Source organism: Pseudomonas sp. BN415, assembly GCF_029871195.1.
Classification (GTDB): Bacteria; Pseudomonadota; Gammaproteobacteria; order Pseudomonadales; family Pseudomonadaceae; genus Metapseudomonas; species Metapseudomonas resinovorans.
Genome location: NZ_SSOK01000018.1, coordinates 1 through 57,671, shown reverse-complemented (window position 1 = coordinate 57,671; position 57,671 = coordinate 1). Strand labels below are relative to the sequence as shown.

Here is a 57,671-nt window from a genome sequence, read left to right as displayed (position 1 = left end):
CGATCATGGGCCTGTCGCCGGTGCAGAACTATTACCTCGACGCCGGCTGGGGCACCTGGGGTTTCAAGTCCACGCCCATCTGCGGCAAGACCATGGCCGAGCTGGTGGCCAGCGGCGGCAAGGTGCCGGACCTGATCAAGCCCTTCGCCCTGGAGCGTTTCAGCACCTTCCAGCAGGTCAACGAAATGGGCGCCACCGCCGCCAGCCACTGACAAACCTCCCCTCTCCTCTTCAGGGAGAGGGGCCGGGGGAGAGGGTTACCGACATGAAGATCATGAATTGCCCGCTGAACGGGCCCCGCAACATCAGCGAATTCACCTACGGCGGCGAGTTCAAGCAGATGCCCGATCCGGCCACCTGCACCGATGCCGAATGGGCCGACTATGTGTTCAACAGCGACAACGCCGCCGGCGTGGTGCGCGAGTGGTGGATGCACAACGCCTCCAGCTACTGGTTCCTCGCCGAGCGCCACACGGTCACCGACCAGATCATTCGCACCTTCGACGCGAAGGAAATCTTCACCCAACGGGTCGAGTTCGCCCCGCCCACCCAGGAGATCGCCGGATGAGCCAGCCCAGCCGCCTCCCCGCCCCCATGGGCCTGCTGATCGACCGCGACCAGCCACTGGCCTTCGATTTCGACGGCACCGCCTACCAGGGCTTTGCCGGCGACAGCATCGCCAGCGCCCTGCTCGCCAACGGCCGCTGGCTGCTCTCGCGCTCGTTCAAGTACCACCGTCCGCGCGGTCCGCTGACCATGGCCGGGCAGGACGCCAACACCCTGGTGCAACTGCCGGACGAGCCCAACGTGTTGGCCGATGCCCAGCCGATTCGCTCGGGGCTCAGCGTCACCGCGCAGAACGTCAATGGCAGCCTGGACAACGACCGCGACGCCTACCTCGGCACGTTCTCGAAGTTCATGCCGGTGGGTTTCTACTACCGCTCCTTCTACAAGCCCAAGGGCATGTGGAAGGTCTGGGAACCGCTGATCCGCAAGAAAGCCGGCCTCGGTGTGCTCGACCTGAACTTCAAGCCGCAGTACTACGACAAGGCGTACCTGTTTGTTGATGTCGCCATCATCGGCGCCGGCCCAGCTGGCCTTTCCGCCGCGCTCACCGCCGCCAATGCCGGCGCCAAGGTGCTGCTGATCGAGCAGCAGCCGGTGCTCGGCGGCTCACTCACCTATGCGCGCTTCGACGTGGCAGGCCGCCGTGCCGATAGTCTGCGCCGCGAGCTGGTGGCTGCCGTGGAAGGCCACGCCAATATCCAGGTGCTGAAGGAAGCCACCTGCAATGCCTGGTTCACCGAAAACTACCTGCCGGTGATCCAGGGCCGCCGGATGTACAAGGTGCGGGCGAAGCAATGCATCGTCAGCGCCGGTTCCTTTGACCAACCGGTGGTGTTCCGCAATAACGACCTGCCCGGCGTGATGCTCACCAGCGCCGCCCAACGGCTGATGAAGCTGTATGCGGTGAAGCCCGGAAAACGCGCCGTGGTGCTCACTGGCAACGACGACGGCTACCTCGCTGCCCTCGACCTCGCCGAGCAGGGCGTGCAAGTGGCGGCCCTGGTGGACATGCGCCAGCAGCCTGCCGATGCCACGCTGAAAACCGCCGTGGAGAAACAGGGCATCCCCTGCCACCTCGGCAGCACGGTTTATGAAGCCCTGCACGAGAAGGGCATGCGTCATGTCAGCGGTGTGGATATCCGCCGCATCACCGCCCAGGGCCAGGTGGCCGAGCACGGCCTGCAACTGTCCTGCGACCTGCTGTGCATGTCCGCCGGCTACATGCCCGTCTACCAGTTGCTCTGCCAGGCGGGCGGCAAGCTGGCCTACGAGGAGCAGCGCGCCGAGTTCGCCATCAGCGGCCTGCCGGAAGGCCTGGCCATCGCCGGCTCGGTGAATGGCCGCCACAGCCTGGACAACGTGCTGCTGGACGGTGCCCATGCCGCCGCGCACGCCAGCAAGGCCCTCGGCCTGGATGCCGGCATCGGCGAAGCCGGGTTCAATGGCGAGGCACGGGTCAACTTCGACTGGCCGATTTTCCCCCACCCCAAAGGCAAGGATTTCGTCGACTTCGATGAAGACCTGCAGGTGCGCGACATCGTCAACGCCACCCGCCACGGCTACCGCGACGTGCAACTGGTGAAGCGCTTCTCCACGGTTGGCATGGGCCCGTCCCAGGGTCGTCATTCGGCGCTGCCCACTGCGCGCCTGGTGGCCAAGGCCACCGGCCGCAGCATCAGCGAAACCGGTGTCACCACCGCGCGCCCGCCGTTCGAGGCGGAAAAGCTCGCCCACGTCGCCGGCCGCGCCTTCGACCCTTACCGGCAAACGCCCATGCACAGCCGCCACGTGGCGGCTGGCGCCAAGCTGATGCCCGCCGGCATCTGGCAGCGCCCGGCCTTCTACGGCAAGGCCGAGGACCGCGAGCGCTGCATGCAGGAGGAAGCCCGCCACGTGCGCGAGCAGGTCGGCCTGATCGACGTGTCCACCCTGGGCGGCCTCGACGTGCGCGGCCCGGACGCAGCGGAACTGCTGGAGCGCATCTACACCCTGCCCTTCAAGAAGCAACCGGTGGCGCGCACCCGCTATGCGCTGATGACCAACGAGCATGGCGTGGTGATCGACGACGGCGTCTGCGCGCGCCTGGCCAAGAACCATTTCTACGTCACCGCCACCACCAGCGGCGTCGACCGCATCTACCAACAGATGCTCAAGTGGAACGCCCAGTGGCGCCTCAATGTGGACATCGCCAACGTCACCGCCGCCCTGGCTGCGGTGAACCTGGCCGGGCCGTTGTCGCGCAAGGTGCTGGAAAAGCTCTGCGATGATGTCGACCTGTCCGCCGAAGGCTTCCCCTACCTCGCCGTGCGCACCGGCACCGTAGCCGGCATTCCGGCGCGGCTGATGCGGGTCGGTTTCGTCGGCGAGCTGGGCTACGAGATCCACGTACCCGCCCGCCACGGCGGCAAGCTGTGGGATGCACTGATGGCTGCCGGCACCGAGTTCGGCATCCGCCCGTTCGGCGTCGAGACCCAGCGCCTGCTGCGCCTGGAAAAGGGTCACGTGATCATCAGCCAGGACACCGACGGCATGACCCATCCGGGCGAGATCGACATGGAATGGGCGATCGGCCGCAAGAAGGCCTTCTTCGTCGGCAAGCGCTCCATCGAGATCCTCGAAGCGCAGCCGCTGAAACGCAAACTGGTGGGCTTCACCCTGCCCAAGGGCAGCGCCCAGCCGCTGGAAGGCCACCTGGTGCTGAACGGCCCGGACATCAGCGGCAACGTCACCTCCTGCGAGTACTCCGGCACCCTCGGCCAGATCATCGGCCTGGCCTACGCCGGCGCCGACCAGGCCGAGCCGGGCTCGCGGATCCCGATCCGCGTCGAGGGCGGCCAGGTGGTCCAGGCCACCGTGGTGCAACTGCCGTTCTTCGACCCCGACAACAAGCGCCAGGAGCTCTGAGCCATGACCAGCCTCAATACCATCGAGCGCTGCGCGCTCATCGACCTCACCGACCTGCCGCGTGTGGGCTTTCGCGGCATCGACGCCGCTGCCTTTCTCAGCGCACGCGGCTACACGCTGCCGGAGGCGCCCAACCGGGCGCTGACGCAAGCTGACGGTGCGCAGGTGGCGCGCCTGTCGCAGACCGAGTACCTGCTGCTGGGCAGCCTCGCCGACCGGGGCGAACGTATCGCCACCGAAGAGGCGGGCTGGCAGCTCAGCGACAAGGGCAACTACCTGCTGCCGCGCCAGGACAGCCACGCCTGGTTGCAACTGTCCGGGCGCCATGTGGCGGAGGTGATGGCCAAGGTCTGCGGCGTTGACCTACGCCCCGAAACCTTCCCCGTGGGGGCCGTGGCGCAGACCTCGGCGGCGCGGATCAACGTCATCGTGATCAACGCCGGCACCGGCGAACTGCCGTGCTTCCACATCCTCTGCGACCGGGCATCGCTGGACTACTTCCACGGCGCCATGCTGGATGCCATGGATGAGTTCGGCGGCCAGCCGGTGTCGTTGGAAGCCTTATTGGCCTGAATCGTTGGGTTTCGCTGCGCTCAACATCAACCTAAAGGGAGGAGCCCCGATGACCGCCATCGAAACCCCGGAACGGGAAGCCGATTACCGCGTGCCCGCCCTGCAACGCGGGCTCACCATCCTCGGCATGTTCAATGCGCGCATGCGCAGCCTGAGCATGAACGAGATGGCCGAGCGCCTGGCGGTCAGCCCCTCGGCCGTCTACCGCATCGTGCAGACGCTGGTGGACATGGGCTACCTGCAGAAGGCCGGGCGCAGCGCCTTCGAGCTGGGCCCCCAAGTGATTGCGGACGGTTTCGTCTACCTGGCCAGTCGCGACATAGTCGAAGTGGCCATGCCTTACCTCAATGAGTTGCGCGACCGCACCTCGCTGTCCTGCCACCTGAGCATCCGCGAACAGACCGAGAGCCTTTACCTCTACCGCGCCTTCGCACCCCAGCGGCTGACGGTGAACATCCCCATCGGCACCCGCCTGCCGTGCCACAGCACCGCACTGGGCCGGGTACTGCTCACCGCGCTGGACGAAGTCGAGCTGAGCCAGCTCTACCAGCACGTGCGCCTGGACGATTACCCACCGCCGGCGCCGCGCACCCTGCCCGAGCTGCAGCAATTGATCCGCCAGGATCGCGAGCGCGGCTGGGTACTGCACCGCTCCGACTATTCCACCGCCATCGCTACCGGCATCCGCGACCACAGCGGCAAGGTGGTCGCCGCCATCAACCTCTCAGGCCCCGATGCCGTGATGGACAGCCCCGATGCCCAGGCCACCTTCCTGCAGGCCCTCGGCCAGACCCGGGCGCTGATCTCGGCGCAGTTGGGGGCGCCCTCCCTGGCCTGACCGCCCCCGGACTGCATCCGGACTGCATCCGGGCTTGCTGTTCTTTTGTAGGGGCGAATTCATTCGCGAAGGGGCGCGCAGCGCCCCCAAAGAACCTCCAGGCCGAACCTGCGGTCCGGTTAGCGAATGAATTCGCCCCCACAGGTACAGATACCAACCCGGCCTCTGCTTATACCTTCATGGAATCTCGTATTACGGTATTCCATCTTTTCCCGTATCCTTCGCGCCCCTCTGTCCGCCCCTATGGCGCGGCTCTCCTGGCTTTTCTTCATTTCCCGATGACCTTCCGTCGCCAATGCCCGCCCTCCCCTGGCGGCTGACTCTTGCATATTCAATATTATGGTATACCATCAGACAGCAAGAGACTTCCCAAACCAGGAGAGCCCAATGAGCTTCGAAATCCGCAAGATCGTCAGCTACGTGGAAGAGACCTTCATCGAAGGCGGCAAGGCCACCGACAAGCCGGTGACCATGGTGGGACTGGCCGTGGTGATCAAGAACCCGTGGCTCGGCCGTGGCTTCGTCGAAGACCTCAAGCCCGAGATCAAGGCCAACTGCTCCGACCTCGGCGCGATGATGGTCGAGCGCCTGATCGCTGCCATCGGTGGCGCGGCGAAGATCGAGGCGTACGGCAAAGCCGCCGTGGTCGGCGCCGACGGCGAGATCGAGCACGCTTCCGCGGTTATCCACACCCTGCGTTTCGGCAATCACTACCGCCAGGCGGTGAATGCCAAGAGCTACCTGAGCTTCACCAACAAGCGCGGCGGCCCGGGCACCTCGATCCAGATCCCGATGATGCACAAGGACGACGAGGGCCTGCGTTCCCACTACATCACCCTTGAAATGCAGATCGAAGACGCACCGCGTGCTGACGAAATCATCGTCGTGCTGGGCGCAGCCAACGGTGGCCGCCTGCACCCGCGCATCGGCAACCGCTACATCGATCTGGAAGAGCTGGCCGCCGAGCAGGCCCAGTGATCCCAAGGCCCGTGCAGGAGCGATCCATGATTCGGCTCACCGCTGAACGCACACCGGCCGGCACCAGTTATCTGGCGACCGGCCAAGGCCACCCCGTGGTACTGATCCACGGCGTCGGCCTGAACAAGGAAATGTGGGGCGGCCAGATCGTCGGCCTGGCCCCGCACTTCCAGGTCATTGCCTACGACATGCTTGGCCATGGCGCCAGTCCGCGCCCGGAAACGGGCACCGGGCTGCAGGGCTATGCCGAGCAACTGCGTGAACTGCTGGAGCACCTGAAGCTGGAACGGGCGACCGTCATCGGCTTTTCCATGGGTGGCCTGGTGGCACGGGCCTTCGCGCTGCACTACCCGCAGCATCTGGAGGGCCTGGTGATCCTCAACAGCGTGTTCAACCGCAGCGCCGAACAGCGCGCCGGGGTGATCGAACGCACCCGCCAGGCCGCCGAACACGGCCCGGATGCGAACGCCGAAGCCGCCCTGTCGCGCTGGTTCAGCCGCGAGTACCAGGCTGCCAACCCGGCGCAGATCGCCGCCATCCGCCAGACCCTTGCCAGCAACGATCCGCAGGGCTATCTGACTACTTATGAGCTGTTCGCCACCCAGGACATGTACCGCGTGGACGACCTGGGCAGCATCAGCGTGCCAACGCTGGTCGCCACCGGCGAACTGGACCCGGGCTCGACGCCCGAAATGGCCCGGCAACTGGCCGAGCGCATTCCCGGCGCCCAGGTGGCGGTGCTCGACGAACAGCGTCACATGATGCCGGTGGAGTCGCCACGTCTGGTCAACCAGGTGCTGCTGGACTTTCTCCAACACGCGCAGACCTTACAGAACCAAGCAAAGGGGATCGTTGCATGACGCTCGCACGCTTCCAGATGTGCATCGACGGCCAGTGGGTCGATGCGCTGTCCGGCAAGACCTTCGAAAGCCTCAATCCGGCACTGGCCGAGCCCTGGGCGGAGCTGCCCGATGCCGATGAAGCGGACGTGGAGCGTGCCGTGCAGGCGGCCCAGAAGGCCTTCATGAGCCCGGCCTGGCGCGGCCTTTCCGCCACCGCGCGGGGCAAGCTGCTGCGCCGCCTGGGCGACCTGATCGCCGAGAACAAGGAACACCTGGCCCAGCTGGAAAGCCGCGACAATGGCAAGCTGATCCGCGAAACCCGTGGCCAGGTCGGCTACCTGCCGGAATTCTTCCACTACACCGCAGGTCTCGCCGACAAGCTGGAAGGCGGCACCCTGCCGCTGGATAAGCCCGACCTGTTCGCCTACACGGTGCACGAGCCGCTGGGCGTGGTCGCCGGGATCATTCCCTGGAACAGCCCGCTTTACCTGACCGCGATCAAGCTGGCCCCGGCCCTGGCCGCCGGCAACACCATCGTCCTCAAGCCTTCCGAGCATGCCTCGGCGACCATCCTCGAACTGGCGCGCCTGGCGCTGGAGGCCGGTATCCCGGCGGGCGTGGTCAACGTGGTCACCGGCTTCGGCCCGAGCACCGGCGCGGCGCTGACCCGCCATCCGCTGGTGCGCAAGATCGCCTTCACCGGCGGCGCCGCCACCGCGCGCCACGTAGTACGCAGCAGCGCGGAAAACTTCGCCAAGCTGTCGCTGGAACTGGGCGGTAAGTCGCCCAACATCATCTTCGCCGATGCCGACCTGGACAGCGCCATCAACGGCGCCGTGGCCGGCATCTACGCCGCCTCCGGGCAAAGCTGCGTGGCCGGTTCGCGCCTCTTGGTCCAGGACCAGATCTACGACGAATTCGTCGAGCGCCTGGTAGCCCGCGCCCAGCGTATCCGCATTGGCAACCCGCAGGACGAGCGCAGCGAGATGGGCCCCATGGCCACCGCGCAGCAACTTGCCGTGGTCGAAGGCCTGGTCGCTGATGCCCTCGCCGAAGGCGCGCGCCTGCGCATGGGCGGCAAGCGCCCGGCCATCGACGAACAAGGCTGGTACTACGAGCCGACCCTGTTCGAGTGCGACAGCAACTCGATGAAGATCATGCAGGAAGAAGTCTTCGGTCCGGTGGCCTCGGTCATTCGCTTCAAGGACGAGGCCGAAGCGCTGGCGATCGCCAACGACTCCCAGTTCGGCCTCGCCGCCGGCATCTGGACCCGCGACCTGGGCCGCGCCCACCGCATGGCCCGTGACGTGCGCTCCGGGATCATCTGGGTCAACACCTACCGCGCGGTCTCGGCCATGGCGCCCATCGGCGGTTTCCACAACAGCGGCTACGGTCGCGAGAGCGGCATCGATTCGGTGCTGGCCTACACCGAGCTGAAAACGGTGTGGATCAACCTCTCGCAAGCCCCCATGCCCGACCCCTTCGTGATGCGCTGAGAGGACACCACCATGATCGAACCCGGCATCTACAAAGAAGTGATGGGCTCCTTCCCCTCCGGCGTCACTGTGGTCACCACCCTGGATTCGGAAGGCGATATCGTCGGCATCACCGCCAGCGCCTTCAGTGCCCTGTCCATCGACCCGGCGCTGGTGCTGTTCTGCCCCAACTACGCCTCGGACACCTACCCGATCCTGCGCGACAGCAAGCAGTTCGCCATCCACCTGCTCTGTTCCGACCAGCAGGCCGAGGCCTACGCCTTCGCCAAGAAGGGCAAGGACAAGGCCAAGGGCATCGACTGGCACCTGAGCGAACTGGGCAACCCGCTGCTGACCAAGGCTACCGCGATCATCGAATGCGAACTGTGGCGCGAGTACGACGGCGGTGACCACGCGATCATCGTTGGGGCGGTGAAAAACCTGATCCTGCCCGAGAACGAGGTCACGCCCATGGTCTACCACCGGGGCAAGCTGGGCGCCTTGCCGGAGATTTCCTGAGTCACCTTCAGGGCCGCTGCTCGCCACTCTCGACAGCGGCTCTTTTTTATTCCCGTACCTGTAGGGGCGAGCTTGCTCGCGAACCTGTCCCAGGAGCCTTCGCTGGCAAGCCAGCCCCTACAGAAGAAAAGGAGCCCCCCATGAGCAACGAGAAATACGAAAAAGGCCTGGAGATCCGTACCCAGGTGCTAGGCGAGGCCTATGTGAACAAGTCGATCCAGAACGCCGACGACTTCACCCGCCCACTGCAGGAACTGGTCACCGAGTACTGCTGGGGCCACGTCTGGGGCCGGGACGGCTTATCGCTGAAAGAACGCAGCATGATAAACTTGGCGATGATTTCGGCGCTCAACCGCCCCCACGAGCTGAAGCTGCACGTTCGCGGCGCCCTGCGTAACGGCCTGTCCCGCGAGCAGATCCGCGAGATCCTTCTGCAAGTCGGCATCTACTGCGGTGTGCCGGCGGCAGTGGACAGCTTCCGCATCGCCCGCGAGGCCTTCGCCGAGGCCGACGCAGAGGCACAAGGTTGACCGCCGGCACCACCCGATGAAGGAGCACGCGTACGTGCTCCTTCGTTTCTCTTACGGACAGCCATAACCAGAGCGGACCACATGAAACGCTTGCCCCTCGACGACAGCTTCAAGGTCAACCGCAATCCCGTCACCCTGCGCGAGATCGTCCTCGACAAGCTGCGGGGCGCCATCCTGAACTTCCAACTGCTGCCGGGCGACCGCCTGGTGGAGCGCGACCTCTGCGACCGCCTGGGCGTCAGCCGCACGTCCGTGCGCGAGGCCCTGCGCCACCTGGAGTCGGAAGGCCTGGTGGAGTTCGCCGATGCCAAGGGGCCGCGCGTTGCCATCATTACCCTGGAAGACGCCTGCGACATCTACGAGCTGCGCTGCGTGCTCGAAGGCCTGATCGTCCAGCTCTTCACCCTCAATGCCAAGGCCAAGGACATCCGCGCCCTTGAGCGCGCCCTGGAAGAAAACCGCAAGGCACTCGAGGAAGGCGAGCTGCAACAGGTGCTGGAGTCCGTACAAGGTTTCTACGATGTGCTACTGGAAGGCTCCGGCAACCACATCGCCGCCACCCAGCTGCGCCAGTTGCAGGCACGCATCAGTTACCTGCGAGCGACCTCCGTCTCCCAGGAGAATCGCCGCGGCGCCAGCAACAAGGAAATGGAACGCATCGTCGAAGCCATCAAGAGCGGCGACCCGCTGGCCGCCCACCAGGCGTCGGTGGACCACGTGCGCGCCGCCGCCAAAGTCGCCCTGGACTACCTCAAGTCCAAGCAGGACGAGCCGGGCAAGGTCCGCGAGATCGCCAGCCCCATCGCCCTCAAAGAACCGCGCATCGGGCGCTGATGACATGCCCTCCCCGCGCTTCTGTCCCGGTTGCGGCAGTGGCGGCCTGAGCCGCCAGTGCCCCGCCGGGGACACCCACGAAAGGCTGGTGTGCGCGGACTGCGGCTACGTCCACTACGAAAACCCGAAGATCATCGCCGGCTGCATCATCGAGCAGGACGGCAAGTACCTCCTCTGCCAACGTGCCATCCCGCCGCGCCCCGGCACCTGGACGCTCCCAGCCGGCTTCATGGAAAACGGCGAGACCACCGAAGAGGCGGCCCTACGCGAAGTTTGGGAAGAGAGCGGCGTACGCGCCGAGATCGTCTCGCCCTACTCCATTTTCAGCGTGCCGAAGATCAGCGAGGTCTACATCATCTTCCGCGCCACCGTGCTGGAAGAAACCGGCCAGCACGGCCCGGAAACCCTGGACTACCGCTTCTTCGCCCCCGAGGACATCCCCTGGGACGTCATCTACTACCCGGCCATCCGGCAGATCCTCGAACGCTACATCGAAGAACGCCAGGCCGGGGTGTATGGCATCTACATGGGCAATGACGATACCGGGAAGATTCACTTCATCCGGTAGCCCTCCGTCAAGCCTCCACCCCCTCCACAATGATCACCTCCGCCTTCGCCACGCCCTGGCGATATCCACAGGCTTCCTGGTATTCCGCCGAGCGGTAGCAGGCCAGGGCCTGGTCATAGGATTCGAACTCGATCACCACGCTACGCTGGGGTGTAGGGCGGCCTTCCATCGCCTGCGAACGGCCACCACGGGCCAGCAACTTGCCGCCGTACCGGGCGAACGCGGCCGGGGCACGGCGGGTGTATTCGCTGTAGCGTTCCGGGTCCGTCACATCGACGTGGGCAATCCAGTAAGCCTTCATGCTGACCTCTGCAGTTTTGGTTAAATTGGTATTATGGTATACCAGAAACCTTTCCCCTTAATCCAGCCAGGTGTCATGTCATGCCGTTCAACCGTATCGAAGAAATCATCGAAGACTTCCGCCAGGGCAAGATGGTCCTGCTGGTGGACGACGAGGACCGCGAGAACGAGGGCGACCTGTTGCTGGCGGCGGAAAAATGTACCCCGGAAGCCATCAATTTCATGGCCCGTGAGGCCCGCGGCCTGATCTGCCTGACGCTGACCGACGAACATTGCGAACGCCTCGGCCTGGAGCAAATGGTGCCGGCCAATGGCAGCGCCTTCGCAACCGCTTTCACTGTCTCCATCGAGGCGGCCAGCGGCGTGACCACCGGCATCTCCGCGGCCGACCGTTCCCACACCGTGCTCACCGCCGTGGCCCCTGACGCCACGGCAGACGACCTGGTACAGCCCGGCCATATCTTCCCGTTGCGCGCCCGCGAGGGCGGCGTATTGAACCGCGCCGGCCACACTGAAGCCGGCTGCGACCTGGCGCGCCTGGCAGGCTTCACACCGGCGTCGGTGATCGTCGAAGTGATGAACGACGACGGCAGCATGGCCCGCCGCCCGGACCTGGAAGCCTTCGCCGAAAAGCACAGCATCAAGATCGGCACCATCGCCGACCTCATCCACTACCGCCTCAGCACCGAGCACACCGTCACCCGCATCGGCGAGCACGAACTGCCCACCGTGCATGGCACCTTCCGCCTGGTGACCTACGAGGACCGCATAGAGGGCGGCGTGCACATGGCGATGGTGATGGGTGATATCCGTCGCGACGAACCCACCCTGGTGCGGGTTCACGTGATCGATCCACTGCGCGACCTGGTCGGCGCCGAATACACAGGGCCGAAGAACTGGACCCTCTGGGCCGCCCTGCAGAAGGTGGCGGAAGTCGGCCACGGCGTCGTGGTGGTCCTGGCCAGCAACGAATCCTCCCAGGCCCTGCTGGAGCGCGTACCGCAGCTCACGCAGCCACGCCGACAGTTCAGCCGCTCACAGTCGCGCATCTACTCCGAGGTGGGCACCGGCGCACAGATCCTCCAGGACCTGGGCGTGGGCAAGCTGCGCCACCTCGGCGCCCCGCTTAAGTACGCCGGCCTCACCGGCTATGACCTGGAAGTGGTAGAGACCCTGCCGTTCGAGGGGTGAGTCCTTTGCGCTGATGCCCCTGCGCCCCTGTAGGAGCGACTTCAGTCGCGAAGCAGACCGCAGGGCTGCCCTTCCAGATCAACACCGAGCCACACACAACTAACCTCACCCCAGCCCTGGGCTATCCGTGCAGCCCCTCAGCCCGCGCATTCCTCTGTGGGGGCGAATTCATTCGCTAAGGGCTGCGCAGCAGCCCCATTGACCACGCAAGGCAGACCTGCGGCCTGCTAAGCGAATGAATTCGCACCCACACTTTGTCCCTTCCCTCTGCACGTTGTCTTTCCCGCCGCCCAACCACTCGTCACCCATCACATAGCGGAGGTCTTGCAGAAAGTTTGGAATACCATAATATGACATTCCGTAGGCCGGAGAATTTCTGCGAGTGCGCCCGCCAGGGACCAGCATGAACAAGAGCACTCGACACGGCCGCCCTTGATGGCCCCATTGGGGTCCCCTGCTCCTGATAAGCGGGTTGAAGCGAAGCCCGCTTGCGTACAAACACAACAATGAGGGCAAGCAAGATGGTGTTCAAAAAACGTGCAACCGCGGTTCTCGCCGCAGCCTTCCTGGCCGCGACCGGCACCGCCGCCATCGCCGCCGACAACATCAGCTTCGTGAGCTGGGGCGGCACTACCCAGGATGCGCAGAAACAGGCCTGGGCCGAGCCCTTCAGCGAAGCCAGCGGCATTCGCGTGGTGCAAGACGGCCCGACCGACTACGGCAAGCTCAAGGCCATGGTCGAGAGCGGCAACGTGCAGTGGGACGTGGTGGACGTCGAGGCCGACTTCGCCCTGCGTGCCGCCGCCGAAGGCCTGCTGGAACCCCTGGACTTCGGCGTGATCCAGCGCGACAAGATCGACCCGCGCTTCGTTTCCGACCACGGCGTCGGCTCTTTCTTCTTCTCCTTCGTGCTCGGCTACAACCAGGGCAAGGTCGGCGCCAACGCCCCGCAGGACTGGACCGCCCTGTTCGACACCGCCAACTACCCGGGCAAACGTGCGCTGTACAAGTGGCCGAGCCCCGGCGTGCTGGAACTGGCCCTGCTGGCTGACGGTGTACCGGCCGACAAGCTCTACCCGCTGGACCTGGACCGCGCCTTCAAGAAGCTCGACACCATCAAGCAAGACATCGTCTGGTGGGGCGGCGGCGCCCAGTCCCAGCAACTGCTGGCCTCCGGCGAAGCCACCCTCGGCCAGTTCTGGAACGGCCGCGTCTACGCCCTGCAGCAGGACGGTGCACCGGTTGGCGTGAGCTGGAAGCAGAACCTGGTCATGGCCGATTTCCTGGTCATCCCCAAAGGCGCCAAGAACAAGGACGCGGCCATGAAGTTCCTGGCCAACGCCAGCAGCGCCAAGGGCCAGGCCGAGTTCGCCAACCTCACCGCCTATGCCCCGGTGAACGTCGACAGCGTCAGTCAGCTCAAGGCGGACCTCGCTCCCAACCTGCCGACTGCCTACGCTAAGGATCAGATCACCCTCGACTACGCGTACTGGGCCAAGAACGGCCCGGCTATCGCCGCGCGGTGGAACGAATGGCTGGTCAAGTGAAGATGGCAGCCATCCAGCCCAACCCGCCGGCCAAGGCCACCGGAAGCGCAGCCCGCGCTTCCGGCGGCCCCCAGCCCAAGGCTGCGCCGATGAAGCAAGACAACCAGGCCGCGCTGCGCTGGCGCGGTGCCCGCAACCTGATCCCGGCCCTGCTGTTCCTCGGTCTGTTCTTCCTCGCGCCGCTGATAGGCCTGCTCCTGCGCGGCGTGCTCGAACCCACGCCGGGGCTGGGCAATTACGAGCAGCTGTTCGCCAACTCGGCTTATGCCCGCGTGCTGTTCAACACCTTCGCCGTCGGCGGCCTGGTGACCCTGATCAGCCTGCTGCTGGGCTTCCCCCTGGCCTGGGTGATCACCCTGGTGCCGCGTGGCTGGGGCCGCTGGCTGCTGAACATCGTGCTGCTGTCGATGTGGACCAGCCTGCTGGCACGCACCTACTCCTGGCTGGTGCTGCTGCAGGCCTCGGGCGTGATCAACAAGATGCTGATGGCACTTGGAATCATCGACCAACCGCTGGAAATGGTGCACAACCTCACCGGTGTGGTGATCGGCATGAGCTACATCATGATCCCGTTCATCGTGTTGCCGCTGCAGGCCACCATGTCGGCCATCGACCCGATGGTGCTGCAGGCCGGCTCCATCTGCGGCGCCAGCCCCTGGACCAATTTTTTCAAGGTGTTCCTGCCGCTGTGCCGTCCGGGGCTGTTCTCCGGTGGCCTGATGGTCTTCGTCATGTCGCTGGGTTACTACGTCACACCGGCCCTGCTGGGTGGCGCGCAGAACATGATGCTGCCGGAGTTCATCGTCCAGCAGGTGCAGTCCTTCCTCAACTGGGGCCTGGCCAGCGCCGCCGCCGCGCTGCTGATCGCCATCACCCTGGCTCTGTTCTACGTCTACCTGAAGCTGCAGCCGGAATCGCCGGTGGCTTCGAGTACTGCGAGGTAAGCCATGCTGCTGTCACCCAACGCCATGGGCCTGCGCCTGCGCATCGGCCTCTACCTCACCACCGGGACGATCGCGGCCTTCCTGCTGCTGCCGATCCTGTTCATCGTGCTGCTGTCGTTCGGCTCGTCCCAATGGCTGGTGTTCCCGCCACCGGGCTGGACGCTGAAGTGGTACGAGCAGTTCTTCTCCAACGCCGAGTGGATGGAGTCGGCCCTGGCCAGCCTCAAGGTCGCCGTGCTGACCACGATCTGCTCCGTGGCCCTGGGCCTGCCCACCGCCTTCGCCCTGGTGCGCGGCAAGTTCCCCGGTCGCGAGTTCCTCTACGGCCTGTTCACCCTGCCAATGATCGTGCCGCTGGTGATCATCGCAGTGGCCGTGTACGCGCTGTTCCTCAAGCTGGGCTACACCGGGACGCTGTTCTCCTTCGTGGTCAGCCACGTGATCGTCGCCCTGCCCTTCACCATCATCTCGATCATCAACTCGCTGAAGCTGTTCGATCAGTCCATCGAGGATGCCGCGGTGATCTGCGGCGCGTCGCGGCTGCAGGCGGTGTTCAAGGTAACCTTCCCGGCGATCCGCCCCGGCATGATGGCCGGCGCCCTGTTCGCCTTCCTGGTCTCCTGGGATGAAGTGGTGCTGAGCGTGATGATGGCCAGCCCGACCCTGCAGACCCTGCCCGTGAAAATGTGGACCACCCTACGCCAGGACCTGACCCCGGTGATCGCCGTCGCCTCGACGCTGCTGATCGGTCTGTCCGTACTGGTCATGGTGATCGCCGCCGTGCTGCGCCGGCGCAACCCTGCAAGCGCCTGAGCGCCGAGGTAAAAAAAATGAGTGCCGTTATCCAAGACACCCGCGAAAACAAGACCCTGGTCAGCCTGCGCAACCTGAACAAGCACTACGGCGACTTCGCCGCCGTGGACAACATCTCCCTGGACATCCAGGACGGCGAATTCCTCACCTTCCTCGGCTCCAGTGGCTCGGGCAAGAGCACCACGCTGTCGATGCTGGCCGGCTTCGAGACGCCCAGCTCCGGCGAAATCCTGGTGGACGGCAAGTCCCTGGTGAACGTGCCGCCGCACAAGCGCGACATCGGCATGGTGTTCCAGCGCTACTCGCTGTTCCCGCACCTGAATGTGCGCGACAACATCGGCTTCCCGCTGGACATCCGCAAGCAGGCCGCCGGCGAACGCGAGCGCCGCGTCGAGGCCATGCTCAAGCTGGTGCAATTGGAACAGTTCGCCCAGCGCCGCCCCGCCCAGCTTTCCGGTGGCCAGCAGCAGCGCGTGGCCATCGCCCGTGCACTGGTGTACGAGCCGCGCATCCTGCTGATGGACGAACCGCTGGGTGCGCTGGACAAGAAGCTGCGCGAAGACCTGCAGGATGAGCTGCGCCACCTGCACCGTCGCCTTGGCATCACCATCGTCTACGTCACCCACGACCAGGAAGAAGCCATGCGCCTGTCCCAACGCATCGCCATCTTCAGCCACGGCAAGATCGTCGGCCTGGGCAGCGGCTACGACCTTTACCAAAGCCCACCGAACGCTTTCGTCGCCTCCTTCCTCGGCAATTCCAACTTCCTCAAGGTGAAGGCCCAGGGCAACGCCGGCGCCAGTTTCGAAGGTCAGTCGCTGGCCATCCGCCCCACCCCCGGCCTGCACAACGGCCAGGACCTGATCCTGATGGTGCGCCCGGAAAAAGCCCGGGTGCTGAGCCCGGAACAGGCGGCCAGCGAGCCATTGGCCGCCGGTTGGAACCAGATCCAGGCCAAGGTGGCGGAAACCGTGTTCCTCGGCGAAAGCCTGACCTGCAGCGTGATCACCGCAAGTGGCACCAGCCTGACCTTGAAGGAACTCTCCGGCACCACCGCGCCCCTGCAACCGGGCGCAACGGTGATGGTGCGCTGGGCCGCGGCGGATGCCTGCGTCTACACCGAGTGGAAGGAAAGCGACCTGGCCAAGGGCGCTGGCGCGCATTGAGAACGACCTCCGCCCCTCTGCTTTCGGGAGAGGGGCGGTGGCCGGTGGCTGACTCAAGGACACCGACTGCATGCTCGCCGAGCCCCCATCAGCCCCTTGATCCCTAGTACCGAAACAATCAGGTGCCCCTGCCCAACCAGCAACTGTCCGGGTTGGATATCCAGGCGCTGATCAAATATTGGGAAGATGAAACACTGCGAAAAACGCAACGTTGGCCAACTCCAGAAAACAGCTCGACACGATATACCCAACACTGCCTGACGCGAACATTTGAAACTCTCCGGAAACCCACCGAACAAGTGAATATCCGGTTAGAATCCGCATCATATGGCGATCAACGACGAGCCGTAACAAAACGTCAATAAACAAACTTCATTAACTTACAGCCTTTCACCCAGACAACCATAAATATCCCGAACATAAAAATAGCGAAATCTGCAAGTATATGCCTGACTCACGCAACTAGATGTGAAATTGGAATACTCACTTGTTGTTGGCGATTGAGAATATTCAGCAAGAGCATGACGCGTTGTTCGCCATCCATGGCCAGGAAGATCGCTTCCATCTCCGCATAGGGTCCTACGCGCACCTGGACACAGTCCCCAGGGTGCAAGGCGGCACATTCATCCGCATTGGCGCAGCGCTGCTTGAGGTGTTCGACGATACTCTCCGGCACGCGCGAAGGGCTGCTGGAAAAGCTCACAACCCTTATCACACCTCGTGTCGAGCGCAAGGCTGTCCAGTTGTCCTGGGCGCGAAAATGCACGAACAGGTAACCGGGGAACATTGGTTGGGTGAGCCGCCGCAGCCGACCGCCCTTGAGCACTTCAACGTCGAGGGTCGGACAGAAACAGTCGAAGCCCTGACGCAGCAGATGGTCCCGGGCACGCTCGTCCTGGCGTGACTTGCATTGCACGAGGTACCAGGCGATTTCGGGGAGAAGTGCGTCCTTGCTCATGACAGTCCCTGGCGTGAAGAATCTTTACCTGACGCTAGTTCCTGCCTGAAGTTCGTGCCGCCAGACAAAACTACTGGCCGACTAATGGTCATGCCGCCCGGACATCCGCTTGTCGGAAAACATTGGCAGTGCACGCAAAAAGATTGTGCGCGTTAAAGGGCGAACTATCCTGACAACCTGTCTCTGGACAGCACTCATTGAAGGCACTCTGCCATCAATTAATGCACATGGAATTGTGATCCCAAGTTAGTACACAAGTTCCAGCCCGCAAACTTTCGCCCAACTTATTGACGGCGAGTGGCGGTAGCCATGTGTCCGGATATTCGAGCACGGTCCAACAGGAAGCGGCCCGAACATTCCCCGCCCCTCCGTGCCCCCACGCGCCAGCAGCCCTGCCGGCGCCGCAACAACCCAGCCCCGCAGTCGAACCGAGTCACCCAAGAGTCCACCAGGGACGCCTCCCGGCGCCTCCCTGGCTGGGTCCCCTGCACAGCGCAAAGGAGTCGGCGTCATGGTCCAAGTCAGCTATCCCGGTGTCTACATCGTCGAAAAGGCCAGCGGGGTACGCACCATTACCGGTGTCGCGACCTCCATCGCCGCCTTCGTCGGCTATACGCGCAAGGGCGTGCCCGACAAGGCCGTGGCCATCACCAGCTTCGCCGATTTCGAACGCGGCTACGGCGGCCTCGACCGCGATAGCCCGCTGTCCTACGGCGTGCGCCAGTTCTTCCTCAACGGCGGTACCCAGGCCCTGATCGTGCGGGTCGCGGTCGGCCATGGCACCAGCGCCTGGGTGCTGGAGAACGGCGCGGGTGACCCGGTCCTCGAAGTCAGCGCCGCCAGCCCCGGCACCTGGGGCAACGGCCTGCGCCTTAGCGTGGTGCATACCGGCGTGCGTAACCCCGACAGCGATTTCAACCTGGTGGTCTCGCAGCTGCAGGCCGACGGCACCACCCTGGTGCCGGTGGAAACCCACCGCAACCTCAGCCTCGATTCAAACTCGGCGCAGTACGCCGTCTCAGTGATCAACAACGCCTCCGCGCTGATCCGCGTCGCCCGCACCGGCGGCCTCACCTTCGCCGAAGCCGGTCGAGCCGTCAGCGCCGAGCTCACCAGCTTCCCCCTTGATCCAGCCAACACCACCATCGGCGGCACCCTGGATGGCACTACGCCCTTCCTGCTCACTCTCCTGGATGCGCCCTGGGCCAACATCGGCGACCTGGTGACCGCCACCAACGATGCCATCGTCGCCGCCGGCCTGGCCGCCCAGTTGCAGGCGGCCGAAACCGGCGAAGACGGCGACACGGGCAGCGACCACCTGACCCTGGAATCCCTGACCGCTGGCGAGTCTTCCAGCGTCACCATCGCCGGCGGTGCCTTCGGTGGTCTCACCGCGACCCTCCACCTGGGGCTCGCCAACCTGGGCCGCGAGTTCACCGGTGCCGCCGAGCACCGTCCTGCCGTGGTCAGCAACCTCGCACCGGCCACGCCGGGGGCGGATGGCGCCCGCGGCGGCGCGCTCGAACTGGTGGGCAACGAGTCGGCCAAGACCGGTATCTACGCCCTGCTGGACGTAGACCTTTTCAACATCCTGGTCATCCCGGAGACCTTCGAAATGACCGCTGGCCAGGACGCCGGGGTGATTCCCGCCGCCACCGCCCTGTGCGAAGCGCGGCGCGCGTTCTACATCGTCGATGCACCGTCCAACCGCACCCTGGCCAACATCGGCACCTGGACCAACGCCGCCTCGCAGTCGCGCAACGCAGCCACCTACTTCCCCGCCGTGCGCATCGTCGATCCCCTGGACGGGCTGCGACCACGGGCGATGGCCCCCTCCGGCACCCTGGCCGGGGTCTATGCGCGCACCGATGCCACCCGAGGCGTGTGGAAGGCCCCTGCCGGCACCGACGCCGTGCTCAACGGCGTGCTCGACCTGGCCCTGCCGGTCAACGACCTGGAGAACGGCCAGATCAACCCGCTGGGGGTCAACGTGCTGCGCAGCTTCCCCGCCTACGGCCGGGTTTCCTGGGGGGCGCGCACCATGAAGGGCGCCGATGCCCAGGCCGACGAGTACAAATACATCCCGATTCGGCGCCTCGCCCTGTTCCTTGAGGAGAGCCTTTATCGCGGTACCCAGTGGGTGGTCTTCGAACCGAACGACGAGCCGCTCTGGGCGCAGATTCGCCTGAACCTGGGCGCCTTCATGAACGGCCTGTTCCGCCAGGGCGCCTTCCAGGGCAAGACGCCCCAGGAAGCCTTCTTCGTCAAATGCGACAAGGAAACCACCACCCAGGCCGACCGCAACCTCGGCATCGTCAACATCCAGGTCGGCTTCGCCCCACTGAAGCCGGCGGAGTTCGTCGTCCTCACCATCCAGCAGATCGCCGGCGATCTGCAATAAAGGGAGTCGGATCATGGCCCAATTCGCCGTCAACACCCATCGTTTCGATCCCTACAAGAACTTCAAATTCCGCATCAAATGGGATGGCCGCTACGTCGCCGGCGTGAGCAAGGTCGGCGCTCTCAAACGCACCACCGAAGTGGTCGAGCACCGCGAAGGGGGCGACCCCTCCACCTCGCGCAAATCCCCCGGACGCACCAAGTACGAGGCCATTACCCTGGAGCGCGGCGTCACCCATGACCTGGAGTTCGAGGCCTGGGCCAACAAGGTCTGGCACGTCGGCACCGGGCTCGGCGCTGAGACCAGCCTGAAGGACTTCCGCAAGGACCTGATACTGGAGGTGTACAACGAAGCCGGGCAGGTGGTGCTGGCCTACAAGATCTACCGCTGCTGGGTGTCCGAGTTCCAGGCGCTGCCTGACCTCGACGCCAACGCCAACGCCATCGCGATCCAGACCCTGAAACTGGAAAACGAAGGCTGGGAACGTGACCCCGAGGTCTCCGAGCCCACGGAACCGGTGCTGGCGGGATGATCTGAGCCATGCACCCGCTTCCCTCGCGCATTGCCATGCGGCCCTTCGGCGAACTCGCGGACCTGGACCTCGACTTCGCCGACCGCGACCGTCCGCGCCTGGTCACCGAACTGCTGACCCAGTGCTGCACCGGCACCGACGCCGACTTCTGGTGGGCGCAGCCGGTGGGTACGCGCAGCGCTGCCCTGCTGCGCCTGGCGGCGGGGACCTGCGGTGTGTACAGCCTGTCCTTCAGCGCCCGGTGTCCGGCCTGCAACGAGGCGTTCGAATTCGAACTCCAGTTGGCGCCCTTGCTGGCCACTGCCGACGACGACGGGCCGATTCGCGTGGGCCTCGACCCGGACCGGCAGGTGACCCTGCGCCGTCCCACGGGCGACGACCTGCGCCGCTGGCGCCAGGCGCAACCGGCCAGCCCCGTCGAGGCGCGCCGGCTGATGCTCGACAGCCTGCTGCTGGAAGGACAGGTACGCCCCGACGACGAAGCACGGCTCTCCGAAGCCGTCGCGACGGCGGACCCACTGGTGGCCCTGGCCGTGGCCTGTCACTGCCCGGCCTGCGGTGCGGGCAGCGAAGTCCCCATCGACCTCGACGACACCGCCCTGGCCCGCCTCGGCGCGCGCCAGCGCGCCTTGTTGCGCGAAGTGCATTGCCTGGCCTCCCGCTACGGCTGGAGCGAAGCCCAGGTCATGGCGCTGTCCCAGGCGCGCCGTGCCCACTACCTGGCCCTGATCGAGGCGTCCTGATGAGCGACTATTTCGCCGCGCTGATGCGCGCCAGTGGCCTGTTCGCCCCGGCCGCCGTGCCCGGCTTGGAAGCACCGCCTGAGCTGGGTGTGGAAGCTTCGGCACCTGCCTCGCAGCCCGAGCCCGCATCGCCGCAGGACTCCTCGGTGCCCACAAGCACGGAAGCCCGGCGCGCGGTGGCGACCATTGACCGCTCAACGGCCAACGTTCCGGCAGCACGCCCACGGGCTGTGGATAACTCATCGGAATCCGCTCGCCCGGCGCCGAACCCGCTGCGGGACCGGCCCGCGTCGCCCCAGCGGAACGCGCCTATCCCGTCACTGCCAGAGCCGTCGACTGCACCGCCCGTTAGCGAGCGTCACGAGGGCCGGCAAGCGCCTTCCCAAGCCGACGAGCGGGTGCGAATCGCCATGCGCTGGGTGGCAGCTGATCCGCAGTTGGCGACGCCCACGGAGCCGGCGCACCGGCACAGCCAGACGGTGCTGGAGAGCGGTCACTCCCCTCTGCAAGCACAGCGACCTGCCTCGCCCTCCCAGTCGAACCCGATTCATGTGCCGGAGGCTCAGGCGGCGATACCGGCCCTGCAATCCGAAGTCTTGAGCGAGCCAGTCGCCGCAGCCCCGCCGGCAACACCAAGGGGCGAACCCGAGGTGTTCGAATCGGCAGGGGAGGAAACCCTGGAAATCTCCATCGGCGCCATTCACCTGCGGGTCGAAGCCCCGGGCCCGCAGACCGTGGCCCGGCCGATTGCGCCGCCTGCCCGTGCGCAGCAGCCGACCACTCCAGTCTCTTCCACCCGCAGCGGCCTTTCGCGCCGCGCCCTTCGGCGGTTCTGATCATGGCCCTCGCGGACTCTGGCAAAGCCATCGGCGCGGTCACCCGCTTGCTGCAGGATCACCTGATCCGGCGCGGTTTCGATGTGTCCATCGGCAAGCCCGAGGACGCCGCGAACGTCAATTCCAACGAGAAGCTCAACCTCTTCCTCTACGAAACCGCCTTCGACCCGCAGTTGCGTAACCTGTCCCTGCGCGATGGCGAACCACCACCGCTGTGGCTGGTGCTGAGGTTCCTGCTCACGGCCTTCGACATCGGTGAAAGCAGTGACACCGCTGCCGCCCATGACCTCCTCGGCCAGGGCATGGCTGCCCTGCACGAACTGGGCTTCCTGCCCCTCGATTCGCTGGTGGCGACGGACGTACGCCTGGCCCTGGAAAACAACCCCGAGCCGCTCAAGCTGAGCTTCGACGAATCCGGCGCCGACTTGCTGGCCAAAACCATGCAGGGCGCCGAGGAGCGCTACCGGCTCTCGGTTGCCTTCCAGGTGCGGCCGGTAATGATCGTGCCCGCCAGCCTGCCGCGCGGGGCTCTGCTGGTGGGCGTGGACTACAGCACCTCGCCCGAGACGCTGATCGGCCGTGAAGGCGTGCAGGTGGCAGTGATGCCCTCGATGGGCGCGCGCCTGCACCGGGTCGAGCCGGCCCGCTTCGAGGCGGGCGCCACCCTGACCCTGTATGGCGAAGACCTCAATCCGAGCAACCTGGAAGTGTTGCTGGGCAACATCCCGCTCACCGTGCTCGAACGCCAGCCACAGCGTCTGGTGGTGAGCGCCGAAGGCAGCCCCGGAACGCCCATCGCCTCGGGTACCAACCTGTCGGCGGGCGAGATGCCGCTGGTGGTGCGCCGACGCCTGTCGCCGACCCGCACCCGCTCCAGCAACCTGCTCGCCGCGCGCCTGCTGCCAACCCTGGACAGCGCCGCGCTGGTGGCCGGCGACCTGCTCCTGCAGGGCACGCTGTTGGGTACCGACAGCGATGACCTGATGGTGCTCTTCTACCGCGAGAGCGACGGCGTGACCGTGCACCTGTTCGACGAGGTCACCACCGCCGTCGACCAGCAGAGCTTGGTGATTGCCGGCGCGGCTGCCGCTGTCCCGGCCGGCAGCTACCGGGTGATCCTGCGGGTGAACAACCAGCAGGCCAAGGCCAGCCCGAGGGTGGTGGTGCCATGACCAATCCCCTCAACGCCCAGGCGCTGGCCGATCCGGTGGCCTTCCTACCCGGCCTCCACGGCCAGGACGCCCTGGCGCGCTACTGGCTGTCCCAGGTCACCCTGCGCCTGCGTCGCGAAATCTGCTGGCTGTGGCGTGAGCGCGCCCAGCAGGGTGGCGACGATGCCGCACTGCCGCCAACGGTGGACGGCGCACTGGCTGCGCTCGACCTGCTGCGCTACGAGCACGACAAGCGCGCCTTCTTCGCGGACGACATCACCGCGCGCTATCTCAGCGAGCGTATTGCCAGCGCTGCCCCTCCGGACCTGGCCGACGTGCCGCGCGGCTCCTTCGGCTGGGCCGTGCAGCAACTGGAACTGGCCCCGGTGGAGCGCTTCGTGCTGGCACTGGCCCTATTGCCTGGCGTCGACAGTGCCGCCGGACAAGTGATCGCCAGCTGCCTCAACGACCTCTCGCGTAGCAGCCCCAACCTCGCCCTGGCGCAGCGCCTGTGGGACGAGCCGGACGAACTGCTGCACTGCTTCGACCCGGCGCATCCCTTGCTGCGCCATGGCCTGCTGAGCAGCGCCCAGCCGCACGACTGGAACAGCGCCCTGCAGGTCCCGGCGCTGGTTGCCCGCGAACTGCTGTTCCCCGCCGGCCGACTGCCATCGGCCTTGCAAGCAGTCCCCGTTGCGCCGTTGGCGTCAGGACTGGAATCGGCTGCCGCTCGGGTCCGCAGCGCCCTCACGGCACCCCGCGGGTTGCAGTTGCTACCACTGCTTGGTGCCGCTAACGCACCGCTGGCGGAAACCGCGGCGGCCAGCGCGGCGATGGCCGGCGTCGCGACGCTGCAACCCAGCGCCGCCCTGCCCCGCGAACACCTGGCCCAAGCGCTCAGTGCCGCCTGGTTGCGCGGCTGCGCGCTCTACCTGCCGGCGAGGATGCTGACCGACCCGGCAGCCCACGACGGCGGCCTGGAAGCACCACCGCTACCGGCACTGCCGCTGCTGGTGTTCATCGGTGTGTACGAGCGCAGTGCCTTGCGGGGCCTGGGTGAAACCCTGCCGGCACTGGACGTACCGCCACCGGACTTCACCCAGCGCCTCGACTGCTGGCGCCAGCAGTTGCCGAATGCCGGGTTGGCGCCGTTGCTGCCCGAGCTGGCGCGGCGCTTTCGCTACGAGTGCACTGCCATCGAGCGGGTCGCGAGCGAACTCGCCAGTCTTGGCCGGCAACCCAGCGCCGGCGAGCTGTTCGCCGCGGCGCGGGCCGACCTCGACCTCGGCGCCCTGGCCCAGCACGTCCCACCGCGCTTCGAGCGTGCCGAACTGATGCTCCCGGCGGCCCAGGCAGCGCAGGTCGACGAACTGATCACGGCCATGCACAACCTCACCCGCGTGCACCACGACTGGGGCACCGCACGGGCCTGGAACGAAGGCGGCCTCAGCGCCCTCTTCGCCGGGCCGCCGGGCACTGGCAAGACCATGGCCGCCGAAGCCATCGCCGCCGAGCTGGACCTGCCGCTCTACCGCATCGACCTGTCCCAGGTGGTCAACAAATACATCGGCGAGACCGAAAAGAACCTGCGCCGGCTATTCGATGCCGCCGACTCGGCCGACCTGATCCTGTTCTTCGACGAGGCCGACGCCCTCTTCGGCAAGCGCACCGAGGTGAAGGACGCCCATGATCGCTACGCCAACCTGGAGATCAGCTACCTGCTGGAACGCATGGAGCGGTTCAAGGGCCTGGCGATACTCGCCACCAACCGCCGCAAGGACCTCGACGAAGCCTTCCTGCGCCGCCTGCGCTTCGTGGTCGAGTTTCCCCTGCCTGGCGTCGAGGAACGCCTGCGCATCTGGCGCAGCGTGATCCCCGAGGGCATTGACGTCAGCGACCTGGACTTCGAGTTCCTCGCCCAGCGCTTTGCCCTCGCCGGCGGACACATCCGCGGCGTGGTGTTCAACGCCTGCTTGCAAAGCGCTGCCGAAGGCGCGCCACGGCGCCTGGACATGCCCGCCGTGGTGCGTGCCCTGCAACGCGAGTACGACAAGCTGGACCGCGCCAACAGCCTCGATCAGTTCGGCCCCTATGCCGCGCTGGTCGCGACGCACAGAACCCGCCGCTAGGTTTCTGGAGAGCACCATGAGTCGTCAGCTACGGATAGAGTCCCTCGAACTCGACCTGCGCGGCATCGCACCGGAGGTCGCCGAAGCCGCCGCACGCGCGCTCGGCCCGGCCCTGGCCGAAGCGCTGGCCGGATGCAACCTGCAACCCCGCCCCCGCGCGCACCTCGATGCCGGGCACCTCACCCGCGGCGCGACCACACAGGCCGGCGACCTGGCGGCCGGCATCGCCCGGCAGATCGCCCGGAGCCTCGTTGGAGAACGCCCATGAGCCTGCTGCGCGGCGCACTGATCGAATACGGCACCGACCTGATCGGCCCGATTCCCAATGTGGTGATCTTCCAGTTCAACCCCGAGTCCCTCACGCGCAGCCTGGAGATTCCACCGCGCCCCACCGGTGCCACCCAGCGCGAAACCGCCCAGGCCGGGGAAAAGACCTTCGAGAAAATCACCTTCAAGGCCCACTTCAGTGCCGCCAACATGCTCGACGAAGGCAAGGTGCTGGCCGAATTGTTCGGCATCGGCCCACAGCTCGCCGCGCTGGAAAAGATGGTGCTGCCCAGCGCGAAGCTGGCCGGCCTGATCGGCGCCGCCCTGGATGCCATAGGCGACGCCCTTGGCGGCGGTGACGACGCGCCGGCTCAGCCGATTCCCCGCGAACAGTACCCACGCATCCTGTTCATCTGGGGCCTGACCCGCGTGCTGCCGGTGACCATCGACTCGATGAGCATCACCGAGCTGGAGTACGACGCCCTGCTGAACCCGACCCGTGCCGAGGTGGACATCACGCTCAGCGTCATCGCCGTCGACGACTGCTCCGACGACGTGCTGGCCAAGGGCGCGCTGGAGTACTCCACCCTCGCCAAGGAAGCCCAGGCCATCGCCAACCTGGCCAACACTGCCGAACAGATCGTCGAGCTGATTCCACTCTAGGAGCCTGTCATGTTCCTGCCGAACTCCCGCTACGCCCGCGTCGCCACGGTGCAGACCACCAGCTCCACGGGCGAAACCGTGGTGGCCCTCAAGCTGCGCCAGCTGACACCGGTGACCGGTGATCCGCGCATGGTCCAGGCCGGCGATCGCCTCGACCTGCTGGCCCACGCCATCGTCGGCGATGCCACCCAGTTCTGGCACGTGGGCGATGCCAACAGCGCCCTGGACGGCCGCAGCCTGGTAGAAACCCCCGGTGACACCGTACGGGTGCCCAGGAGCTGAGCATGGCCGAGCAACGCTTCCGCGTCTGGTTCGGCGACACCGCCGCCAGCGAAGACCAATTGCGCCGCATCGAGGAAATCGAGGTAACCCAGGAGATGGACGCCTTCTGGGAGGCGCGGCTGCGCATGGTGCTCTGCCTGGATGCCAATGGCGCCTGGCTGCACTGGCCGGGCGACACCAGCGAGCCCTTCTCGCGGGTACGGGTCGAGTTGGACATTGGCAACGACCAGTTCACGCCGCTGATCGACGGGCCGCTGGTGAGCCTCGACGCCGCCCTCGATTCGCAGCCGGGCCGCAGCACCGCGACGCTGGTGGTGCGCGACGACAGTGCCTTCCTCAATCGCGACGAGGAAACCGAAGCACCCTTCGAGCACCGCAAAGCCAGCGAGGTCGCCGAAGAACTCTTCGGCCGTTTCACCCAGCTCGCCAGCACCCGCATCGACGCCACCGACGCCACACCGGAAACCACCACCCGCCGAGGCACCGTGCTGCAGTTCCTGCGCGAGCTGGCCAGCGCCAATGACCGCCACGCCTATGTCCTGCCGGGCGAGGCACGCGGTGCTAGCGTCGGCTGCTTCCTCGCCGACCCGGCCGATGCGGCCGACCTTCCGCCCCTGGTGATGATCGGGAGCGGGCGCAACCTGGCCAACGCCAGCGTCACCCAGGACCCGGAAGGCGGCGAACGCACCAGCGCCCAGGTGCTGCGTGTCGACGACCAGGGCGTCACCCGTTTCGAGACCAGCGCCGCCGACCTCGGCCTGATGCGCGGCCTGCCGGCCCTGCCTGCGGACCTCACACCCCGGCGCATGCTGCCTCCGGCCGAAGCCACGGGCGAGGACCCGACTGCCGCCGCCACCTCGCGCGCTCGGCGCAGCGGTTACGTCTTCCATCTGATCAGCCAGGTGATACCGGGCTGCTACGGTGCCGTACTGAGCCCCTATCGCAAGGTGCGCCTGGACGCGGGCGCCACACCCTACAGCGGCGACTACCTGCTCACCAAGGTGGTCCATCGCATCACACCGTCGCTCTACACCCAGGAGATCGAAGCCAAGGCCGACTCGCTGTCCGACGTGTCGGGCGCAGCGGTGGCCGAGAGCCTCGGCGGCGGCCTGCAACTCTCGGTTTCGGCAAGCGTGGGGATCTTCTGAATGGACGAACTGCTGGAACACACGGTCGAGCGCCTGGTCGAGCATGCCGGCAGCCGCTACTTCGGCAAGTACCGGGGCACGGTCACCGACATCGACGACCCCAACGACCAGTGCCGCATCCGCGCCACGGTACCCGCCGTGCTCGGCGAACACCCGTGCGGCTGGGCCATGCCGGCCGCGCCATTCGCCGGCGACGGCCACGGCATGGTGTTGCTGCCGAAAATCGGCTCGGGAGTCTGGATCGAGTTCGAGGCGGGACGGCTGGACCACCCTATCTGGTCCGGGGCGTGGTGGGCCGAAGGGCAGCGCCCGGACCCCAAGGGTGCCGGCGTGCGCGTCATCGTCTCCGAGCAGGGCCACAAGGTGGTGCTGGACGACGAGGCCAACGAGGTCCGCATCAGCCACGGCGACGAGATGATCGCCAAGACCATCACCCTCACCGCCACGGAAATCATCATCACCTGCGGCGCCTGCGAGATCCGCCTGAGCAACGAGACCATCTCGTTGAACAACGGCCTGATCAAGGTGGGCCTGGCCGGGGTCAGCCTGGTCAATGGCGCCATGAGCTTCGGGGTGCCCCCCACATGATCCCGATCCTCACCACCAGCAGTACCGTCATGTGCCCCCACGGCGGAATGGCGCAGCTGATCACCAGCAACACCGAGGCGCTGGTGGACAGCGCACCGATGCTGTTGCAGACCGACATCCACCCCATCGTCGGCTGCCCCTTCACCCCCGGCACCTATTCCCCCTGCGTGTCGATCCGCTGGGTGACGGCGGCGACCCAGACCTCGATCCGCAACGTGCCGGTGCTGCTGCAGAACAGCGTCGGCCTCTGCCTCAATGCCGCGCAGGCGCCCCAGGGCACCGCCCTGGTGGTGCAGACCCAACAGAAAGCCAAAGGGATATGAGCATGGCACTCTCCAACGGACGGCACCTCGCCTTCCCCTTCCGCATCGGTGACGACGGCCGCAGCGTTGCCCCGGCGGACGACGACGCCCATGTGCGCGACGAGCTGCTGCAGTTGCTGCTGACCAGCCCCGCCGAGCGCCTGTTCCTCCCCGACTTCGGTGGCGGCGTACGCAAACTGGTGTTCGAGCCGGCCTCCGAGGCCCTGCGCGGGGTGGTCAAGGCGCGTATCACCAATGGCCTGACCCGCTGGCTCGGGCACCGGCTGACCGTGGAGCTGATCGAGGTGGTCTGGGATGACGCCGCCGCCACCCTGGAAGTGACCCTCAAGTACCGCCCCGCGGGCAGCCCCGACTCGCGCGTCATCAAGTTCCAGCGCAGCTCGCGCTAGGGATAGCCCAGTATGGCCGCCATCAAATTCCCCGACCTGGTAGACGAACGTGCCGACCAGTTGCAGAGCCACGGCCTGGATGGCCTGAAGCTGGCCCTGGTGAGCCTGCCGCCCGGCCCCAACCCCGGCCACGCCGACCTGGAGCTGCACTTCTTCAATGGCCTGCACCTGGCCGCCATCCTCGCCGACATCGGTGGCGACCCGGCACGTGCCCGGCAAGTGTTCCGCATTCGCGGCGGCGCACGGGTGGTCGCCGGCAACGCCAGCGGCCAGGTACACGTCAGCGCGGTGGCGCCCCTCGATGCCACGCGCCTGTCCCTGCGCATCGAGCCGGTGGGCGACTACTCCACCTATCGGCTGGAACTGGTCTGGGACGCTGCCCTGATCGATCCCTTCTTCAGCGCCATGGGCTTTCGCTTCCGCCCGGGCTGTTTCACCAATGACTGCGCCCCGCCCCAGGGTGGTCGGCCACAGGCACCCAACCCCGCAATCGACTACCTGGCCAAGGACTACGATTCCTTCCGCCATACCCTGATGGTCGCCATGGCCGAGCGCGTACCGGGTTGGGCCAGCACCAGCGAGGCCGACCTGGACCAGGTGCTGATCGGCCTGTTCGCCACCGCCGCCGACGAACTCAGCGACTTTCAGGACCGCGTCATGGCCGAGGCCTACCTGGCCACCAGTCGCAAGCGCGTGTCCCTGGCCCGCCATGCACGATTGGTGGACTACCACCTGCACGAGGGCAATCAGGCCAGCACCTGGCTTGCCCTGGACGTGGTAGCCGGGCAGGCGCCCTTCAGCCTGGACGACCAGGAACTGGTGGCCTGGACCGGGGATGCTCCGCCCAGCACAGACGCGGTGTTCTTCGCCAGCCGCCAGCGCCGACTGGAGGCCTCGCAACGCCAGTATCTGGACCCGCGCCTCAATCGCCTGCGCCTGTACACCTGGGGCAACGCCCAGCCGGCGCTCGCTGCCGGCAGCACCCGTGCCGACCTGGTACCCGAGCCGCCGCTGGCTTCCCAGGCCGATGCCGACGCCCTGCGTGACCTGGTGCGCCAGGGCCACTGGCGCGAGCTGCTGATCGAGGAGCGCCTCAACCCGCTTACCGGCCAGCCCGCCGGACGCAACCCCGCGAAGCGGCAACTGCTGCGTTTGCTGCCCGGGGACGACCTCGACGGCGGCGCCGCCGAAAGCCGCTTCGACCCGCTTACCGGCACCTGGATGCTGCGGGTCAATTGGCGCGAAGAAGACACCCTGCGCTTTGATTTCGCCTTTACCAGCTTCTGCCCCGGCCCGCCGCCCACCGCGGTGGAGGACATCTCGGTATTTCACGGCAACCTGCTGCCAGTGCATGAAGGACGACCGCTGCGGGTGCAGTTCCGCGAGCCGGGCAGCCCGTTGCCCAGCGATGTCCCTGGCCTGCGCTATCGCCACTACCAGCGCCTTGACCGTCACGGCGACGGCCGCGACTGGGTACTGGCCCAGTTGCCGGACGACGGCCCCCTTGCCTACCTGCCACCCCGTCAAGGCGGCGCCCCCACGGGCGAAGAACCAGCCCGCTCCACCCTCTGGCTGCAGGTGGAAAGCCCCGGTGGCGCGCGCGAGGACTGGGACGAGGTGGAAAGCCTGGTGCACAGCGACGACTCGGCGGAAAACGGCGACCACTTCATGGTCGAGACCGACGAACATCGCCGCAGCCTGCTGCGCTTCGGCAATGGCGGCAACGGCCGGCTGCTGCCGGCTGGCGCGGTGGTGCATGCCGAGTACCAGTTGGGCGGCGGCCATGTCGGCAACATCGGTGCGGACCAACTGGTCAACCTGCAGCCGCTGACCGGCGCCCTGAATGGCGCGGTATTGAGTGTCAGCAATCCCTTCGACGTCAGCGACGGGCGCGACCCGGAACCGGTCGAACGCATCCGGCGCAACGCCCCGGAGGCCTTCCGTGCCCGACAACTGCGGGCGGTGACCCTGGCCGACTACATCAGGCGCGCCGAGGAAGTGAGCGGCGTATCGCGTGCGGTGGCCCGCTATGCCTGGACCGGCAGCTGGCGCACGGTGCGTATCGCCATCGATCCGGCCGGTTTCACTGCGCTGGGCGACGAGCGCTCAGAAAGCCTCTGGGAGGAACTGCGGCCACGGGTGGCGGACCACCTCGAAGCCGTGCGGCTGATAGGCGAAGACATCGAACTGCGGCCGCCGCGTTATGTACCGCTGGATATCCGCGTGGTGGTCTGCGCCGACGACGCCTACTGGCGGGAAGACTTGCGCTACGAGCTGGAACAGGAATTCTCCGACGGTTGGACCGCCGACGGCCGTCGGGGCTTCTTCCACCCGGACCAATGGACCTTCGGCCAGTCCCTGCACCGCAGCATGATCGAAGGGCGCCTGCAGCGCATCGCCGGCATCCGCCACCTGGTCAGCCTGAGCATGAAGCGCTTCTCCGCACCGTTGCCCGGCCTTCCCGGAGCACCGGTGCTGGAGATCGGCTTCGACGAGACCCTGTTGCTGGCCAATGAGCCGGACCACCTTGAACGCGGGCTGATCCGCTTCGAGATCCAGGGAGGGAGGCGCTGATGCCCTGCAATCCGCTGATCACCAACCCCTTCGTCTTCCCCCGGCGTGCCGACAACCGGCCGGGCCTGCCGCGCATCGCCTATCGCATCGGACGTTACGCCGACTTCCTGGAAGCCATGAGCCGCGCCCTGGATGCCGCGCCGGAACTGGCCGCCTGGACCCACCGCGAGGCCGACGACCCTGGTATCGCCCTGCTCCAGGGTGCGGCCATCCTCGGCGACATCCTCAGCTTCTATCAGGAGCACTACGCCAACGAGGCCTACCTGCGCACCGCCGCCTGGCGCGAGAGCGTCGCCGAGCTGGTCCGCCTCACCGGCTATCGCCTGGCCCCTGGTATCGGTGGACGCGCCACCCTGGCTTTCGAGGTGCGTGGCGATGCCCCGCTGGCCCTGCGCGCGGGCTTCCCGGTCAAGGCCGACCTGCAAGGCCTGTCCACACCCGCCGACTTCCAGACCGACGCCGAACTGCTCGCCTGGCCACACTTAGGCCGCTTCAACCTGTACCGGCCACGGGCGTACAGCGCAACGCTCGCCGCTGGCGCCACTCGCTTCGAGCTGCACAGCGTCGGCAATGCCAGCGACAGCGCCAGCCTCGCCGCCTTCGAACTGAAGCCCGGCGACCAGCTGCTGCTGATGCCACCCGAACCAGGCTGGACCGCCAGCGGCAGCACCCTGACGCCCCAGCAGGCGCCGCAACAGGTCAAGGTGAAAAGCATCACCCGCCTGCTCGGCCGCGTGATCGTGGAAACCGATGCGCCGCTGCAGCAGAGCTGGAACCAGCCGGTGGCGGCCTTCCGGGTCAGCCGCAGCTTCCGCCACTTCGGCCATAACGCCCCGGCCAAGACCATCACCAGCCGCAAGAGCGGCAGCGAGATCGTGGGCGCCCTCGAATCCGATACCGGCTTCCAGCGCCACCTCTATCCCCACGACTGCACCAACACCAGCGCCTCTATCGCCTTGCCGGCCGACCTGCTGCCGCTGGATGCCGAAGTCACCGACCTGCGCCCCGGCATGCGCGTCGTGGTGCAGGTGCGCGTGGCAAAGAGCGGTGTCCCGAATCCAGCTCCCCTGGCGGTGGTGCGCAAGATCGTCGCGCTGCGTACGGCCACCTTCGGCTTCGGCAACCTCAACGGTGCCAGCAGCCTGCTGACACTGGACCAGCCACTGATCCGCCACGCCATGAGCGGCTCGCCGTGGAGCGATGTGCGCGACTTCCTGATCCGCGAAGTCACCAGCCCGGCACTCAGCCTCAAACCGGTTTCCACGCCGTCCTCCAGCGCCTTTGCCACTGGCACCGGCGCCCTGTTCTTCCATGGCAGCGCCGCCCAGGCACGGGCCCTGGCCGGGCGCCGGCTGTACTTCGCCCACCCCGACGGGCGCAGCGTCGAGCTGACCTGCACCAGCAGCCCCGTCAGCTTCCCCACGCCGACGCCCGATGTGGCCCGCCCCTGGCTGCTGAACTTCGACCGCCCGCCAGCGCCCTTCACCCGCGCCGACTTCGACGAGGCCGAGCCCCAGGTGACGGTCTACGGCAACCTGGTGGATGCCTCCCAGGGCAAGGCCGAGCACGAGGCGGTGCTCGGCAATGGCGACCATCGCCAGCAGTGGCAGACCTTCCCGCTACCCAAGGCGCCGCTCACGTACGTCCTCTCCGCCGGGGCCGTGCCACCACAAGCCCCTGAGCTGGAAATCTGGGTCGAGGGCCGCCTGTGGAACCGCGTCGACAGCTTCTACGGCCACGGCCCCGAGGAGCCGCTCTACATCGTTCGCGAGGACGCCGAGGGCCGCAGCTTCGTGCAGTTCGGCGATGGCGAGAGCGGCGCCCGACTGCCGTCCGGCCTGAAGAATGTCGTGGCGCGCTATCGCAGCGGCGTCGGCGCGCGCGGGCCGATCAAACCGGGCGCCACCCCAACGGCTGGCGAACGCCCAGCGGGCTTCGACAAGGTGTCCCTGGCCGGCATCGTTTCCGGTGGCGCCGATCCGGAGGCCGCTGACCGGGCCCGCGAGGCGGCACCGGGCAAGGTGCAGAGCCTGGGCCGGCTGGTCAGCATCCGCGATTACGAAAGCGAGACCCTGTCCGTGCCCGGTGTGGTCCGCGCGGCAGCCGCCTGGGACCTGCACGAGGGCGTGCCGGCAGTGATCCTGCGGGTATTGCTGGCCGCCGGGCGCGAGGCCGAGTTCGCCGCGGTCCAGGCCACCCTGGCTCACGCGCAACGCTGCCGGGGAGCGGACCGCCACCCGCTGATGGTCCAACAGGCACGCCTGCGCCATGTCTTCCTCGACCTCAGCTATGCCCGCAGCCCGCAGTATCGTCAGGAGGACGTGGAAAGCGCCCTGCGCGCCGCCCTGGGCCTTACCGGTGTCGTCGCCCACGAGCGCAACGGGCTGTTCGGTCTCCAAGCGCGACGCCTCGGCGAGCCCGAGTACGCCAGCCGCATCGAAGGCCGTGGGCAGAATGTGCCCGGTGTGCTCTGGTGCCGGGTCAGCGCCTTTGGCCTGTTCGCCGCCGGCAAGGACGGCAGTGCCCCGTTGCCCAACGCGCCAAGGCCCCTGGCCCAGGTCCTGGCGTGCAGCCCCTTCGAGCTGCTGCAACTGGCGCCAACGCACCTGACCCTGACCCCGATTGCCGAACCCGCCGCGGGGGAATGCCCATGAACCGAGTTCCCCTGTTCGAGCGCTTGCCTGAGATCTATCGCACCCGCGACGCCGAGGTCATACCGCCAAACCAGCTGCGCGCTTACCTCGGCGCCATCGAAGGCCCGTTCGACGCGCTGCACCAGAACATCGCCCAGCTCTATGAAGACCTGTTCATCGATACCTGCGACGACTGGGTCATCGCCTACCTGGCCGACCTGTTGGGCACCACCCACCTCAAGGGTGACCCGCGCACCCTGCGCGCCGACGTAGCCGACACCATCGCCCTGCGTCGGCGCAAGGGCACCCTGGGCGCCATCGAGCGACTCGCGGTCAACCTCACCGGCTGGGCCTGCCGTGGCGTCGAGCTGCGCGAGAACCTCGGCTGGACCCAGCACCTCAACCACCAACGCCCCGACGCCGGCGGCCAGCCTCCCTATGCCAGCGCGGCACTCACCCGCATCGCGGTGCCCCGTGGCGGCACCGCGCCGCTTCGTGAACCGGCCACCTTGGCACTGCTCGGTACGCCGTTCGACCCCTTCGCCTACACCGCCGACCTGAAGCCCGCTGTGGACGACCAGCGCGCTATCAACTTGCCCAACCTGGCGATCTTCCTCTGGCGCCTGGCCGCCTACCGGCTGCCCCGTGTCCGCCCTCTGGCCAAGGGGCGCATCGACCTGGGAGTGCAGCCGGCCGGGCTGGCGCGCTTTATCCTGCGTTTCGACCTGCACCCGCTGGATATCCCGGTACGCCTGTTCAACACCAGCCGCCCCGGATTCCTCCGGGCGGCCACCTCTGGCGGTGTAGTTGCGCCGCTGACCGAAGCCGATGCCGTGCCCGGCCCGATGCTCGACGCACGCCTGGCAAGCCAGGCCGACGCCTATGTGCGGATGGACTTCTACGACCCGGGAACGATGCCACCCAGCGGTTTCGACCTCGGCGACGTCGGCCTGCACCTGTTCCTGCCCCAGGACCTGGCGCCGCTGCTGGTGCCCCCTGCGCCGCAGAGCGAATGGCGCTGGCAGTTCCGGGGCGACAATCTCTGTGCCTGGGAGGAGGGCCTGCGCCGGCCCACCGCCGTTGGCGAGATCATCATCGACCCGGACATCGGCCGCGTGCTGGTAGGGCTGGAAAACGCCGAGCAAGCCGACCGACTGCTGGCCAGCGAGAACGGTGAAGCGGTTTCACGCCTGCAGGCCAGCTTCACCTACGGCGCTACCGGTCCGGTGGGCGCGCATCCACTGGCGCGGCATGTACCCGCCACACCCGCCGACGCGGAGGTCCGTCACGTCGGCGAGGTCCCCGGCGGCACCAGCCTGCAACAGGCACTGGAAGGGCTGGAGACTGCCACCGGCCCGGTGATCGTGGAAATCCATGACAGCCTGTTACACCGGTTGGACCTCACCGCGCTGACCGGCACGGCTGTCGACGGCACCCATTCACTGCGCCTGGCGCACTCGCTGACCCTCCGCGCGGCAGGCGACCACCGTCCCATCCTGCTCCTGGCCCAGCCACTGTCCCTGCGGGCGCTGGACGCCGCCGCCGCGACACCTTTCTCGCCCCAGGTGCGCCTCGAAGGGCTGTACCTGGCTCCGGACGCGGCGGCGCCCTTCCCTGCTGGCCTGGCGCTGATCGACCGTGTCGCGGTAGCTCGCCTGGAACTGGTCGGCTGCACCCTCGCGCCCGGCGGCCACAGCCTGCGCAACGGCCAGCGCGCGCCCATGCAACCGGCACTGCACCTGGTGAACGGCTACGGTTTCGGGGCCGCCGACCGCGATGCTTTTACCCCCACGCCGGACATACTGATCCAGCGCTCGATCACCGGTGCCATCGCCATCGACTCGCGCTACCGGCTGGATATCCAGGACAGCGTGGTGGACGCCGGCCTCGGCTTCGACGACGCCGCCAGCGGCCAGTACGCCATCGCCGCTGCCAGCGACCCGACCAACGCCTGGGGCGCAGCGCTCGACTTCCAGGGGCTGACCTGCTTCGGCCCGGTGCGGGTCGCCGCGGTCGGTGGCCTGGGCGGCATCTTCAGCCAGCGCTTCGAAGTGCTGGACAACCAGCATGGCTGTATCAAGTGGAGCGCCTTCAGTGGCGACCTCGACCGCCTGCCGGCCAACCATTTCTGCGTACACGCGCCGGATGCGCGGGTGTACTTCACCTCGGAACGCTTCAACGACCCGGGTTATGCACAGCTCCAGCGGGAAACCGATCGGCGCGTGCGTGAACTCGGGCCGGACGACGATGCGATGGGTGCCTTCGGCTTCCTGCTGGAGGCACACAAATGGACCAACCTGCACGTGCGGCTGCGTGAATTCATGCCGGTAGGCGTGAGGCCGCTGGTTGTACCCGTCACCTGACGAAGGGGGAGCCATGCAAGGCGATTTCTCGATACTGAACTTCGACCCCCACCAGCACGAACAAGGGGTCAACCCGCCCGCCCAGGGCGTGCTGCGCAACCTCAGCGGCGTGCTGCACCAGCAGGGTCGCGTAACCCTGGATGCCGACCTCACCGAAGGCGAGCTGCTGGAACTGGCCTGGAACGGCCAGGCCGGCCGCGACATCCTCGGTGCCGGCGTCTGCGCGGTGCCGGCCAGCGAACCCGAGGGCTTCCGCGTCGAAGCAGCGGTAGTCGTGGACGGCGCGGTGCATCTGCGCCTGCGCCCGGGCCGCGCCTGGGTGGACGGCATCCTCACGCGCCTGCCGGGCCTTGCCCCGGACCCGCTGGCGCCGGTCACGCGCCTGGCCACCTACTTCGGCCCGCCCCTGGCCACGCCTGTACCCACCATCGACCAGGTCGGAGACGGCATTCGCGATGCGGTGATCCTCGAAGTCTCGGAAGAGGCCCTGCACGGTTTCCAGTACCCGCAGCGGCTGATCGAACCGGCACTCGGCGGCCCGGACACCACTGAGCGCGCCTACGTCAATTTCCGCCTGCGTCTGCTGCGCCTGGCGGCCGGCGAGGACTGCAGCAGCCTCCTCGCGCGACTGCGCGACGACCCCGCCAGCAAGGGTCGGCTCAACGTCACCCTGGCGCCGGTGCTGAACCTGGTGGGTGAATGCCCGGTCGTAGGCGGTGGCGGCTACACCGGTTTCGAGCACTGCCTTTACCGCATCGAGATCGCCGACGCGCCGGAAGGTGCGCCGGTGCGCTTCAAGTGGAGCCAGTGGAACGGCGGCCTCGTCGGCCGTGGACGCTTCGACGCCAGCAGCGACCCGGACCGGGTGATCATCGACGCCGGCCGCACGGCCATCGTCAATTCCGGCCTGACCGAGTTCTATCTGGAGGCCCTGCAATACGACGAGCTGCTGGGCACCTGGGCGGTGGTCTACGGCAGCATGGCGCGCCTGAATACCGACCACGACCTGGAGCTAGAAGCCCCGGCCAGCTTCGGCAGCCTGCCGGGCACCACCGCCCCAGTGTTCTTCCGCCTGTGGAACGGCCTGGGGGAAATCCAGGACTACCCCGAGATCGCCGCCCCGAGGGAACTGCGCGATGGCATTCGCCTGGCCTTCGGCGCAACCGGCCACTACCGGCCGGGTGACTACTGGACCTTCAGCGTGCGCGCTGGCGAGATTGGCAATCCGCCGGTGCTGCTCGACCACGCACCTCCCGTGGGCATCGTCTACCACCGCGTGCCCCTGGCGGAGATCAACTGGACCGGCCGGCGCAACACCGAAATCTCCGGCAGCATCGAAGACTGTCGCAAGCGCTTCCGCCCGCTGACCAACCAGAAGGTCTGCTGCACCTTCCTGGTGGGTGACGGCCTGAGCAGTTTCGGCGACTTCAACGCCCTCGAAGAGGCTGCCGCTCACCTGCCGGCAACCGGTGGTGAACTCTGCCTGCTGCCTGGCGTGCACCGCACCAACCTGCGACTGGAAGGCCAGCGGAATGTGAAGATCCATGGCTGCCGCTGGCGCACCCTGGTGCTGCCGCGCCTGGAAACCCGCAGCCAGCCGCTGCTGCACTTCGTCGACTGCGCGGGGATCGAAGTCTGCGACCTCGACCTGGTGAGCTACGACGGCATCGCCGTGCGCATCGACGGCAGCCGCGAAGATGGCTGCCGGGACCTGAACATCCACGACAACCGCATGATCGCGCGCACCAACGCCATTCGCGCCAGCCTGGCCATCGGCCTGAAGATCGCCGGGAACCGCCTGCACCTGCTGGATACCGTCGACGGCCGCGCCACCCTGTCGATCGCCGCCGATGACGTACTGGTCGAGCGCAATACCCTGGTGCTGCTGCCCTTCATCGACACCACACCGGATGAGCCGGACGAACCGGACGACGACCCCGACCGCGACCCCGCCGACCCTTGCGCCCGGCCGGAAATCCTTTACCTGCACCCGCAACGGGTGCTGCGCTACGCCTTCGCCGCGTGGGCCGTGCTGGTGGTGCAGTTGCTACCGCAGCAACCTTACCGCGCCATCGGCGGTATCCATGTGCGCGCCGGTTCCGAACGCGTGCGCCTGCTGGAAAACACCGTGGTCGGCGGCGCCGGCAACGGCGTCACCCTGGGTGGCGACCTGGACCCGGTGGACGCACCACCGGCGCCGGAGCCGCCCGCGATCCTCGCCACGGGCACAGCGGCGAGCGCGACGGCAACCGTCAATGTCACCGCCAACGGGCAGTTCCTTGCCCTGGTACAAGACGAAAAAGGCAAACCACTGTCCGGCGTCGACCTCTACCTCGAAGACGCCACGGTCGCCACCGACCGCAGCGACGCGCAGGGCATGGCCAGCGTCAAGGCCGCTCCGGGCAGCTACCGCCTAGACGTATCACCGCAGTACCAGGTGCAGCGCATCGCCGAGGCGCGGGACGAAGGCGTGCTGGTCAACGTCGTGACGCTGGCGGCACGCGCCGCCGAGCAGATGCGCGGTTTCCTTCATGAAATCACCATCGAGGCCAACGACATTTCGATGATGGGCCTGTCGGGGATCGGCTTCGTCCCACGCAACGGCGCCGACCTCAAGGGTCCATCCCGCGCGATCCCCAGCAACGACCCGAAGGCCGCCCTGCTGGCCTACCTCGACGCCGCGCTGCTGAACCTGGCGCTGACACCGCTACTGCGGGCCACCGATCCAGTACGCGACCTGGTGATCCTCAACAACCGCCTGCACCACAACCTGCGCAACCCCTTCTCCGAGGCGCTGCTGGCCGAGGCGCAGTTCATCGGCCGTGGCGGTATCTCCCTGGCGCTGGTCGAAGCGGCCCGGATCAGCGGCAACCACATCCACGAGAACGGTCCCCGCGCCGTCGACCCGGCGTGCGGCGTGTTCGTCGGCTACGGCGACAACCTGGAGATCACCGACAACGTGCTCGCCGCCAACGGTGCAGCTACCACCGGCTTCGAAGAGAATCGCAACGCGGGAATCCGTGGCGGCGTGTACGTGCGCTTTGCCGGGGCGCTGACCGCGCACCTGTCGCAATCCAGCGGCCGTCACGCCGCGCTGCGGGTACACGACAACCGTGTCGACCAACCCGCCGGACGTGCGCTGACTGCCTTCACCTTCGGCCCGGTGTCGGTGGCCAACAACCACCTCAACAGCGAGCACAGTGGACTGTTCGGCTTCCTCGACACGGCCGTGGGCGGTGTGCTGATCATCAACCTCGGTGGTATCCATCGTGTGCTGGCGCGGGTGTTCAGCGCTTACCTGGCCTTCGAACCCGGGCAGACTGCCAAGGGCCGCTTCGCCGCCGTCGCCGAACGCGCGTTGCCAGGCGGCGAGACGTTGTTCGACGACAACTATATGCGCCTCGGCCTCGACAACCGCTCGATCACCTCGCACGTGCTGCTGACCCTGGACGACCTGGGCTACGCCGCGAATACCTCGGCCGTTTACCGTGGCGACCCGTTTTTCGCCAACGCGGTGCTGATGGGTGACAGCGTACGTGTCACCGCTTCCCGCCTTCGCGAGGACGTGACCCGGACGCTCTCGCTGTTGAGTACGGGCATGCGCATGAACATGACGGCCCTGAACCAGGCGGACCATTGCATCGTTGCCCAGCCCAGCGCCGGGACCGCCCCGCTGCCGACGGTGGACCAGCCCAACCAGGTGCTGGATGCCGACCTGTGCAGCCGGCTGTTCGCCAACCGCGCGGCCGTTGGCCAGTTCCTCGTCACCGTGCTGGCCGCCAACGCCAACCAACTCGGCGGCACGCTCTCGTCCAGCGCATTCAGTTCGGCGGAACTGGGTAGCCTGACGCAACAGACCACCGCCCGTGCCATTGCCCAGGTCAACTCGACCCAGGTGGCCACCAGCAAGGCCTATCAGGCCGAAGCACTGCGCATGACGCGCAAGCACGGCGCCGACTTCCCGGCCAGCGCCGCCCTCAACGCCCGCAGCCAGGCCAGCGCGGAAACCAGCGGTCTGCTGGCCACCAGCTCGGAAACCCTGGCGATCCGGGTACCGGACAAGCCCGAGGGTGGTTCGGCCTTCAGCGGCCGCCTCATCAACGACCGCGGCCAGGGTCAGGTCGACTACAAAGTGGCGCTGCTGCGCGGCAACGGCAGCCACGTCGAGACGCTGGGCCAGACCGATGCCAATGGCGCATTCGCCGCGAGCTTCGACAAGGCGCAGACCGCGCGCCTGGCCAAGGAAGGAGAGCTCTTCGCACAGGTCACCAACCTGGCCGGCAAGGAAGTGCTGCGCGACAAGACCCCGCTGCGCTTCGCCAGCGACGCCACCCTGCAAGCCACCCTGGTGGTGCCGGTGCGCGTGGTGCCCAAGTCGGTGGCGGTTAACGCCACGCTGATCCATGGAACCCCCGTAGAGCCCACACCCACGGCACCCACACCGCAACCGACCGATCCGATGCCAGGGCCGGCGGTGCGTACCTCACTCGACAAGCTGCAACTGGACGAAGCCACGCTCAAGCAACTGGCCAAGGGCAAGATCCAGGATGTCGAGAGCATCCTGGAAACCGACCCCGCCCGGCTGGCAAGCACCGTGGGCGGTGAAGACAAGGCGAAGCGACTGATCGAGATGGCCAGGCGGCTACTCGGCCAGACGCCGCCCCCCAGCCCGACCCGGAAGGTCGCCGCGACCGTGAAGAAGGCGGCGCCCAAGAAGAAGGGGTGATCATTCATGAGCCACGGGCGACAAAGCATGGAAGCGTCCGGTGAACGTCGGCGTCGGGCGGATCAGCCAACCCGTGCGAGCGAGTTTCTGCACGGCGCCGCTGGCCGGCCCGCGCAGGATACGCCGGCCGGCCGACCCTGTGCCTGCGGCGGGGTCTGCCCCCGCTGCGGTGGCAGGGGGAAGCTCGCCATCAGTGAGCCGGGAGACCGTCACGAGCAGGAAGCGGACCGAGTCGCGGCCGAGGTGATGGCGCACCCGCCGTCAAGCGGCGTTGGCACGACGCCGGTGCAGATCCAGCGCCATGGCGGGAGTCGCGCAAGCGAGCCGCAAACGGCCCCGGAAAGCGTGGAACGGACCCTCGCCAGCCCCGGCCAGGCACTGGAACCAGGTGTACAGGCGAACATGGAGCAACGCTTCGGGCACCCCTTCGCCGATGTCCGGGTACACCGGGGAGGCGAGGCGGAGCACTCCGCCCGGGAAGTCGCTGCCGATGCCTATGCGGTGGGCCGCGATATCGTCTTCGGCGCCGGCCAGTACGCCCCCGACACCCTGGCCGGACAGCAGTTGATCGCCCACGAACTGACCCACGTCGTGCAGCACCGCGGCGCGCCTGCGACAGGCGCTGCGCGCAGCCTTTCGCGTTACCGCAGCAAGGGGCCAGACACCATCGCCTTCGATGCCGCCAATGAAACCCTTACCGACCCGAAGAAACAGCCGTGGGTCGAGACCATCAACATTCACTTCGACAAGGCGGTGGTCGATAGCGGGCACAAGGCCGATGCCAAGGCAGCTGGGCAACCGGAACCGCGCATGCCCACCGGCAGCCTGGTAGCCAAGTACAGCAGCAAGTCGAGCAAGGTCCTTGCCGATGTGAAACTGCCCATCGCCGGCGGCTCCACCATGCTCGGCATTGGCCTGACCGATCGCGTCAAGAGCGCCAAGGTCAAGCGCTTGGAAGGCCTGGGCTACACCGACTCGGAGAACGTCCGTCTCGGTAACCTCACCGACCCGGTCGCGAAGACCGGCAAGGGCGCCCGCTATTCGAAGAGCGGCGCCGGCACCATGAACTACGCGATTTTCTTCAAGGGCATCCAGGCGATCCACGAGGGGCTGCTCAACACCGGTTCCCACGCCTGCGTGCATGTCGGCAACGGCACTTCGATGCGCGACCTCAACTACCACACGCGGGTCGGCGTCACCACGGTGACGGTGAGCTACGACAGTTCCGTGCTTTCCGACCTGTGCTGCCACCGCAAGAAGACCGGCAACACCAACTGGGACACCAATCCCTGCGAATCGACCAAGTGCCCCTGAGCGAGGCACCGACCCATCGCCTATCCGCGAAGGAGGGCAAGCGACATGTTCAGTACCTTGCAGGAAGAGGCCGCCCGGCGTGCCGGGCGCAAGGGCGCCCCGCCCCCCCAGGCAAACCTCGTCCCACCCACCGCACGCTCACGCCGGTTCGCGCGCTCGACGTGCGCCTGTGGTGGCAGTTGCCCGACATGCAGTGAGGAGAAACGCCCCAGCGGCCCACGCCAGGCCCGCGACGGCGACCTGGCCCCGGTCGCCGACCCGGCCGAAGCCCTGGCCGAACCGGCGGCTACGCCTGCATTCCGTGACTGCAGCGAGCGCATCACCGGCATCACCGACGCCAACGAACGCTTGGAAACTGCCCGCCAGCGCGCCCGTGAATTCGTCGGAGCCGCGCGCCGCGCACTGGGTGCCGCCCCGGCCGCTGGCACCACTTACGAGACCGCCCTCGGCCGCCACTTCATCGCCCCCAGTGCCGCCCAGCGCGCCACCATCGAAGACAACTACCGGCAGATTCTCGGCACCCTGGTGGTGTCCAACTACATCTGCAACAGCCAAAACATCTGCGAAGGCGAACAGGCCTTCTGGATCGAAGCCGACGACCTGGTCCATGTGTGCCGACCGTTCTGGGAGCTGTCGCCGACCTGCCGCGCCATCATCCTCATCCACGAAGGCGCCCACGATGTCGGCATCGGCGTGGCCGGAGCGCACCCGCCAAACCGCGGCAGCGCGCAGTACCCCACGGGCAACACGGCCGCCCCGGCCGGCCAGACCACCGCGGGCCGCATGGATAATCCGGATGCCTACGCCTTCTTTGCCGCGCACATCTGGCGCGATACCGACACCGGCAGGTCCTGCTTCTAGGCGGTCGCCGTGATGAAGAGCCCAGCCAGCCTTCTCCAGGCCAGGTCACGCCAACCGGGCGCAGGCAGCCACGCTCCGGCGCCGGTGGTGTCCAGGTCCCCCCTCGCGTCGGGACCGTCCTCCTGCGCCTGCGGGGGTGGTTGTCCGCGCTGCCAGCCCAAGTCCCGCCTCAAGGTCGGCGCACGCGAAGATGCCGCCGAGCGCGAGGCCGACGCCATGGCCGACCAGGTGATGGGGACGCCCCGCGGCACGGTCAGCGCCGGCCCGCAGGGCGACGACCGCCCCAGGGTGCGCCTGCAGCCATCGGCCTTGGGCGGGGGGGCCGAGCGCCCGGCCCCGGCCAGCGTGGATGCGGTGCTGAACGCATCCGGGCAACCGCTCGACAGCACCACTCGCGCCTACTTCGAGCCGCGCTTCGGGCACGACTTCTCCAGCGTCCGCGTGCATACCGACACGGCCGCTCAACGTTCGGCGCGAGAGGTCAATGCCCATGCCTATACGGTCGGCCAGGACATTGTTTTCGATGCCGGACAATTCGCACCGGCATCGCGCGAAGGCCAACACCTGCTGGCCCATGAGCTGACCCATGTGGTGCAACAGCGCGGTACCGATGCCGCGGTCCTGCGTCGCGATCCCGGCGACGAGGAACTCACGCCCGAGATCGTCGGCCAGGAGCCCGGCCTGCTGCTTTGCTTCGCCCTGTGCGAACTCGGCGTCCCGCCGGCCATCTGGCGGGACATCACCGAGATGTTCCTCGGCGCTGTCTGGGAGGAATACCGGGAAAGCTATGGCCGGGCGCGGGGGAACGCACGATTCCGTACCTTCCAGAGTGCTTTCCGGAGCTACTCCGTCCTGAACTCGGTCAAGACTATCCTCGGTTTCGTCGTCCATGGACGGGTTGGTTTCATCCCGATCCGCACGGCGTCGGGTCGTGCGGCACAACAGGCACTATTGCGTTTCCTGATTGCCCGTGGCGCCACCGAGGCGGGCGTAATCGCAGCCGAACAACTGGTGCGCCGCATCGCCATTGCCATCGAAGTGGCCATCGCCGCGGGTTGTGGCGCCTACTGCTCGGTCCGCAGCTACGCCTTGTTGATGCGCGACCTGGCCGACCAGATGGCGGCAGGGTTGGTAGCCGTGGCTGAAGGCATGGAGAGCCTTGGCGGCATCGTCAGCGGGCTGGCCACGGCAATACTGGTGCGCCCGGTCCTCTACGCCGAAACCCTGCTGGAAGTGTCCAACTGGAACCTCAGCCACATGCCCACCGGAGCACGCGCCGACACCATCGCCCTCGGCCTGTACTTCAGCAGCGTGATCGAGGGCGAGGATTTCGACACCCTGATCGCCTCCCACGCCCGCCCCATCAGCAGCTACCCCACCGCCGCCAGCCTGGTGCGCGAAGTGATTGCCGAGATCAACCGCGACCGCGCCATCACCGAAGAACCCCCGCTCGACACTGAGTCCCTGGTCAACGGCAACCCCGCCGCTTTCTTCAGCCTGCTGGCGGAACAGGGTTACCTCGACTTCGAAGAAGACCCCGAGCATCTGGTCGACGCAATACTCGAAGGGTCCTCTCCCTAGCGTTTCGCTGGGGAGCGAGTTCTTTCACCAATGGCATCATCGCAGCCCCTGCCCGACTCGAAGGGCAGACCTTCGGCCTGCTTGGCGATTGAAATCACCCCTACAGGTTTCCTGGTCCTGAATCAGCACGTCACCTGCTCATTCGCCCGGGTCATCTCCTCCACCAGGAAATCGATGAAGGCCCGTGTCTTCTGCGGCAGGCGGCGCGCCGAGGGGTAGACGGCGTTGATGCTGATGGGCGGCGCCTGCCATTCGCAGAGCACCGCCACCAGTCGCCCGGCCGCCAGGGCTTCGTCGACGATGAAACTCGGCAGCAGGGCAATGCCCATACCGGCCTCCGCGACCTGGGCGAGGAAGTCGCCGTTGTTGGCCTGGAGTGGACCGTTCAGTTGCACGCGGCGGGTTTCCTCGCCGTTGCTGAGCGCCAGACTGACACCGCTCTGCAGGTAGCCGTACCCCAGGAAAGCATGGCTGGCGAGTTCCTCCGGGGACTGCGGCACGCCGGCCCGTTCCAGGTAGGCCGGTGAAGCCACCAGGTAACGCGGTGCTGGCGCAATGGTGCGGGCGACCATGGAGGAGTCCGCCAGGCTGGCGATGCGGATGGTCACATCGAAGCCGCCGCGCACCGGGTCTACCTGCTGGTCGCTGAGCACCAGTTGCAGTTCGATCTGCGGATGCCGCTCATGGAAGAGTGGGATCAGCGGTCCCAGCTTGCGCAGCCCGAAGGACATGGGCGCATTCACCCGCAACACCCCTCGCAACTCCCCCACCCCATCGCGCGCACGTTGCTCGGCCTCGTCCAGGGCTGCCAGCAGGTCCCGCGCCGACTCGAAGTATTCCGCCCCCGCCTCCGTCAGATGCAGGCTGCGCGTCGTGCGCACGAGCAACTGCACACCGATCGCTTCCTCCAGCGCCTGCACCTGCTTGCTCACAGTGGAGCGCGGCACGTCCAACGCCCGCGCCGCCGCCGCGAATCCGTTGCTGCGCACGGTTTCGATAAAGGCGCGCATGCACTCGACCCTGTCCATCAATGTCTCCAAAAAAGAATCAATGAAGTTCAATTATGCCTAATTGTCTCTCTTAATGGGCGAGATCAGAATTCATCCCACGTCGGAACCAAACAGCCTCACGAACGAGGCACCGGCCAGGAAGCAATCAGACAACCCACGCTCCAGGAGAAATGCCATGTCCATCCGCGAACTGCTGAACCCGACCAATTCCGCACTGATCCTGATCGACCACCAGCCGCAAATGGCCTTTGGCGTGCAGTCCATCGACCGCCAGCAACTGAAGAACAACACCGTGGCCCTGGCCAAGAGCGCCAAGATCTTCAACGTGCCGACCATCCTCACCACCGTCGAGACCGAAAGCTTCAGCGGCTACCTCTGGCCGGAAATTCTGGGCGTGTTCCCGGGCCAGCAGCCCATCGAGCGCACCTCGATGAACTCCTGGGAAGACGACAAGTTCGTCGCCGCCGTCAAAGCCACCGGCCGCAAGAAACTGATCATGGCCGCGCTCTGGACCGAAGTCTGCCTGACCTTCCCCGCCCTGGAAGCCATCGAAGCCGGCTACGAGGTCTACATTGTCACCGACGCTTCCGGCGGTACCTCCAAGGAAGCCCATGACATGTCAGTGCAACGCATGATCCAGGCCGGCGCCATTCCGGTGACCTGGCAGCAGGTCCTGCTCGAGTACCAGCGCGACTGGTCGAAGAAGGAAACCTACGACGCCGTGATCGGCCTGGTGCAGGAGCACAGCGGCGCCTACGGCATGGGCGTGGACTACGCCTACACCCTGGTCCACAAGGCGCCCCAGCGCCAAGTGAACTAAACCCCTACAGGCCGGAGGCGCCCAGCGCCTCCGGCCTTCTTTCGCGCCTTGCACGGAGCACCTCACCATGACCACCGACGACATCGTCACCCTGCTGATTCGCCATCGGGTCAAGGAAGGCCGGGAACAGGAATACGAAGGCTGGCTGCGCCGCATCATCGGCATCGCCAAGGGCTACCCCGGCCACCTCGGTATCGACGTGGTTCGGGATCGCAAAGACGGCCTGCACCTGTTTACCTGCGTCCTGCGCTTCGCCAGTACCGCTCAACTCCAGGCCTGGCTGGATTCCACCGACCGTAGCAGCCTGATCGAGGAGGTCAGCCACCTGCTGGCCGATGGCGACCAGGTGGAGATCAACCCCGAGCGCGAATTCTGGTTCACCCCGGCCCCTGTCACCGTGCCGCAACCGCCACGCTGGAAGCAGGCCTGCGTGACCTTCCTGGTGATCCTGCCGCTGGCCCTGCTGGTGCCGCTGCTCTGGCAGCCGCTGTTTAGGCTGCAGCCCTGGCTCGCCGGGTACGTGGCGAGCAACGTGGTGATCACGGCCAGCATCGTGCTGCTGGTGGTCTATCTCTTCATGCCTCCGGTGACGCGTTTCTTCGCTGGCTGGTTGAACCAACGCTGACATCGGGAGGGTTGCATGGGCGAAGGCCCTCCCGACTACAGCCATGAGCGCGCTGGGTAGTGTCCCGAAGGGCGGCCCCACAGGAAGAGCCGTGCATGCCCTCCACGGCGCACAACGAATGACCTGATTCGGCGCGGCTGCAACGCTGTTTTATGATGTCGCCCCGCGCACGTATCCCAAGGAGTAACTCATGCCTCACGACGGCAGCCTGCTGCAGGTCGCAGTGATTTTCCTGGTCGCAGCCGTCCTCACGGTGCCCCTGGCCAAGCGCCTGCAACTGGGGGCCGTACTGGGTTACCTCGCCGCCGGAGTGCTGATCGGCCCGTCCGCACTGGGTCTGATCAGCGACACGGAAAGTGTCGCCCGCCTCTCCGAACTGGGCGTGGTGTTGCTGCTCTTCATCATCGGCCTGGAACTCTCTCCCCGGCGCCTATGGGTCATGCGCCGCTCGGTATTCGGTATCGGGTTTGCCCAGGTGCTGCTGACCGCCCTTGCCATCGGCGCCATCGCCTGGCTGGGCTTCGCCCAATCGCTGAACACCGCCGCCGTGCTGGGCCTTGGCCTGGCGCTATCATCCACTGCCTTCGGCCTGCAGATACTCGCCGAGCGCAAGGAACTGACCAGCCCCCACGGCCGCCTGGCCTTCGCCATCCTGTTGTTCCAGGACATCGCCGCCATCCCGCTGATCGCCCTGCTTCCGGTCATCAGTGGCGCCGGCGAGCTGGAGGCCGACCGCGACACGCTGGTCCACCTGCTCCAGGTCGTAGGCAGCGTGGGGGCGGTCATCGTCGGTGGCCGTTACCTGCTGCGGCCGGTATTCCGCATCGTCGCCAAGACCAAGCTGCAGGAAGTCTCCACCGCCACCGCACTGCTGGTGGTGATCGGGACCGCCTGGCTGATGGAGCTGGTGGGCGTCTCCATGGCCCTCGGCGCCTTCATCGCCGGCCTGCTGCTGGCGGACTCGGAATACCGCCACGAACTGGAATCCCAGATCGAGCCGTTCAAGGGCCTGCTGCTGGGCCTGTTCTTCATCAGCGTGGGCATGACCGCCGACCTCAGCCTGCTGCTGAACCAGCCGCTGGTGGTGATCGGCCTGACCCTGCTGCTGGTGCTGATCAAGCTGCCGCTGCTGTTCCTGGTCGGCCGTCTTGGCGGCGGGCTGGATAACGCCCATGCACTGCGCCTGGGCATCGTCCTTGCGGCTGGCGGCGAATTCGCCTTCGTGGTGTTCAAGCTGGCCTTCGAGCAGAGCCTGCTGGATAACCATCTGCACGACCTGCTGGTGCTCGCCATCACCCTGTCCATGGCCATCACGCCGCTGCTGGTGCTGACCCTGTTCCGCCTGTTCAAGACCAGGCCAACGCCGATGACCGTACCGGAGGAATACACCCGCATCGACAACGACGCGCCGCGCGTGGTGGTCGCCGGCATGGGCCGCATGGGCCAGATCATCGCGCGGATGCTGCGCGCCCAGCGGGTGCCCTATGTGGCGCTGGACACCAATGTGGAAATGATCGAGTACGGTCGTAGCCTGGGCCGCATGCCCATCTACTACGGCGACCCCCTACGCCCGGAAATTCTCCGCGCGGCCAAGGTGGACAAGGCCGAATTCTTCATCGTCGCCACCGATGATCCAGACACCAACCTCAAGACCACCGAGCTGGTGAAACGCCTCTACCCGCACATCAAGGTCATCGCCCGCGCGCGCAACCGCCAGCACGTCCATCGCCTGCTGGACCTTGGCGCCGTGCCGGTGCGCGAAACCTTCCACTCCGCCCTGGAAATGAGTCGCCAGGCGCTGCTCGGCATGGGCCTCGACGAGGATCAGGCCAATGCCCGCATCCGCCGCTTCCAGCGCCACGATGAAGAAGTGCTGGCCGCCCAGCACCAGGTCTACGACGACGAGGCCGCAGTGATCCAGACCGCCCGCGAAGCCCGTGCCGAGCTGGAACACCTGTTCGACGCCGACCTGATCGAAGACAAAGGGGTGAAGTAACAGCCGCGCCATCGATATCCATGACGACGACAGCCTTGATGAAAAGGCACTGGCGGCGCTGATTCACGCCGCCGTGGCACTCAACACAGCCAGTTCCCAGAAAAGAAGCACGCCAGACCCGCCGGATAAGCAACGCTCCGAGACGCCTCAGTTCACCCGGCTACTCATATGCCGCCGGTACTGCCGGGCGCGGCGCAGGGTTTTCCACTGCTCCTGCAACAATGCCCGCAGGGGGGAGGCGTTCGGGTCCGGCTGGTGGCCGCGCGCCAGGCGCTGCATCTGGAGTTTCACCAGGGACATGTAGGCCAACGCAGCGAAGGCCTTGCGCTTCCAGCGGATCGGCGGCAGATCGGCACTGGCCTGGGACTGGCCCGCTTGCCAAAGCCCCGGCAGGGCCGGGTTGACCGCCAGTGCAGTAGCGATGCCAGCCATGGCCACGCCACCGGCCAGCACCTGTTCCACCACCGGCAGGCGACGGATTCCACCGGTGACCATCACCGGCACGGTCGCTATTGCGGCGATCTCCTGGGCGAACTCCAGGAAGTAGGCTTCGCGGGCCAGGGTGCGGCCATCACGGGCATCGCCCTGCATGGCCGGCGCCTCGTAGCTGCCACCGGAGAGTTCCACCAGGTCCACCGACAGCTCGCTGAGCCAGAGCACCACCTGGCGCGCATCGCTCGGCTCGAAGCCGCCGCGCTGGAAGTCCGCCGAGTTCAGCTTCACCGCCACGCAGAAGCCCGGCGACACCGCTGCGCGCACAGCCTTCACCACCTCCAGCAACAAGCGCGCACGGTTCTCGATGGAGCCGCCCCAACGGTCCTCGCGACGGTTGCTCAGGGGCGAGAGGAACTGGCTCAGCAGGTAGCCGTGGGCGGCATGCACTTGCACCCCGCTGAAGCCGGCCTGTTCGGCCAGCGCTGCGGTGCGGGCGAAACGCTGGATCAGCGCGGCAATCTCCACTTCGTCCAGGGCCTTGGGCACCGGGAACAGCTTCGACAGCCCACCCATGTCCAACGCCACGGCAGAGGGCGCCACGGTGGGCTGGCCGAGGTTGGCCTGCATCTGCCGGCCGGGGTGGTTGATCTGCATCCAGAACTGCGCCCCTCGCGCCCGGCCGATGCGCGCCCATTCGCGGAAGCGCTCCAACCGCTGTCCTTCCTCCAGCACCACGCCGCCGGGGCCGGTCATGGCGCGGGCGTCCACCATCACGTTGCCGGTCAGCAGCAGCCCGGCGCCACCCTCTGCCCAGGCGCGGTAGAGGCGCAACAGCGGGTCAGACGGGGTCTGGTCCTGATTCGCGAGGTTTTCCTCCATCGCCGCCTTGGCGATGCGGTTTGGAATGACGGCGCCATTGGGCAACTGCAGGGACTGGAAGGGCGACATTGAGGCTCTCCGGAAAGGTGGGGCGCCATGCGTCGGTTTGTGGATAACCGGGCGAGGGCGGGACTATGTCGCGGCAAAGCCTAAGGTTAAAGTCAACTTTAAAGTCAATAGGGGAGCCCATTAAATGAAGATCGGCGAACTCGCCCGGCGCAGTGGCCTGGCCACCTCGCGCATCCGCTTCTACGAAGCCAGTGGCCTGATCAGCGCGCGGCGCATGGGCAACGGCTATCGCGACTATTCCGAGCAGACGCTGCACGCGCTGGAGATCATCGCCTGTGGACAACAGGCTGGATTCAGCCTGGAGGAAATGCGCAACCTAATGCCCGACCCCGCCCAGCGCACCAGCAACCACGACCTGCTGCTGGAAAGTCTTCAGCGCAAAGTCAGCGAGATCGACGCGATGCAGCAACGCCTGGCGCAGAACCGCGCGCGGCTGCTGGAAATCATCGCCGGCATCGAAGGCAAACCCGAAGGCATGGCCTGCGAGGAAAACGCCCAGCGCATGCTGGCCGGGTGGCGGGACGGCGCGAACGGGGCTGAGCGCCCCGCACGGATAGACGATGACAACTGAGCAGATACCCTCCCCGTCATCGTTCCGAAACGGCAGCCTGGACCTCATAAAGTGGCTGGCAATGCTTCTGCTGTTGGTGCGCATCGCTACCTTGTAGCGGCGGTCGCTACGGTTGCACCTGTTCTGGGTCCGGCTCAGCAACCTTGAAGCAGAGGCAGACGCGGGTGCCTTCGTTCTCGCGACTGCTCAGACTGGCTCGCCCCCCAAAGCGCTCCATGATCTGTTTCACCATGATCAAGCCTATCCCCAGCCCACCTTGTTTGGTGGTGTAGAAGGACTTGAAAGCCATCGCTTCCTGCTGACGCGACATGCCTTGGCCGGTGTCGCTTATGTTCATGAAGAGCCACCGACCTGTAACGTCGGTCTCGATACCGACCTTGAGCTTGCCGCCCTTTTGCATCGCCTCGAGGGCATTGGCGACGACGCTGTTCAGCACCTGGGAGAGCAGCATGTGGTGGCTGACCACCATAGGCGGGGAATCATTGCTCATCTCAACCTGGATGTTCGCCTTCGCCAGTTGCGCTCCGAAATGCTCCAGGGTTTCTTTCATGATTTCGAACGGTTCAACCTTCTGCGACTCACCATGCAGGGGGCGCAGGCAGAGGAGGAGCTCGCGAACCCAGGTGGACATGCGGTCGACCTGGCTGATGATGTCGCGCACACACTTCTGCAAATCCGGGCCATCCACCTCCTGGGCCAGTTCGGCGCTGGAGCGAATGGCGGCCAGCGGGTTGCGCAGGCTGTGGGCAACAGCCGAAGACATTTCCCCAAGGCCCACATAGGTCCGGTTGGCTACCAACTGGTTCTGCTGCGAGGCCAGCAGCCGCGAGGCACGCCGCACAATCCAGAACAGGCCGAAGTAGATCAACAGGCCACCGACTGCGGTAGCCAGCCAGATCATCCTGTAGCCACGGTTCACCCGCTCGATCAGGTCCACGGGTTCCTTGTAGATCTCGACCATGGACAGAACCTTGCCCCTTCCATCGGTCAGCGGGATGTAGTTCTCGATGAAGAGGTTCTTGGGCGGCCGCAGGAACTGCTGCTCGACAGGTTTTTCCCCGACCTCAGTGAATTCGGCTGAAACTTCGGTCGCCGAACTGAAGGCCTTCTCCATTTCTTCGTCACCCTCGACTCGCTGGCCGATCAGGGCGGGATTGGTCGACCAGACGACAACGTGGTCAGGGGAGTAAATGGTGGCCAGCAAGGCGTCCGGCAAGTGGGAAAGGTGTTCGAGAAACTCGGAACGGGCGCGTTCCCGTCGGTGTCGCTCGTCCTCCGACAGTTCAGCGGCGTCCTGAAGAAGCAGCAGCTCGCCCATGTCCATGCCTGGCAGACGGTGATGCCGGACTTCGCCAGCGGCGAGGGTCTGGATGAACTGCGCGGTCAGTAGGGCGTCGCGCGCCAGGCTCTCATTGACCACGAAGCGCGTGGCGATGAGCCCGAGTCCCACGGCGACAGAGCTGATGATCACCAGGCTGATGATCGAGAACCAGCGGAGCAGGTTGAACGACTCGGTAGGCGCGATGGCATCCGTATCCCGCTCCAATATGTATTTCCCCCAGACAGTCGCCAGCTGCATGAGCGGCCCTCCCAGTGTTTTTCGATCCTGTATAGCAGCAGTGGACACAGGGCCAATTGTGGCCCCTTCAGCGCTGCGCCAGGTGGTCGAGTTCCCGGCGTGACTGGAGACCAGTCGGACGATCGGCCCCGATTACCATGCCCATTGAGTCACCGCCCATCGAGCCGGGCTGGCCGCCTCACATCCGGGGCGGCCAGTCATGGGTTTCGGTCTGGCATTCCTTGCACCAGGCGTAAAGCGCGTCATAGAGGATCAGGCCGTGCTGCAGCATCTCGTGGTCATGGGTGAAGTTGTGCGACAGGCCCAGGGAGATGGCGTACAGGCCCGCCGACTGCGGCGTAAGGCCAAGGCGCGCGGTGTCGGCGCCACGGACGATCTCCGCCAGTTGACGCAGGGCGGGGTCATCCAGTGCGTACTTCTTCAGAAAGGCATCGAAGCTGCATAGCTCGCCGTCATGGCTGAGTTCGACGCCGGGGATGTCGTAGGGGGCCGCATCCTGCTCGGTGGCCACGCGCAGCACGTCGGTGGCCGGAACATAGAGAAACTCCGGCTGCGGATCGATGAAACGCTGGATGAGCCAGGGGCAGGCGATACGGTCGATCTTCGGGCGTTCACGGGTAACCCATTTCATGGAGCACCTCCCGCCTGCGTTTACAGGCTCCGGGTGGGCCGGCCGGCGTCACACCAACCGGAAAAACCATCGATCAGGTAGCGCGCATCGAGCCCCATGGCGTCCAGGGTGGCGGCGATACCCTGGCTGATTTCGTGGCCATGGGCGCAATAGAGCACCACGGGCCTGTCCCGTGGTACCGAATCCTTCCAGGTAAACACCGACTCGGGATCGAGCCAGCGCGCCTCAGGAATGGCCGCCGCGTCAGCCGCGCGTACTGCTTCGCGGCGCACATCCAGCAAGGTGAAATTGCGTCCTGCCGCTTGCCACTCCATCAGTTCGCCACTCGTGATCCGGCCCATATCACACCTCTCAGGTACGCAACAGGTGCACCAGCAACCCAACCAGGGCACAAGCCAGCAACACCGGGATGACGCCTCGCTTGAATCGGAACAGGGCAATTGCCGCTGCCACGGCGATCAGCGCCGACGGCCAATCGAAGCGCCCGTCGAAGCCTTGTGGCCAGAGCACGTGGTAGCCGAAGAAGAGAGCCAGGTTGAGAATCACCCCCACCACCGCGGCGGTGATGCCGGTGAGCGGGGCCGTGAATTTCAGCTCGCCATGGGTGGATTCCACCAGCGGGCCGCCCGCGAGGATGAACAGGAATGACGGCAGGAACGTGAACCAGGTGACCAGGGTGGCGGCCACGGCGCCGGCCAGAAAGGCCTGGTCGGCGCCGAACATCGGGTTCACGTAGGCCCCCACGAAACCGACGAAGGCGACGACCATGATCAGCGGACCCGGCGTGGTTTCCCCCAGGGCCAGGCCGTCGATCATTTGCGTCGGGGTGAGCCAGCCGTAGTGGCCCACCGCACCTTGGTAGACATAGGGCAACACCGCATAGGCGCCACCGAAGGTAAGCAGCGCCGCCTTGGTGAAGAACCAGCCCATCTGGGTGAGCGTGCCGTGCCAGCCGAAGGCAGCCATCAGCAGGCCCATGGGCAGCAGCCAGAGCACGCCGCCGATGACCGCCAGTGCCAGCAAGCGAGGCCAGCGAAAGCGCGCATGCTCGGGCGTGGGCGTGTCGTCATCGATCAGCGCCGGCCCATAGGTGGCTTTTGTCGCAGCATGGCCACCGCCCAGCGCGAACTTGTCCGGGAAGAGGCGTCCACCCACGTAGCCGATCAGTGCCGCGCCTAGCACGATCAGGGGAAACGGGACATTCAGGGCGAAGATGGCGATGAAGGAGGCCGCGGCGATACCCCACAACCAATTGTTCTTCAAGGCGCGCGAGCCAATGCGGTGGGCGGCCTGGACCACGATGGCGGTGACTGCCGGCTTGATGCCGTAGAACAGCCCGGCCACGACCGGCACCTCACCAAAGGCGATGTAGACCCAGGACAGCGCGATCAGGATGAACAGCGACGGCAATACGAAGAGCGCGCCGGCAATCACACCTCCCCAGGTCCGGTGCATCAGCCAGCCGATGTAGGTCGCGAGCTGCTGGGCCTCCGGCCCCGGCAGCAACATGCAGTAGTTCAGGGCGTGGAGAAAGCGCCGCTCGCTGATCCAGCGCCTCCGTTCCACCAGCTCCTGGTGCATGATCGCAATCTGCCCGGCGGGCCCGCCGAAGCTGATGAAACCGAGCTTGAGCCAGAACAGGAAGGCCTGGAACAGGCTTACGGGACGGGCACCGGATGGCGACTGTTCGTCGGCGCGCATGGTGGTTTCACTCATCGTTTTTCTCTTCATTGGCAAAGGCCGTCAGCAGGCCATCGAAAATGGCGCTGGCGGCGGTCAGGAGCTGATCATCATCCGAGAGGCTTTCCCGCAGGCCGGCCAGAACCCGCTCGACGCCCTGCGCTTCTAGCGGCTGAACACCGCCTACGTCCAGGTAGTGCACCAGGGCGGCGACTTTCCCCAGGGACGGTGCGTTCAGCTCGAAGCTGGCTTGCAGGGTCTCGAAGGTGACGCGGTTGCCGACGTGGCTGAAGGTGGCGCCATCGAAATCGAAACCGAGGGCATCCGCCGGGCAATCATGGGGTGAGTCCAGCCAGAGGATTCGAGCGCCGTGGTCAATGTAACGACGGATGAGCCAGGCGCTGGCCAGACGGTCGACCCACGGGCGCTTTCGCGTGGCCCAGAGGCGGCCCTGGTAGTCCTCCCGCCTGAGAACGGGAATGGGCTGGTCATGGCTACCGGGCTCATCTGCCGACAGGGCACGGCTCAGGGCGGTTTCCAGGCCTTGCAGTGCCACATCGACATCCTGACCGGCTCGCCCCGGGAAAAAGTCGATGGCTGCAAGCTGGGTGAAGGACTTGCGCAGCTTGCGGATCTGTCTGGTAGAGGCCAGCGCGTTCTCGGCGGTCAGTTGGCCGCGACAGACCTCGATCTCGGCGCGCAGCGCCGCATAGTCCTCGGTGCGATCGAACAGTGGAATGAAGCGCTCGCCCTGGGGATCATGGATGGGCAGCAGGTAGGCGGTGCCCTGGATCGAAAGGATGTCGCGCTCGATGGCCGCAAGCGCCGTACGGCAGACGTCGCTGTCTGGTAGCAGATACACCCCGTCCCGCAGTACCGCCGCGCCACAGGCCTTCAACGCACGCCAGGCGCGCATGCGCGCAGTGGCATTGGCAGTGGGGAGGGTGAGGACGAGAGAGAGCCAATCTTTCATGTAGCGTATCTATCAAAATATGTATCAATCGCTACATTATTATTTATCCGAGCGCGGGAAAAGTCCCGCCCGTCAAAAAAGAGGCCTCGGTCACTCAGGGCGATTTCGTGTCGCTGTAAATGCCCTTGGCGGACAGGCCGCGACGGAGCTAACAGGATGGACGGGTAGCGATACCCGTCCTGCGGACTCAGGGTGCGCCGAACATCATGGTCCAGTAGATACCGTTCTCGCTGCGGGTCTGCGAGGCGTAGGCGGCACCGACCTGGGTGAACCTGGGGTTCATCAGGTTGGCGCAATGGCCGGGGCTGGCCAGCCAGCTGTCCATGGCCGCGCGGGGTGAACCCTGGCCGGCGGCGATGTTTTCGCCGACCTGTCGTCCCTTGAAGCCCGCCGCGCGGGCTCGGTCGAAGGGCGAATCGCCGTCAGGGCCGTTGTGGGAAAAGTAGTCGCGATTGGCCATGGAGCGGCTGTGCTGTTGGGCGGCCTTGCCCAGCGCGGTGCTCCAGGTCAGAGCGCGGGCGGCGCCGAAGCGCTTGCTACCGCACTGGCGCGGCTTGGCCCGCGCGGCGTTGACTTGGGCCAGCAATGCCTGCCCGGCCGAACGGGCATCCCCCAACTGGGCACTGGCCAGCGGCCGCGTGAGCACCAGGCGCCATTGGTTGCCGCTGCGACTGATGCCGATATCGGAAACCTGGCTGTCGAGCAGGTCTGCGCAGTAGTCGTCGCGAAGCATGTTGAAGGCCGCCCGCGCATCTCGGGCCCGCGACAGACTGATGCTGCGCACCTCTGCGGCCTGATACCCGGCCTCTCGCAACTTGCGCCGCAATTCACCCGAGTAGCCCACCGGCAAGGCCAGGTTCGATTTCAACACCAGCGGCGATGTGGCCTGGAAGCTGCGCCATCCACAGCGCTGGTTGTGAGTGCGGTAGTCGTTGATGGCCGCCAGCAACTGACGATCATCGCCGGCATGGGCCGGGTTGGCGAGCAGGGAGATCAGGGCGGCGGGGAACAGGGGGAGCAAGCGTAGGGTTCGGACGATTGGGCGCATGAATGGGCTTGTGGAGAAGGTTGATGGATCAGGCCGGTGTATGACTGCTGCGCGAGGAGCAGGTTCATGAGCGCAGGGGAAATCTGTTACACGTCTGATGGGGGGGCTTGGGGCAGCTTCGCTGCCCTTGGCGAATGAATTGGCTATGTCTGCGTTAAGTGTTGCTAGTACGTCCTGAGCCAGGCTGCTTGCCGAGTTTTGCGGATGCTTCTGGTTTCGTCCCCCCGGACGAGTCCCTTTCTCAAGCGCCGAAAGGAACCAAAGGGCTTGCCCCTGCATCCGGGTTTGGCTCCGCCAAACTACC

51 protein-coding genes and 1 pseudogene (1 of these 52 running past the window's edge) are annotated in these 57,671 nt (G+C 66.3%); 42 read left to right on the top strand and 10 right to left on the bottom strand.

Translation table 11 applies throughout. The annotated features are described in order from the left end of the window. From E8F20_RS05205 to E8F20_RS05150, 12 genes are all read left to right on the top strand, one after another. On the top strand, positions 1-212 hold the 3' portion of the coding sequence (locus tag E8F20_RS05205; RefSeq protein ID WP_280282763.1) for an FAD-dependent oxidoreductase. It extends 1,030 nt beyond the left edge of the window; the window shows 212 of its 1,242 coding nt (coding positions 1,031-1,242); the start codon falls outside the window, past its left edge; the stop codon is at positions 210-212. Positions 213-265: 53 nt separating this feature from the next. After that, positions 266-568, top strand: coding sequence for a sarcosine oxidase subunit delta (locus tag E8F20_RS05200; protein ID WP_280282762.1), 303 nt, complete (start codon positions 266-268; stop codon positions 566-568). Then, on the top strand, positions 565-3,471 hold the full coding sequence (locus E8F20_RS05195; RefSeq protein WP_280282761.1) for an FAD-dependent oxidoreductase: 2,907 nt from the start codon (positions 565-567) through the stop codon (positions 3,469-3,471). The genes E8F20_RS05200 and E8F20_RS05195 overlap by 4 nt, the downstream gene beginning before the upstream one ends. A 3-nt stretch (positions 3,472-3,474) precedes the next feature. Then, complete coding sequence (locus E8F20_RS05190) at positions 3,475-4,044, top strand: sarcosine oxidase subunit gamma family protein (protein WP_280282760.1); 570 nt, start codon at positions 3,475-3,477, stop codon at positions 4,042-4,044. Positions 4,045-4,093: 49 nt separating this feature from the next. Beyond that, on the top strand, positions 4,094-4,882 hold the full coding sequence (locus E8F20_RS05185; RefSeq protein ID WP_280282759.1) for an IclR family transcriptional regulator: 789 nt from the start codon (positions 4,094-4,096) through the stop codon (positions 4,880-4,882). Between the two features lie 387 nt (positions 4,883-5,269). Beyond that, positions 5,270-5,860 carry an amino acid synthesis family protein gene (locus tag E8F20_RS05180; RefSeq protein WP_280282758.1) on the top strand — a complete coding sequence of 197 codons (591 nt, stop codon included), beginning with the start codon at positions 5,270-5,272 and terminating at the stop codon, positions 5,858-5,860. 26 nt (positions 5,861-5,886) lie between these two features. After that, complete coding sequence (locus E8F20_RS05175; protein ID WP_028628076.1) at positions 5,887-6,720, top strand: alpha/beta fold hydrolase; 834 nt, start codon at positions 5,887-5,889, stop codon at positions 6,718-6,720. Then, complete coding sequence (locus tag E8F20_RS05170) at positions 6,717-8,198, top strand: aldehyde dehydrogenase (protein WP_280282757.1); 1,482 nt, start codon at positions 6,717-6,719, stop codon at positions 8,196-8,198. The genes E8F20_RS05175 and E8F20_RS05170 overlap by 4 nt, the downstream gene beginning before the upstream one ends. A 12-nt stretch (positions 8,199-8,210) precedes the next feature. Beyond that, the gene (locus E8F20_RS05165; protein WP_280282756.1) at positions 8,211-8,696 is read left to right on the top strand and encodes a flavin reductase family protein; all 486 of its coding nucleotides are present in this window, start codon (positions 8,211-8,213) and stop codon (positions 8,694-8,696) included. Positions 8,697-8,836: 140 nt separating this feature from the next. Then, positions 8,837-9,226: a carboxymuconolactone decarboxylase family protein gene (locus E8F20_RS05160; RefSeq protein ID WP_028628079.1), complete on the top strand. Its 390-nt coding sequence runs from the start codon at positions 8,837-8,839 to the stop codon at positions 9,224-9,226. An 81-nt stretch (positions 9,227-9,307) separates the two neighbouring features. Beyond that, positions 9,308-10,060 (top strand): GntR family transcriptional regulator, encoded by a 753-nt coding sequence (locus tag E8F20_RS05155; protein WP_280282755.1) that lies wholly within the window; start codon positions 9,308-9,310, stop codon positions 10,058-10,060. Between the two features lie 4 nt (positions 10,061-10,064). Then, complete coding sequence (locus tag E8F20_RS05150; RefSeq protein WP_280282754.1) at positions 10,065-10,628, top strand: NUDIX hydrolase; 564 nt, start codon at positions 10,065-10,067, stop codon at positions 10,626-10,628. 7 nt (positions 10,629-10,635) lie between these two features. Here E8F20_RS05150 and E8F20_RS05145 read toward each other — a convergent pair whose 3' ends face one another. Further along, a complete protein-coding gene (locus tag E8F20_RS05145) occupies positions 10,636-10,929 on the bottom strand; it encodes a DUF1330 domain-containing protein (protein WP_280282753.1) in 294 nt (97 codons plus the stop codon). 80 nt (positions 10,930-11,009) lie between these two features. Between E8F20_RS05145 and ribBA the strand changes: the two genes are divergently transcribed. From ribBA to E8F20_RS05120, 5 genes are all read left to right on the top strand, one after another. Next, positions 11,010-12,119, top strand: coding sequence for a bifunctional 3,4-dihydroxy-2-butanone-4-phosphate synthase/GTP cyclohydrolase II (gene ribBA / locus E8F20_RS05140; RefSeq protein WP_280282752.1), 1,110 nt, complete (start codon positions 11,010-11,012; stop codon positions 12,117-12,119). A gap of 521 nt (positions 12,120-12,640) precedes the next feature. Continuing rightward, entirely contained in the window at positions 12,641-13,666 is a 1,026-nt protein-coding gene (locus E8F20_RS05135; protein WP_280282751.1) for an ABC transporter substrate-binding protein, read from the top strand. Then, positions 13,651-14,610, top strand: a complete 960-nt coding sequence (locus E8F20_RS05130) for an ABC transporter permease (protein ID WP_280282750.1) — start codon at positions 13,651-13,653, stop codon at positions 14,608-14,610. The genes E8F20_RS05135 and E8F20_RS05130 overlap by 16 nt, the downstream gene beginning before the upstream one ends. A gap of 3 nt (positions 14,611-14,613) precedes the next feature. Then, positions 14,614-15,423, top strand: coding sequence for an ABC transporter permease (locus tag E8F20_RS05125; protein ID WP_280282749.1), 810 nt, complete (start codon positions 14,614-14,616; stop codon positions 15,421-15,423). Between the two features lie 17 nt (positions 15,424-15,440). Next, positions 15,441-16,589: an ABC transporter ATP-binding protein gene (locus E8F20_RS05120; protein WP_280282748.1), complete on the top strand. Its 1,149-nt coding sequence runs from the start codon at positions 15,441-15,443 to the stop codon at positions 16,587-16,589. A 454-nt stretch (positions 16,590-17,043) separates the two neighbouring features. Here E8F20_RS05120 and rfaH read toward each other — a convergent pair whose 3' ends face one another. Further along, positions 17,044-17,547, bottom strand: coding sequence for a transcription/translation regulatory transformer protein RfaH (rfaH, locus tag E8F20_RS05115; RefSeq protein ID WP_280282747.1), 504 nt, complete (start codon positions 17,545-17,547; stop codon positions 17,044-17,046). 511 nt (positions 17,548-18,058) lie between these two features. Here rfaH and E8F20_RS05110 point away from each other — a divergent pair. The 20 genes from E8F20_RS05110 to E8F20_RS05015 all read left to right on the top strand — a co-directional run bounded on the left by E8F20_RS05110 (position 18,059) and on the right by E8F20_RS05015 (position 45,051). After that, positions 18,059-19,948, top strand: coding sequence for a phage tail sheath C-terminal domain-containing protein (locus E8F20_RS05110; RefSeq protein ID WP_280282746.1), 1,890 nt, complete (start codon positions 18,059-18,061; stop codon positions 19,946-19,948). A gap of 13 nt (positions 19,949-19,961) precedes the next feature. Further along, positions 19,962-20,480, top strand: a complete 519-nt coding sequence (locus tag E8F20_RS05105) for a phage tail protein (RefSeq protein WP_028628090.1) — start codon at positions 19,962-19,964, stop codon at positions 20,478-20,480. A gap of 8 nt (positions 20,481-20,488) precedes the next feature. Then, entirely contained in the window at positions 20,489-21,223 is a 735-nt protein-coding gene (locus tag E8F20_RS05100) for a hypothetical protein (protein WP_280282745.1), read from the top strand. Beyond that, positions 21,223-22,059 carry a hypothetical protein gene (locus E8F20_RS05095; protein ID WP_280282744.1) on the top strand — a complete coding sequence of 279 codons (837 nt, stop codon included), beginning with the start codon at positions 21,223-21,225 and terminating at the stop codon, positions 22,057-22,059. Before E8F20_RS05100 ends, E8F20_RS05095 begins: the two co-directional genes overlap by 1 nt. A 2-nt stretch (positions 22,060-22,061) precedes the next feature. Next, positions 22,062-23,231, top strand: coding sequence for a Pvc16 family protein (locus E8F20_RS05090; RefSeq protein WP_280282743.1), 1,170 nt, complete (start codon positions 22,062-22,064; stop codon positions 23,229-23,231). Further along, entirely contained in the window at positions 23,228-25,339 is a 2,112-nt protein-coding gene (locus tag E8F20_RS05085) for an ATP-binding protein (protein ID WP_280282742.1), read from the top strand. Before E8F20_RS05090 ends, E8F20_RS05085 begins: the two co-directional genes overlap by 4 nt. A 16-nt stretch (positions 25,340-25,355) precedes the next feature. After that, a complete protein-coding gene (locus E8F20_RS05080; protein WP_280282741.1) occupies positions 25,356-25,607 on the top strand; it encodes a hypothetical protein in 252 nt (83 codons plus the stop codon). Next, positions 25,604-26,269 carry a hypothetical protein gene (locus E8F20_RS05075; protein ID WP_280282740.1) on the top strand — a complete coding sequence of 222 codons (666 nt, stop codon included), beginning with the start codon at positions 25,604-25,606 and terminating at the stop codon, positions 26,267-26,269. Before E8F20_RS05080 ends, E8F20_RS05075 begins: the two co-directional genes overlap by 4 nt. Before the next feature lie 9 nt (positions 26,270-26,278). Then, the gene (locus E8F20_RS05070; RefSeq protein WP_280282739.1) at positions 26,279-26,551 is read left to right on the top strand and encodes a hypothetical protein; all 273 of its coding nucleotides are present in this window, start codon (positions 26,279-26,281) and stop codon (positions 26,549-26,551) included. 2 nt (positions 26,552-26,553) lie between these two features. Next, complete coding sequence (locus E8F20_RS05065) at positions 26,554-27,699, top strand: hypothetical protein (RefSeq protein ID WP_280282738.1); 1,146 nt, start codon at positions 26,554-26,556, stop codon at positions 27,697-27,699. Continuing rightward, a complete protein-coding gene (locus E8F20_RS05060) occupies positions 27,700-28,287 on the top strand; it encodes a phage baseplate assembly protein V (protein WP_280282737.1) in 588 nt (195 codons plus the stop codon). Then, positions 28,284-28,610 carry a hypothetical protein gene (locus E8F20_RS05055; protein ID WP_280282736.1) on the top strand — a complete coding sequence of 109 codons (327 nt, stop codon included), beginning with the start codon at positions 28,284-28,286 and terminating at the stop codon, positions 28,608-28,610. Before E8F20_RS05060 ends, E8F20_RS05055 begins: the two co-directional genes overlap by 4 nt. A gap of 2 nt (positions 28,611-28,612) precedes the next feature. Further along, positions 28,613-28,999, top strand: coding sequence for a GPW/gp25 family protein (locus E8F20_RS05050; RefSeq protein WP_280282735.1), 387 nt, complete (start codon positions 28,613-28,615; stop codon positions 28,997-28,999). Positions 29,000-29,011: 12 nt separating this feature from the next. Then, on the top strand, positions 29,012-31,573 hold the full coding sequence (locus E8F20_RS05045; RefSeq protein ID WP_280282734.1) for a baseplate J/gp47 family protein: 2,562 nt from the start codon (positions 29,012-29,014) through the stop codon (positions 31,571-31,573). Further along, on the top strand, positions 31,573-34,227 hold the full coding sequence (locus E8F20_RS05040) for a baseplate J/gp47 family protein (protein WP_280282733.1): 2,655 nt from the start codon (positions 31,573-31,575) through the stop codon (positions 34,225-34,227). Before E8F20_RS05045 ends, E8F20_RS05040 begins: the two co-directional genes overlap by 1 nt. Then, positions 34,224-36,569 (top strand): phage tail protein, encoded by a 2,346-nt coding sequence (locus E8F20_RS05035; RefSeq protein ID WP_280282732.1) that lies wholly within the window; start codon positions 34,224-34,226, stop codon positions 36,567-36,569. Before E8F20_RS05040 ends, E8F20_RS05035 begins: the two co-directional genes overlap by 4 nt. Before the next feature lie 13 nt (positions 36,570-36,582). Next, a complete protein-coding gene (locus E8F20_RS05030) occupies positions 36,583-41,295 on the top strand; it encodes a right-handed parallel beta-helix repeat-containing protein (protein ID WP_280282731.1) in 4,713 nt (1,570 codons plus the stop codon). Positions 41,296-41,322: 27 nt separating this feature from the next. Beyond that, entirely contained in the window at positions 41,323-42,609 is a 1,287-nt protein-coding gene (locus E8F20_RS05025) for a DUF4157 domain-containing protein (RefSeq protein ID WP_280282730.1), read from the top strand. 45 nt (positions 42,610-42,654) lie between these two features. Then, the gene (locus tag E8F20_RS05020; RefSeq protein ID WP_280282729.1) at positions 42,655-43,470 is read left to right on the top strand and encodes a hypothetical protein; all 816 of its coding nucleotides are present in this window, start codon (positions 42,655-42,657) and stop codon (positions 43,468-43,470) included. A gap of 87 nt (positions 43,471-43,557) precedes the next feature. Beyond that, positions 43,558-45,051, top strand: coding sequence for a DUF4157 domain-containing protein (locus E8F20_RS05015; RefSeq protein WP_280282728.1), 1,494 nt, complete (start codon positions 43,558-43,560; stop codon positions 45,049-45,051). Between the two features lie 122 nt (positions 45,052-45,173). Here E8F20_RS05015 and E8F20_RS05010 read toward each other — a convergent pair whose 3' ends face one another. Further along, positions 45,174-46,079, bottom strand: a complete 906-nt coding sequence (locus E8F20_RS05010; RefSeq protein ID WP_280282727.1) for a LysR family transcriptional regulator — start codon at positions 46,077-46,079, stop codon at positions 45,174-45,176. Positions 46,080-46,236: 157 nt separating this feature from the next. Here E8F20_RS05010 and E8F20_RS05005 point away from each other — a divergent pair, with 157 nt between their 5' ends. From E8F20_RS05005 to E8F20_RS04990, 4 genes and pseudogenes are all read left to right on the top strand, one after another. Continuing rightward, positions 46,237-46,881 carry a hydrolase gene (locus E8F20_RS05005; RefSeq protein WP_280282726.1) on the top strand — a complete coding sequence of 215 codons (645 nt, stop codon included), beginning with the start codon at positions 46,237-46,239 and terminating at the stop codon, positions 46,879-46,881. A gap of 67 nt (positions 46,882-46,948) precedes the next feature. After that, the gene (locus tag E8F20_RS05000) at positions 46,949-47,506 is read left to right on the top strand and encodes an antibiotic biosynthesis monooxygenase (protein ID WP_280282725.1); all 558 of its coding nucleotides are present in this window, start codon (positions 46,949-46,951) and stop codon (positions 47,504-47,506) included. 190 nt (positions 47,507-47,696) lie between these two features. Then, positions 47,697-49,502 carry a monovalent cation:proton antiporter-2 (CPA2) family protein gene (locus E8F20_RS04995; protein ID WP_280282724.1) on the top strand — a complete coding sequence of 602 codons (1,806 nt, stop codon included), beginning with the start codon at positions 47,697-47,699 and terminating at the stop codon, positions 49,500-49,502. Between the two features lie 4 nt (positions 49,503-49,506). After that, positions 49,507-49,593: pseudogene (locus E8F20_RS04990) on the top strand (DUF1801 domain-containing protein); the annotation flags it as partial. Between the two features lie 56 nt (positions 49,594-49,649). On the opposite strand, the gene E8F20_RS04985 reads toward E8F20_RS04990, so the two are convergent. Then, the gene (locus tag E8F20_RS04985) at positions 49,650-50,885 is read right to left on the bottom strand and encodes an NADH:flavin oxidoreductase/NADH oxidase family protein (RefSeq protein WP_280282723.1); all 1,236 of its coding nucleotides are present in this window, start codon (positions 50,883-50,885) and stop codon (positions 49,650-49,652) included. Positions 50,886-51,009: 124 nt separating this feature from the next. Here E8F20_RS04985 and E8F20_RS04980 point away from each other — a divergent pair, with 124 nt between their 5' ends. After that, the gene (locus E8F20_RS04980) at positions 51,010-51,456 is read left to right on the top strand and encodes a MerR family transcriptional regulator (protein ID WP_280282722.1); all 447 of its coding nucleotides are present in this window, start codon (positions 51,010-51,012) and stop codon (positions 51,454-51,456) included. Between the two features lie 106 nt (positions 51,457-51,562). On the opposite strand, the gene E8F20_RS04975 is transcribed toward E8F20_RS04980, so the two are convergent. The 6 genes from E8F20_RS04975 to E8F20_RS04950 all read right to left on the bottom strand — a co-directional run bounded on the left by E8F20_RS04975 (position 51,563) and on the right by E8F20_RS04950 (position 57,367). After that, positions 51,563-53,035 (bottom strand): HAMP domain-containing sensor histidine kinase, encoded by a 1,473-nt coding sequence (locus tag E8F20_RS04975; protein ID WP_280282721.1) that lies wholly within the window; start codon positions 53,033-53,035, stop codon positions 51,563-51,565. A 178-nt stretch (positions 53,036-53,213) separates the two neighbouring features. Then, on the bottom strand, positions 53,214-53,666 hold the full coding sequence (locus E8F20_RS04970; RefSeq protein WP_280282720.1) for a chromate resistance protein ChrB domain-containing protein: 453 nt from the start codon (positions 53,664-53,666) through the stop codon (positions 53,214-53,216). Positions 53,667-53,686: 20 nt separating this feature from the next. Then, positions 53,687-54,007 carry a rhodanese-like domain-containing protein gene (locus E8F20_RS04965; protein ID WP_280282719.1) on the bottom strand — a complete coding sequence of 107 codons (321 nt, stop codon included), beginning with the start codon at positions 54,005-54,007 and terminating at the stop codon, positions 53,687-53,689. 10 nt (positions 54,008-54,017) lie between these two features. After that, positions 54,018-55,382, bottom strand: a complete 1,365-nt coding sequence (chrA, locus tag E8F20_RS04960) for a chromate efflux transporter (protein WP_280282718.1) — start codon at positions 55,380-55,382, stop codon at positions 54,018-54,020. Continuing rightward, positions 55,375-56,319 (bottom strand): chromate resistance protein ChrB domain-containing protein, encoded by a 945-nt coding sequence (locus E8F20_RS04955; RefSeq protein ID WP_280282717.1) that lies wholly within the window; start codon positions 56,317-56,319, stop codon positions 55,375-55,377. Before E8F20_RS04955 ends, chrA begins: the two co-directional genes overlap by 8 nt. A gap of 187 nt (positions 56,320-56,506) precedes the next feature. Continuing rightward, the gene (locus tag E8F20_RS04950; RefSeq protein WP_280282716.1) at positions 56,507-57,367 is read right to left on the bottom strand and encodes a CAP domain-containing protein; all 861 of its coding nucleotides are present in this window, start codon (positions 57,365-57,367) and stop codon (positions 56,507-56,509) included. Positions 57,368-57,671 lie beyond the last annotated feature (304 nt).

Coding starts and splice junctions, on each gene's coding strand:
- E8F20_RS05000 (WP_280282725.1), top strand. CDS start 46,949: ATGACCACCGACGACATCGTCACCCTGCTGATTCGCCATCGGGTCAAG.
- E8F20_RS04980 (WP_280282722.1), top strand. CDS start 51,010: ATGAAGATCGGCGAACTCGCCCGGCGCAGTGGCCTGGCCACCTCGCGC.
- E8F20_RS05150 (WP_280282754.1), top strand. CDS start 10,065: ATGCCCTCCCCGCGCTTCTGTCCCGGTTGCGGCAGTGGCGGCCTGAGC.
- E8F20_RS05065 (WP_280282738.1), top strand. CDS start 26,554: ATGGCCGAGCAACGCTTCCGCGTCTGGTTCGGCGACACCGCCGCCAGC.
- E8F20_RS05045 (WP_280282734.1), top strand. CDS start 29,012: ATGGCCGCCATCAAATTCCCCGACCTGGTAGACGAACGTGCCGACCAG.
- E8F20_RS05060 (WP_280282737.1), top strand. CDS start 27,700: ATGGACGAACTGCTGGAACACACGGTCGAGCGCCTGGTCGAGCATGCC.
- E8F20_RS05075 (WP_280282740.1), top strand. CDS start 25,604: ATGAGCCTGCTGCGCGGCGCACTGATCGAATACGGCACCGACCTGATC.
- E8F20_RS05085 (WP_280282742.1), top strand. CDS start 23,228: ATGACCAATCCCCTCAACGCCCAGGCGCTGGCCGATCCGGTGGCCTTC.
- E8F20_RS05090 (WP_280282743.1), top strand. CDS start 22,062: ATGGCCCTCGCGGACTCTGGCAAAGCCATCGGCGCGGTCACCCGCTTG.
- E8F20_RS05120 (WP_280282748.1), top strand. CDS start 15,441: ATGAGTGCCGTTATCCAAGACACCCGCGAAAACAAGACCCTGGTCAGC.
- E8F20_RS05095 (WP_280282744.1), top strand. CDS start 21,223: ATGAGCGACTATTTCGCCGCGCTGATGCGCGCCAGTGGCCTGTTCGCC.
- E8F20_RS05100 (WP_280282745.1), top strand. CDS start 20,489: ATGCACCCGCTTCCCTCGCGCATTGCCATGCGGCCCTTCGGCGAACTC.
- E8F20_RS05165 (WP_280282756.1), top strand. CDS start 8,211: ATGATCGAACCCGGCATCTACAAAGAAGTGATGGGCTCCTTCCCCTCC.
- E8F20_RS05010 (WP_280282727.1), bottom strand. CDS start 46,079: ATGGACAGGGTCGAGTGCATGCGCGCCTTTATCGAAACCGTGCGCAGC.
- E8F20_RS04995 (WP_280282724.1), top strand. CDS start 47,697: ATGCCTCACGACGGCAGCCTGCTGCAGGTCGCAGTGATTTTCCTGGTC.
- E8F20_RS05125 (WP_280282749.1), top strand. CDS start 14,614: ATGCTGCTGTCACCCAACGCCATGGGCCTGCGCCTGCGCATCGGCCTC.
- E8F20_RS05180 (WP_280282758.1), top strand. CDS start 5,270: ATGAGCTTCGAAATCCGCAAGATCGTCAGCTACGTGGAAGAGACCTTC.
- E8F20_RS05135 (WP_280282751.1), top strand. CDS start 12,641: ATGGTGTTCAAAAAACGTGCAACCGCGGTTCTCGCCGCAGCCTTCCTG.
- E8F20_RS05130 (WP_280282750.1), top strand. CDS start 13,651: ATGGCTGGTCAAGTGAAGATGGCAGCCATCCAGCCCAACCCGCCGGCC.
- E8F20_RS04965 (WP_280282719.1), bottom strand. CDS start 54,007: ATGGGCCGGATCACGAGTGGCGAACTGATGGAGTGGCAAGCGGCAGGA.
- E8F20_RS05040 (WP_280282733.1), top strand. CDS start 31,573: ATGCCCTGCAATCCGCTGATCACCAACCCCTTCGTCTTCCCCCGGCGT.
- E8F20_RS05020 (WP_280282729.1), top strand. CDS start 42,655: ATGTTCAGTACCTTGCAGGAAGAGGCCGCCCGGCGTGCCGGGCGCAAG.
- E8F20_RS04970 (WP_280282720.1), bottom strand. CDS start 53,666: ATGAAATGGGTTACCCGTGAACGCCCGAAGATCGACCGTATCGCCTGC.
- E8F20_RS05105 (WP_028628090.1), top strand. CDS start 19,962: ATGGCCCAATTCGCCGTCAACACCCATCGTTTCGATCCCTACAAGAAC.
- E8F20_RS05160 (WP_028628079.1), top strand. CDS start 8,837: ATGAGCAACGAGAAATACGAAAAAGGCCTGGAGATCCGTACCCAGGTG.
- E8F20_RS05035 (WP_280282732.1), top strand. CDS start 34,224: ATGAACCGAGTTCCCCTGTTCGAGCGCTTGCCTGAGATCTATCGCACC.
- E8F20_RS05155 (WP_280282755.1), top strand. CDS start 9,308: ATGAAACGCTTGCCCCTCGACGACAGCTTCAAGGTCAACCGCAATCCC.
- E8F20_RS04985 (WP_280282723.1), bottom strand. CDS start 50,885: ATGTCGCCCTTCCAGTCCCTGCAGTTGCCCAATGGCGCCGTCATTCCA.
- E8F20_RS05030 (WP_280282731.1), top strand. CDS start 36,583: ATGCAAGGCGATTTCTCGATACTGAACTTCGACCCCCACCAGCACGAA.
- E8F20_RS04975 (WP_280282721.1), bottom strand. CDS start 53,035: ATGCAGCTGGCGACTGTCTGGGGGAAATACATATTGGAGCGGGATACG.
- E8F20_RS05050 (WP_280282735.1), top strand. CDS start 28,613: ATGGCACTCTCCAACGGACGGCACCTCGCCTTCCCCTTCCGCATCGGT.
- E8F20_RS05080 (WP_280282741.1), top strand. CDS start 25,356: ATGAGTCGTCAGCTACGGATAGAGTCCCTCGAACTCGACCTGCGCGGC.
- E8F20_RS05070 (WP_280282739.1), top strand. CDS start 26,279: ATGTTCCTGCCGAACTCCCGCTACGCCCGCGTCGCCACGGTGCAGACC.
- E8F20_RS05005 (WP_280282726.1), top strand. CDS start 46,237: ATGTCCATCCGCGAACTGCTGAACCCGACCAATTCCGCACTGATCCTG.
- E8F20_RS05055 (WP_280282736.1), top strand. CDS start 28,284: ATGATCCCGATCCTCACCACCAGCAGTACCGTCATGTGCCCCCACGGC.
- E8F20_RS05195 (WP_280282761.1), top strand. CDS start 565: ATGAGCCAGCCCAGCCGCCTCCCCGCCCCCATGGGCCTGCTGATCGAC.
- E8F20_RS05110 (WP_280282746.1), top strand. CDS start 18,059: ATGGTCCAAGTCAGCTATCCCGGTGTCTACATCGTCGAAAAGGCCAGC.
- E8F20_RS05200 (WP_280282762.1), top strand. CDS start 266: ATGAAGATCATGAATTGCCCGCTGAACGGGCCCCGCAACATCAGCGAA.
- E8F20_RS04950 (WP_280282716.1), bottom strand. CDS start 57,367: ATGCGCCCAATCGTCCGAACCCTACGCTTGCTCCCCCTGTTCCCCGCC.
- E8F20_RS05145 (WP_280282753.1), bottom strand. CDS start 10,929: ATGAAGGCTTACTGGATTGCCCACGTCGATGTGACGGACCCGGAACGC.
- E8F20_RS05170 (WP_280282757.1), top strand. CDS start 6,717: ATGACGCTCGCACGCTTCCAGATGTGCATCGACGGCCAGTGGGTCGAT.
- chrA (WP_280282718.1), bottom strand. CDS start 55,382: ATGAGTGAAACCACCATGCGCGCCGACGAACAGTCGCCATCCGGTGCC.
- E8F20_RS05190 (WP_280282760.1), top strand. CDS start 3,475: ATGACCAGCCTCAATACCATCGAGCGCTGCGCGCTCATCGACCTCACC.
- E8F20_RS04955 (WP_280282717.1), bottom strand. CDS start 56,319: ATGAAAGATTGGCTCTCTCTCGTCCTCACCCTCCCCACTGCCAATGCC.
- E8F20_RS05185 (WP_280282759.1), top strand. CDS start 4,094: ATGACCGCCATCGAAACCCCGGAACGGGAAGCCGATTACCGCGTGCCC.
- E8F20_RS05175 (WP_028628076.1), top strand. CDS start 5,887: ATGATTCGGCTCACCGCTGAACGCACACCGGCCGGCACCAGTTATCTG.
- ribBA (WP_280282752.1), top strand. CDS start 11,010: ATGCCGTTCAACCGTATCGAAGAAATCATCGAAGACTTCCGCCAGGGC.
- E8F20_RS05025 (WP_280282730.1), top strand. CDS start 41,323: ATGGAAGCGTCCGGTGAACGTCGGCGTCGGGCGGATCAGCCAACCCGT.
- rfaH (WP_280282747.1), bottom strand. CDS start 17,547: ATGAGCAAGGACGCACTTCTCCCCGAAATCGCCTGGTACCTCGTGCAA.